The following is a 55717-nucleotide window of genomic DNA, read 5'->3' on the forward strand; positions in this document are numbered from 1 at the left end:
GAGAGGCGTTTCGTGAGCCTCCTCTCAGGTGACCTATATAAAACACTTTATAGTGTGTGGGTACTCATAATAAGGAGGCAGTTTATGAGCATTACGCTTACCGGTACGGCCAGGGAAAGACGGCACGCCAGCTCGATGAACATCGACAGATTATCGACGCTGGATATGCTTAATGTCATTTACCAGGATGACGCGCAAATCTCTTCTGCTCTGACCCCTCACTTAAGTATGCTGGCCCGCGTGGTGGATAACGCGGCAGCGACGCTTAGCCACGGCGGACGTCTGGTGCTGACCGGCGCGGGCGAGTCCGGGCGCGTGGCGGAGCAGGCGGCAGCAGGGTTTGCGCCGGGAAAACATCCCGTCATTGCAGTGACAGCAGGCGATCACGCCGGAAGCTACGCGCGCGGCGTTGCCGACCTTCAGACGATAAAATTTGGCGAGCATGACATGATGCTGGCGCTGTCCGTTAGCGGTAAAACACCCTGGGTATGGGGCGCGATGCGTCATGCGTGGTCTCTGGGGGCAACGGTCGCGATCGTTACGACGGATGCGCAAAGTGAAGCGGCGCAGCTGGCGAGCATGGTTATTGCCCCCGAGCTGGGCGCTGATGTGGTAGCCGGGTATGACAACACCAAAGCAGGCATTGCGCAAAGCATGATTATGCATATGGTCACCACCGGCCTGGCGGTGCGGACCGGACGGGTGTACAGCAACCTGCGCGTTGATCTGGAGGCAAGCAACACCAGATGGGCCGAACGACAAATTGCCATCGTCATGGAAGCGGGGGGATGTACCAGGGCGCAGGCGAAGGCCGCGCTGGAAAGCTGTAACCACCAGTGCAAAACGGCGGTACTGATGGTGCTGACGGGTCTGGATGCCTGGAAAGCACATGAACTGCTGGCGCAGAATAACGGGTTTGTTCGTCTGGCCTTGCAGGAAGCGCCGTAATATTGCCGCGTGAAATAAAAAAAGCCCGTATCGCGGGCTTTAATATTTACGGGGATTAGAACTGGTAGGTCATGCCTACGCCAACGATGTCATCGGTAGAAATACCGTTTGCTTCATAGAAGCGTTCATCGTTGTCCAGCATGTTGATTTTGTAGTCAACATAGGTGGAGAAGTTCTTGTTGAAGCTGTAGGTCATGCCCACGTCGATGTAGTTAACCAGATCCATGTCGTCTTTCTGACCCTGCGGGTTGCCAGCGTAGCCTGGATAAGTCATGTCCTTACCTTTAGAGTAAACCCATGCCAGGGATGGACGCAGACCGAAGTCGAACTGATACTGTGCCACTGCTTCGAAGTTCTGAGTCTGATCCGCAATACCATAATCGCCGTATGGGGTCATGTTGCGGGTTTCAGCGTACATCATCGCCAGATAGACGTTATTGGCATCATATTTCGCGCCAATGGTCCATGCTTCGGCTGTTTTACCGCCAGCATAGTGTGCATTGTTTCGACCTGCACCTTCTTGTGCGTTAGTACGGTCAGAAGAAGAGTACGCAGCACCCAGGCTCAGACCAGACAGATCGCCAGAGAAGTCATAGGAGGTAGACATGCCGAAGCCGTCGCCGTTCTGGAAGCGTACGTCTTTATGACCATTTTTCGTGCCTTCCTGGTCTTCTTGAGCAAACTGATCTTCATTCGCACCCTGGTATTGCAGTGCAAAGTTCAGGCCGTCGACCAGACCGAAGAAATCGTTATTACGGTAAGTTGCCAGACCGTTAGCACGACCGTTCATGAAGTTATCGGTCCAGGTGTAAGAATCTCCACCAAATACCGGCAGCATATCGGTCCAGGCTTCTACGTCATACACGACGCCGTAATTACGGCCGTAATCAAATGAGCCGTAGTCGCCAAATTTCAGGCCAGCGTATGCCAGACGGTTGAAAGATCTATCCCCTGCGCCTTCGGTGTCGTTAGCGTAGGTTTTATATTCCCACTGACCATAACCTGTCAGTTCGTTCGTGATCTGCGTTTCGCCTTTGAAACCCACCTGCACATAGGTTTCATCGCCGTCGTCGCCTGGGTTGTCGGAGAAGGTATGACGCGCATCAACCTTACCGTACAGGTCAACTTTGTTGCCATTCTTGTTATACATTTCCGCCGCATTTGCTGCGCCAGCCATTAATAACGCGGGTACAAGCATTGCCAGAACTTTTCTTTTCATTATATATTCCCTTTAAATATAAATTGTCTGAATATATGTAGTCACCCTCCGTAACTACATGGTCGATACTATTCTATGGATTATTATTTAGGTTCAAAAATAAATGTAAGTAAAGTGGTAGAAATATTACAAAATATTTCTTTTTGTCTCTTTATTTTTCACATGAATTAATTCATTGAAAAATATAGCGGGTAATTATTATTAAGTATTTCGCAATTCTATTTTTTAAACTCTTTAATTCGGGTGTATTATATTTCACACTCTTTTTAGCAACAGGATGGGATAATGGAACTGGCGCAATGGCAGCAGCGTTTTGAGCAGTGGCTTGACGAAAATCATTTAACTGATGATGCGGCGCACGATATCGCCCATTTTCGCCGCGTCTGGATGACGGCGCAGAGCATTATGGCTGAGCACACCGTCGATCCGCTGGTCGTGCTGACCGCATGCTACTTCCACGATATTGTCAGCCTGGCGAAAAATCACCCCGAACGTAGCCACTCTTCCCGGCTTGCCGCGCGAAAAACGCGCGAGATCCTGAGTCGCGATTTTCCTGACTTTCCGCCCGATCGTTATGCGGCCGTTGAGCACGCCATTGAAGCGCACAGCTTCAGCGCCGGTATCGCGCCGCAAAGCCTGGAGGCCAAAGTTGTGCAGGATGCCGATCGGCTGGAGGCGTTAGGCGCTATCGGCCTGGCGCGCGTCTTTGCCGTGTCCGGTGCGCTGGGTGCCGCGCTGTTTGATGCCGACGACCCGTTTGCCGGAACACGAAAGCTGGATGATAAAGCCTTCGCGCTCGACCACTTTCAGACCAAACTCCTGCGTCTGCCGGACACCATGCAAACCGCGCGGGGACGCGAACTTGCGCGTCACAATGCCGATTTCCTGATCCAGTTTATGGCGAAACTGAGTGCCGAATTACAGGGCGATTACCTCGGAACCGACAGCCAGATATTGACCCATTTCCGTCGCAGTGTGGGATCCTGAACTGTGGTACTCTGTTTTCTGTCTTTATTGTCCGGTTAAGAGAATGCAGGAAAATCGATCAGTGACTGTGCCCGCGCCTGAGCGGGTTGAGAAATCAACGGCAGCCGTGCAGGCACTCCTGCGTCAGCTGCTGGAAATGTATGATGCTAAAACGCTGGCAAACCAGCTGGTGGCCCATGGCGAGAGCCACTGGAGCCCGGCGATACTCAAGCGGCTGCTGATAAGCGACAGGGCAGGGCACCGCCTGAGCGACGGCGAGTACCGCTATCTGCACAACCTGCTGCCGCGTCCTCCTGCTGCGCATCCGAATTATGCCTTTCGTTTTATCGATCTCTTTGCCGGTATCGGCGGCATTCGCCACGGCTTTGAAGCGATTGGCGGGCAGTGCGTGTTCACCAGTGAATGGAACAAACATGCTGTCCGCACCTATAAAGCCAACTGGTATTGCGATCCTGACGTGCACCAGTTCAACGCGGATATTCGCGATGTCACCCTGAGCCACAAAACCGGCGTCAGTGACGAAGAGGCCGCGGAACACATTCGCAACACCATTCCGGCGCACGATGTGCTGCTGGCCGGTTTTCCCTGCCAGCCGTTCTCGCTGGCTGGCGTGTCGAAGAAGAACGCCCTGGGACGCGCGCACGGTTTTGCCTGCGATACGCAGGGCACGCTGTTCTTTGATGTTGCCCGGATTATTGATGCCCGCCGCCCGGCGATTTTTGTGCTGGAGAACGTCAAGAATTTAAAGAGTCATGACGGCGGCAAAACCTTCCGCATTATCATGCAAACGCTGGATGAACTGGGTTACGACGTGGCGGACGCTGAGGATATGGGGCCGGACGATCCGAAAATTATCGATGGCAAACACTTCCTGCCGCAGCACCGGGAACGCATCGTACTGGTGGGTTTCCGCCGCGATCTCAATCTGAAAGGCGATTTTACGCTGCGTGATTTGCCCTCGCTGTATCCGGCGCGCCGTCCGACAGTGGCCGATCTGCTGGAGCCTGCGGTCGATGCGAAATTCATTCTGACGCCGGTGCTGTGGAAATACCTCTATCGCTACGCCAAAAAGCACCAGGCGAAAGGCAACGGTTTTGGGTTTGGCATGGTCAACCCGCTTAATCCTGACAGCGTGACGCGTACGCTGTCGGCGCGCTATTACAAAGATGGCGCGGAAATTCTTATCGATCGGGGCTGGGATAAGGCGCTGGGTGAAAAAGATTTCGACGATCCCCAGAACCAACAGCACCGACCACGGCGCTTAACGCCGCGCGAGTGCGCCCGCTTAATGGGCTTTGAGACGCCGCAGGGCTACAGTTTTCGCATCCCGGTGTCGGATACCCAGGCCTACCGTCAGTTTGGCAACTCGGTGGTGGTGCCTGCCTTTGCCGCCGTAGCGAAACTGCTGGCCTCACGCATCAGCAAGGCCGTTCAGCTTCGTCAGAGTGAGGCCGTCAATGGCGGACGTTCACAATAAGGCCACGCGCAGTAAAAACATGCGTGCCATCGGTACGCGTGATACCGCGATTGAAAAACGGATCGCGGGCCTCCTTACCGCCGTCGGGTTTGAATTCAGGGTTCAGGATGCCACGCTTGCCGGGCGTCCTGATTTCGTCATCGACGCGTACCAGTGCATCATCTTCACCCACGGCTGTTTCTGGCATCATCACGATTGTTATCTGTTTAAAGTCCCGGCGACACGTACCGACTTCTGGCTGGAGAAGATTGGCAGGAACGTCGAGCGTGATAAACGCAATGTTTCGCAGCTTTACGCTCAGGGCTGGCGGGTGCTGATTGTCTGGGAATGCGCGCTGCGCGGAAGAATGAAGCTGAACGACATGGAACTGACGGAGCGGCTGGAAGAGTGGATCTGCGGCGGCGGGCAGGCCGCGCAGATCGACACTCAGGGCATTCACCCGATCACGGTTTCTCCACCTCACACGGCGTGACAATCGGTTTCGCGGGCAGCAAATATTTACCCAGCGTGACCAGCACCACGGCAAAGACAATCACACCCAGCGCCAGCCATTCTATTGTCGACAGCACTTCGCCCGCAAATCCGGTACCCAGCAGCACGGCCACCACCGGGTTAACGTAGGCGTAGCTGGTCGCGACCGCCGGTGAGACGTTGCGGATCAGGTACATATAGGCGTTGATGGCGATAATGGAGCCAAACAGCGCCAGATACCCGACGGCCAGAAAACCTGCCAGGTCTGGCATCGCCGTGAGTTTTTCACCCGTCAATGCGGAGGCAATCAGCAGCACAATGCCTGCCGCGAGCATCTCAATGGCACCTGCCATCATCCCGGAGGGCAGCTCAATGCGGGAGCCGTAGACCGAGCCAAACGCCCAGCTCATAGAGCCGACCATGATCAGAACGGCAGCCCAGGGGTTCCCGCTCAGGTTACCGCCGCTGTTGAGCATGATGATACCCACAAGCCCAATCGCGATGCCCAGCCACTCGAGCTTACGGGTGCGGATCCCGAACAGACGACTAAAGCAGAGCGTAAACAGCGGCACGGTCGCGACGACCACTGCGGCGATGCCCGACGGCACGTTCTGGTGTTCGGCGACGGTTACCGCGCCATTGCCCACCGCCAGCAGCAGCAGGCCGATCAGGGCGGCGTTAAGCAGGGGACGCAGCGGCGGTAGCCTGTGACCGCGCAGCAGTAAAAACGCCATCAGCAGCACGCCAGCCGTAAGGAAACGAATACCGGCCATCATCAGCGGGGGCCAGCTTTCCACGCCAATACGAATGACAAAATAGGTGGATCCCCAGATGATATACAGGGAAAAGAGTGCTCCAATGAGCGGTAATAAATGCCGAAAACGCATAGTCCCTCACGACGAAATAAAAAGTTCGCTCATAGTTAACGCCAAAACTATCGGGCTGGCGAGTGCTTTAATTGTGTTGTTAATGTGAAATTTGTGTTGACGCGAGGTGCCTGTTTCCGGGCGGTAAGTTTTGTTCCATACTATTCACTTAATTAGCAAAAAAAGAAGGATAGAGATTTTGGCAGGAAGTAGCTTATTAACATTACTGGACGATATCGCCACCTTGCTGGATGACATTTCGGTTATGGGAAAACTGGCGGCGAAAAAGACCGCCGGGGTGCTGGGAGATGATTTGTCGCTGAACGCGCAGCAGGTCAGCGGCGTGCGGGCGAACCGTGAGTTGCCGGTAGTGTGGGGCGTAGCGAAAGGGTCCTTTATTAACAAGGTGATCCTCGTGCCGCTGGCGCTGCTGATTAGCGCCTTCATACCCTGGGCCATCACGCCATTGCTGATGATCGGCGGGGCGTTCCTCTGTTTCGAGGGTGCCGAAAAAGTGTTGCATATGCTTGCCGCGCGCAAACAGAAAGACACCCCGGAAATGCGTCAGCAGCGTCTGGAAGCGCTGGCTGCACAGGATCCAAAAACGTTCGAGCGCGATAAGGTTAAAGGTGCGATCCGTACCGACTTCATTCTCTCGGCCGAGATTGTGGCGATTACGCTGGGGATCGTCTCAGAAGCGCCTCTGATGAACCAGGTGCTGATCCTCTCCGGCATTGCGATCCTCGTGACGATAGGGGTTTATGGCCTGGTGGGGCTGATCGTCAAGCTGGACGATATCGGCTTCTGGCTGGAAAAGAAATCCAGCGCAATCGCGCGTGGCATCGGGAAAAGCCTGCTGGTGCTGGCACCGTGGCTGATGAAAACGTTGTCGGTGGTGGGAACCCTGGCGATGTTCCTGGTCGGCGGTGGCATTATCGTGCACGGTGTTGCTTCGCTGCATCACATGATTGAGCATTTTGCGTCAGGCCAGGGGGCGCTGGTCGCCGCGGTTCTGCCCACACTGCTTAACCTCGTGCTGGGCTTTATCGTCGGTCTGATTGTGGTCGCCGTTGTTAAGCTGGTTGAAAAAGTACGCGGAAAATCGCATTAATTATTGCTGACCCCGGGTGCAAAAAGACCATTCCTCGTCTAAATTGAAAACGTTTCACCCTGATACAGGATGCAGGTATGGTCTTTTTGATCAGTGATGAAGTTAAGCCTAAGAATGGTGGTCCAGGCATGATTGTCACCGGGTATTCCAGTGGAATGGTGGAATGTCGGTGGCATGACGGATACGGCATTAAGCGGGAGGCTTTTCGTGAAGACGAGCTTCAGCCTGCGAATAAAAGGCAAAAACGCGACAAGGCTTAATCACACAACGCCCGGCCTTGCCGGGCGTTTTTACTGGCAGAAGACTTATCATATCGGATGGTGAGCGACAATCAGGGAGTGTGTGTGCAGCACGATACCTTTGGTGTAAAGCAATCTTTTTTGCAGTGGCTGCATAAGCGTAGCAATCCCCGTTTGATTGTTAACCTCTGTTTTATTGTTGTCCTGATCTTTTCCACCCTCCTGACCTGGCGCGAAGTTGTGGTACTGGAAGATGCTTATATCTCCAGCCAGCGTAACCATCTGGCCACGGTTGCCAGTGCGCTGGACAGACAACTCCAGTTCAGCGTCGATAAAATGCTGTTTTTTCGCCACAGCATGCGAGATGCACTGGAAACGCCGCTGGCCTTTGGCGTGCTGCATGATGCGGTAAAGCGTTTTGCGCGTTTGCGAACGTCCCCTGCCTGGCAAATTGCGGTTGATAAACAGCGCACATTACCCATCAACGGGGTTTCGGATGCCTTCGTTGAAAAGACCACCCTTCTGAAGCGTGATGATGAGTACCTGGATAATGAACTGTCCGCCGCGCTCGAAGTGGGTTATCTGTTGCGTCTGGCATCCAGTGCTTCGCGCAACGAAGAGCGCGTGATTTATGTCTCTCGCGCCGGATTTTTTCTGGAAACGGATATGCCGGGCAATGCCAGCGATATCGTGCCGCGCTACTACCGTCTGGTCACTCAGCCCTGGTTTACCCACCAGTCCGAGCGTGAAAACCGTGCGCGTGCCGTGCGCTGGTTTATCCCGCCTCCGTCCTCCTTTGTGGGCAAAAAGCCGCTGATCACCGCCAGCGTGCCTGTTTATTACCAACGCGTCTGGTATGGCGTGGTGGCGATGGATTTCACCCTGGCCACCCTGCGTCGCCTGCTGGTGGAAGCCGTTAACGATGCGCCGGAAGGGGAATACCAGCTGTATGACAATCGTCTTACCCTGCTCGCGACGTCTGGATCACCGGCTGCGGACGTCAATCATTTTGACCCGCGCGAATTAGCGCAGATAGCGCACGCAATAGAGTCGGATTCCGAAGGCGGCATTCGTCTGGGGAGTCGTTTTGTCAGCTGGGAGCGTCTCGACCATTTTGACGGCGTCGTCCTGCGTGTGCATACCCTTGATGAAGGGGTGCGCGGCGATTTCGGCAGCATCAGCATTGTGCTGGCGTTGCTTTGGGCGCTGTTCACCGCGATGCTGCTCATCTCATGGCTGGTGATCCGGCGCATGGTCAGTAATATGTATTCGATGCAGAACTCGCTGCAATGGCAGGCCTGGCACGACCCTCTGACCCGGCTGAATAATCGGGGATCGCTGTTCGAGCAGGCGAAAAGGCTGGCGAAGCAGTGTGAACAGCAGTCGCTGCCTTTCTCTGTCATCCAGATCGATCTTGACTGCTTCAAGAGCATCAACGATCGGTTCGGGCATCAGGCGGGGGATAAGGTGTTGACCCATGCCGCGGGGCTGATTGCCAGCACCCTCGGCGCGAAAGATATTGCCGGACGCGTCGGGGGCGAGGAGTTCTGTGTGGTGCTGCCCGGCATGACGCTTGAAGAGGCGGCGGAAGTCGCAGAGCAGATCCGCGAGCGTATCGACAGCAAAGAGATCCTGATCAAGAAAAGTACCACCCTGCGCGTGAGTGCGTCGTTTGGCGTCTCTGGCGCGCAGGAGAAGGGCAATTATCACTTCGAGAATCTGCAATCCACCGCCGATGCGCGTCTGTATGAGGCGAAACAGCGCGGGCGTAACCGGGTGATCTGGCAGGATCACGTCAAAAAGTAATCGAGCCCCTCGCACCAGCCGGTCGGCCCGGTGTGCTGAGTGCGATACACCCGTGCGGGATCGTTGTTCTCAAGGCTGACACCCTCCCGGTTGAAGCCTTTCACCACCACGGCGAAGCCTACGCTGTCCAGCAGAGGGGCATCATTGGGGCCATCGCCCAGTCCCAGCGTCGTGGGTTCGAAGCCTTCATGCAGGCGATACTGTTCCACAAGCCAGTGAACCGCCACGTCTTTGCCGCAGCCTGCGTCCAGAATGTGCCAGAAACGTGCCCCCTGGACCATCTTCAGCCCCTGCCGGGCGAGTTCGGCGGCAAAGCGTTTCATCTGTTCATCACTGTCACGCCAGATCAGCGTCACGGAAGCCTCGTGCTTGCGCGCAAGCACCGAACGGGGACGGCTCAGTCCGGTCCATTCGGCGACCACGCGATCGTCCACATCATCGAAGGTGGTGAATTTCAGATGCAGGTCCTGACGTACCTGCGCGAGAAACTGCCAGATATCGTCATGCTTCTTTGCTGAGATGAACCGTGCGGCGTTTTCCCACCGTACGTCAGGCTGGATCACCGCGCCGTTTTCCGCAATGTACGGCAGCCCACCAAGCCCCAGTTCCTGTTGCATGTCCTGCATCCCGGCGGTGGTTTTGCTGCTGCACAGTATGACCGGTATCTGTTTATCCCTTAATTTCGCCAGCCAGGGAGCCGCTGGCTGCCAGTCGAGCGTGTGAAAATCCAACAGCGTGCCGTCGAGGTCGGTAAAGACAAGCAGGGTCTCCTCAAGCGAAGGCATAACGTCTCCCGGGTGATGATTTTAACCTAAGAAAAATCTTAAAAAAATGGACATTGACGCGCCGTTGAGGTGGAAACGATCCCGACAAACCCACACGCGGCGCATGTTTATACTCATAACCAAAATTCACATGTATAAAATATAATATTCGCTAAGAGAATATATGCTTGTAAGACAATTCTGTTGGGGATAATGTCTTACCTGCATCAGATTTCCTGGTGTAACGAATTTACAAGTGCTTCTTGCATAAGCAAGTTTGATCCCGGTCATCCCCATGACCGGGATTTTTTTCGGCTTAGCGGTTCGTCTCCGAGACGCTAAAGTCATGAATATCCAGCTCGAACGCTTCTGCCAGTTCACGGTAGGTATGGTAATCCCGACCATTCACCACGACACGATCTGAATTATCCTCCGCGCGATGAACTTCGGACTCACTGATTTCATTGATGGCGGCAAGCAGGGCATCGACATCCACTTCCACCTCACGCTTAATGGTGTCGCTGTACTCTTTGTCGGTCTTCATTGCGGGCTCCTCATTTAACCGTCTCCACAGCTTAGTATAGACCGCACACAAAAACGCCATTCGCGCCAGGCGGCGATGCCAGGCAATGTAATTTGTTCTACACTGGCTCAAAACCACAGGAGGAATGTATGAAGGTCAACGATCGGGTAACCGTCAAAACGGACGGTGGGCCGCGCCGCCCGGGCGTGGTGCTGGCAATAGAAGAGTTTAATGAAGGCACAATGTATCTGGTGTCGCTGGAAGATTACCCGCTCGGCATCTGGTTCTTCAACGAACTGGGCCACCCGGATGGGATCTTTGTGGAAACGGCGGAATAGGGCGGCGTCGGGGGCGTAATCTCCCCGGCTCCGGCTGCTGAAAAGCAAAATCTCTGGCCAGGCCAGAGATCAGGGTAGGGTACAACATGGCCGTGCAACTTAGCGCATATTAACGAAAATCCCATTCGTCACATTATCTGTCAGGCGTACGACATGGTATATCACTTGCTTATTATGCGTTTTAATTTTCCTTTTAATATTTCCTTTGTGTGACGATACTGTTTTTGCCTTGATATTCATCTGGTCTGAGATCTGAATTGTCCCTTGCCCAGCCATCCACATTCTTAACATACTAGATTCAGTTCTGCTTAATGATAGGGTGGGTAAGTTAATCGCCCCTACATTCTTCACTTCTTTATTCAAATAATCGCCCAGAATGTCATCAAGTGACTCTGGTTTAATCGATTTCGAACTGATTAATAAGTTTTTACGCACCAGCAAATACTCATCGAAATGAATATTGGCGATTGCCATAAAAACAATAAACAGGGTCTTAGGATGCTGATTAATGATCTGCTTAATGTGCTGACTGTTAGCGGGGTCGTGAATGAAACAGTCCTCATTAATAAACACCACGCCAGGCTTGTGAACGTCACAAGCGGCTGCGAGTTCTTCAACGGTGTGCGCATCGTTGATGTCTCTCTTTCTTACCCCTCTGCTTGCTAAGTACCCGGTTAACCCTAGCCGGGTGTAGCTGCATAAATCCATAATGATCGTTGACATGGCATACCCTCACTCAATGCGTAACGATAATTCACCACCTGCCTGAGAGCTCATAAACAGCCATACGGGATGGAAAAAATCTAATAAAACCTGTGAGCATGACAAAGACTTTCAGGCGAACTCACTATCCCGTAAAGTTACGTATAATTTGCCAGGAATCATCTTAAAGTAAAGTAAATATTAAGTATTGTGAGGTGGTTAGAAACATTTAAACCGCGTCAGATATATCCTGGTAGATGTTTTTCGAGATTATTTTTAGGAATATCCTCAGAAAGACATTGCAAACGCTGCGGGTTATTATTTGCGTGGAAGTTCGCTGACAATATCCGCTAACAGATTGAATATCTCGCTGAATAAATGCTCGCAGAAGGGGGCGATAAGTGGCATCAATAATGACATTAATAAAAGCCCAACCGTCAATGTCACCGGAAAGCCAATCACGAATACTGACAGCTGCGGGGCCATTCGGTTGAGTAAACCTAATGCGAGGTTAACGGTAAGCAGCAGGGTAATGATCGGCAGCGCCAGCATCAGCCCGTTGAGGAAGATCAGCCCGGCAGCCCGCACCAGCGCCAGAAAGGCGTTGCTGTTGACCGGGTTGTCGCCAATCGGCAGCGTATGAAAAGTGTCCACCAGCATAGAGATCAGCCACAGGTGGCCGTTGAACGAGAGGAACAACAGCATCGCCAGCAGGTCGATAATACGCGCCAGCACGGGCATATTCAGGTGGCTACCCGGGTCAACGAACGTCGCGAAGGACAGGCCCATCTGCAAACCGATCAGTTCCCCCGCCGTTCGTACCGCCGCAAAGGCGAGCTGCATCGTAAACCCGACCGCCACGCCAATCATCACCTGTTGCAGGGCAATCCAGATCGCATTCGGAGAAAAGATCGGGATATCCACCGCCGGGAGGGAAGGGGCAACGATAATGGTGATCACAATGCCCAGCCCAATTTTGACGCGCTTAGGCACCGACTTTTCACTCAGAATGGGGGCGGTGGAGATCAGCGCCATGATGCGCAGCATCGGCCAGAAATAGATCCCGAGCCACTGAACAAACTGATCGCTGGTGAAATGCAGCATCGTCCGTCAGCCGATGATGTACGGCAGGTTGGTGAACAGGTTACGCATATAGTCCAGCAGCAAATTGAGCATCCATGGCCCGGCAACGATAATCGCCACGAAGACGGCAATGATCTTCGGGATGAACGACAGGGTCATTTCATTAATCTGCGTGGCGGCCTGGAGAATACTGATAATCAGACCGGTGACCAGCGCAACCAGCAGCAGGGGCGCGGCGACGGCAATCGCGACTTTCATCGCCTCCGTGCCCATCATCATGACCGACTCAGGCGTCATTGCGCGCTCCTCAACTGTAGAAACTCTGCGCCAGCGAGCTGACCAGCAGCTGCCAGCCGTCGACCAGCACGAACAGCATGATCTTAAAGGGCAGGGCAATGGTCGCGGGCGGGACCATCATCATCCCGAGCGCCATCAGAACGCTGGCGATCACCAGGTCAATAATCAGGAATGGAATGAAAATGGTGAAGCCAATCTGGAACGCCGTTTTCAGCTCACTGGTGACATATGCAGGCAGCAGAATGCGCATCGGCACCGCTTCCGGCCCCTGTAGCTCACCCGTGTTAGCGAGACGGGCAAACAGGGCTAAATCCGCTTCGCGCGTCTGGCGAAGCATAAATTCACGTAATGGCTGCGCCCCCTTTTCCAGGGCAACCTGCATGGAAATTTTATCTTCGCTGAATGGCTGGTATGCCTCGGTGTAAATCTTGTCGATTACTGGCGACATAATGAAAAAGGTCAGGAACAGGGCTAAACCCAACAGCACCTGATTGGGTGGCGCGGACGGCGTGCCGAGCGCATTTCGCAGCAGGCCAAACACAATGATGATGCGGGTAAAGCTGGTCATCATCAGTAAGATTGCCGGGATAAAGGTCAGCGAGGTGATGAACACCAGCGTCTGCACGGACAGGGACCAGCTTTGTCCCCCGTTCGCCAGCGGCGTGGAAACCAGCCCCGGCAGCTGCGCATACACGGAGGGCGCGAACAGGCCCAGACCTGCCAGCGTAAGGAATAACAAACGGCGCATCAGGATCTCCCGGGACGCTTGAGCAAACTCTTCATAACGGACTGAAAATCCGCAGGGGCCTGGGAGGTCGTCTCCACCGTGGCAGGCGCAGGGGGCAGCGTGTGCAGGACGTTAATGCTGGAGGCGGTTACGCCCAGCACCAGTCGCGCATCTTCCACTTCCACAATGACCACGCGCTCGCGCGGCCCGAGTGGGGTGCTGGCGCTGACCTTCAACCCACGCGTACCGGCCGTTTTCCCCGCCAGACCAAAACGCTTTGCCAGCCAGGCGGCAATCAGGATAAAGGCAATAATACCGAATAGCGCGCCGCTCACCTGAAGCAGCGGTGAGCCGGGTACGGCAGAGGGCGCGGACAGTGTTGCCTGGGTTTTCATGCTTAACGGCTCAGACGACGCATACGTTCGGAAGGGGTAATGATGTCGGTGATACGTACGCCGTATTTATCGGCCACCACCACCACCTCACCCTGCGCAATCAGGTAGCCATTGATCAGGATATCCAGCGGCTCACCCGCTAAACCGTCAAGCGCCACCACGGAACCCTGCGTCAGGCGCAGCAGCTCTTTAATGGTCATGCGGGTGCGACCCAGCTCAACGGTCAGCTTAACCGGAATGTCCATAATCAGGTCGATGTCCTGCAACGTGCCGCTGACGTCGCCGCCGCCTAACTGCTGGAATACCGCGTCTGCCGCGCTTTTTGTCGGCGTCGTTTTTTGCTCGTTTAACGCGTCAGCCCACAGATCGTCCAGTGCTCCGCTGTTTTCATCGGACGGATTGTTCATGTCACTCATTTGGGCTGTTCCTCATTCAGCGAATTCAAAATCGGGTTGATCAAGTGCTCAACGCGTAACGCATACTGACCGTTAATCGTGCCGTACTGGCTTGTCAGCACGGGTACGCCATCCACATGGGCAATAATGCGGTCGGGTTTATCTATCGGCAAAACGTCGCCGGGTTGTAATTTCAGGATCTGCGATAACCGCATGGAGATGTCGGCGAAGTTGGCCACCAGTTCCAGCTGTGAATGCTGTACCTGACGCACCAGGTTTTCACGCCAGTTCTGATCTTCATGGCGTGAGTTCTCCAGCGGCGGGTTCACCAGCAGTTCGCGCAGCGGTTCAATCATGCTGAACGGCAGGCAGATGTTGAACTCACCCGTCAGGTTGCCGATCTCGACGTGGAACGGCGTGTTGACGACGATATCGTTCGGGGAGGTGGTGATGTTGGTAAACTTCACCTGCATCTCGGAACGTACGTACTCCACTTCCAGCGGGTTAATCGCTTTCCACGCGTCGCTGTAAGATTCCAGCGCCAGCTTCAGCATGCGGTTAATCACGCGCTGTTCGGTATGGGTAAACTCACGGCCTTCCACTTTGGTCGGGAAACGGCCATCGCCACCGAACAGGTTATCCACTGCGATGAACACCAGGCTTGGCGAGAACACCACCAGACCGGTGCCACGCAGCGGTTTCAGATGGATCAGGTTAAGGTTGGTTGGCACCGGCAGGTTGCGGGCAAACTCATGATACGGCTGAATGCGGATCGCACCGACGGTGATATCCGGGCTACGACGCAGCAGGTTAAACAGCCCCATGCGGAACTGTCGGGCAAAACGTTCGTTGATGATCTCCAGCGCCTGTAAACGCTCGCGCACCACGCGACGCTGGGTATTGGGATCGTAGGGACGAATATTGTCGTCGCCGGTCAGACCCGGTTTCGGATCGTCACTCTTATCGCTGTCGCCGTTGAGCAGCGCATCGATTTCTGCCTGAGAAAGAATACTGTCGCCCATGTCGTTACCGCAGAATGAAGGCTGTATACAGAACGTCAGTGACTTCCTGCTTAGGTTGGCCATTGACCAGCGGGGTCGCCAGGGTCTGTTTTATGGCATCGACCAGCTTTTGCTTGCCCACATCGGTGGCGAGCGTGGAGGCGTCCTGACGAGAAAACAGCAGCAGCAGACGGCTACGCACTTCTGGCAGGTAGTCGTTCAGACGTGCACGGGTCGCTTCATCTTTCAGACGCAGCGTAATGCCCACGTAAAGCACACGATCCGCATCGCCCAGGTTCACGGTGAACGTATCCAGCGGGTAGAAGACCGGTGCCGGTGGAGGCGGCGCTTCAGCTTTGGCGGCCGCGCTGGAGGGCTCCTGCTGCATACGCCAGTAACTGTAGCCTGCGGTGGCGCAGGCCGCGAGGGTAATCAACACCAGCAGCGGGATCCAGATGGAACGCTTGCTTTTTTTGGTGATAGCGGAGTCTGTCATCTGATACGAGCTTCCTGTTTCGGTACAGCTTAATACGGTGATTATCCCGTGTCCGGCTTAGGTCAAAGCGTGGAAAAGACGGGGATAATCACGTTACCTCTGGCGTTTAGGCAAAGATGTCTACGGCACGGCTGCCGCGCGCGGCGGATTGCAGGGCGGCAGGGGTGGGCAATAACTCTTCGCTCTCATCGTTAAACCCGCCAGGCTGGCCGGAACGCGAAGCGTGCTGTTGCTGTCCGGATGAGGACTGCTGTTGCCCGGTAAAGCCCTCGCTGCTGACGCTGCTTTGGGAAAGCTGAATGCCGTTTTCCGCAAGCTGCGTACGCAGGATCGGCAGGGCCGCTTCCAGCGCCGCGCGGACGTGGCTGTGGGGCGAAACCATCTGCAACTGCGCCTGGTTGTCATCCAGCTTAAGCGAAATTTGCACCTGCCCCAGATCCTCCGGGTGCAGACGCAGCTCCGCGGTTTGTTGTCCCTGTCTGGTGAACAGGGTGATGTGCTGGCTCAGATTCTGCTGCCACTCGTGCGTGCCCAGCGGCTGGCTTAACACTGGCGCTGTCGCAACGGTAGCGGCAGGCTGGGAGGGCGCCAGGTGGCTGACGATCGGGGCCAGCGTTGCGGTTGGGCTGGCGACCGACGACGCCGTGCTCACTACGTCCTGCTTCTCCGCGACGGCGGCGACAGCTGGCGTAACGGCGGATGCCGTGGCGGGCAGCGACGTGTCGCCGTCCTGAACCGGCATTTTTTCCTGACCCGTTAACGCATGGCTAAGCGGCGGCTGCTGGCCGTTGTCCGTCTGGGTGAGCGCCGAAGGGAGGGCGGCTCGGGGGGCGATCTCCCCGGTGCTCGCAGGCTGAGCCGCCACCGGGGTGGTAGTCTGCTGGTGCGGTAACATCGCCATCAGCGCGCTTAACCCGGCCAGCTCCTCTTCTTCAGTCGTGGTCTCGCTGTTTGCCTTCGCGTCCGGCTGGGTGAGTGCCTTCAGCGCATCCGTATTCGCTGCGGGTTTCAGGCCGGAGACGAGGCTTTGCAGGGCGACGGCGGTATCTTCCCCGGTCAGCGTCTCCTGGCGGGAGAGCAGTTCGGCGATTTTCGCCTGGAGCGTGGTATCACCGTTTTTTTCCTTCGCCGCAGTCGACAGCTTGCTGCCCGCGGCTTTCAGATCGGCCAGCGTCAGCGGGGCATCTTTGCCTTTGCCGGTGGTCTCGGTCAGTGCGCCCGCCAGCAGAGAGAGAAAATCTTGCGCGCCTTCAGCGCCTTTTCCGGTCAGCGTGCCACCGGACGGGTCGCTGTCGGTCATCAGCAGTTGTTGCAGTGTGATCATTCTGGTTTCCTCATTGATGCGCGCTGGGCAAACTCATCCATTTTTTTCTGATCCAGACGGTTTTCCGCCAGGGTCGAAGCGGCAATCTGCCGGTCCTGTAAGGTTTGCCAGGCCTGCAATCGCTGTTTTTTCTCGCGCCAGAAATTGAGCGCGGTATCGACTTTTTGCGTCCACTGGTTGAGCTGCTGGCGATGCTGCTCAATCGCCTTTTCCAGCGTCTGGATAAACTGCTGATAGTTAATCCAGCGCTGGCTACCAATGCCCTGCGTCATGTCGGTGTTAAGGTTGGTGCGATATTCATGCTGATAGTCGATTAACATCTTCAACTGTTCTTCAGCCTGCTGGCACCCGCGTCGCATTGCGCCAAGCTGCAATGCGGCATCATCGACTTCTTTTTCAGCCAGATCTTTCAGCGTTGATAACGCGCTGTTCTGCGCCATGACCTTCGCCCTCCACCTGTGTTACACCTGCGGGAAAATCAGCTCCAGTGCCTGGAGAGAATCTTCCCAGTCGGCGCGTTCAAAAATACCCTGTTGCAGAAATGCCTCCAGCTGCGGCCAGAGAGCAATCGCTTTATCGAGCATCGGGTCGCTGCCTTTGGCATACGCCCCGACGCTCACCAGATCGCGGTTGCGCTGGAAGCTGGAGAGCAGTTGTTTGAAGTTACGCACGCGGGCGTAGTGCTGCTCGGTGATCAGGGCCGTCATCGCACGGCTGATCGACGCTTCAATATCAATCGCCGGGTAGTGCCCGGCTTCGGCCAGACGGCGCGACAGCACGATATGGCCGTCGAGGATCGCACGCGCGGAGTCGGCAATCGGATCCTGCTGGTCATCGCCTTCGGTCAGTACCGTATAGAACGCGGTGATCGAGCCTCCGCCGCTGATGCCGTTCCCCGCGCGTTCCACCAGCGCGGGCAGTTTGGCGAAGACCGACGGCGGGTAACCTTTGGTCGCGGGCGGCTCGCCGATGGCCAGCGCAATCTCACGCTGCGCCATCGCGTAGCGGGTCAGGGAGTCCATGATCAGCAGCACGTGCTGGCCCCGGTCGCGGAAATCTTCCGCAATACGCGTGGCGTAGGCGGCACCCTGCATACGCAGCAGCGGCGACACGTCCGCCGGGGCGGCGATCACCACTGACCGGGCGCGGCCCTCTGCACCGAGAATATTCTCGATAAAATCTTTGACCTCGCGACCACGCTCACCGATCAGGCCGACCACGATAACGTCCGCCTGGGTGTAACGCGCCATCATGCCGAGCAGAACGGACTTACCCACGCCGGAACCGGCAAACAGCCCCATACGCTGGCCGCGTCCCACGGTGAGCAGGGCGTTAATTGGCCGCACGCCGGTATCCAGTACATGCTCAATTGGCGTACGTTGCAGCGGGTTAAAGGGTTGGGTGATCAGCGCGCCGGTTTCGGTGGTGTCAGGGGAGGGCAGGCCATCGAGCGGTTTGCCGCTGCCGTCCAGCACCCGGCCCAGCAGCGCCGGACCGAGCGGTAGCTGTTTGCCGCTTTGCAGGCCGTCGCCGCTGATGTTTTTCGCGTAGACGCGGGCGCCGGGCAAAATCCCTTCCACTTCTTCAAGGGGCATCAGGAACAGGCGCTGACCGTTAAACCCGACCACTTCGCTTTCCACTTCACGCGTGTCGGCCCCGTCCTGACGCTCAATCACGCAGGTGGCGCCGAGCGGAAGTTGCAACCCCGTGGCTTCCAGGACCAGACCGGTGGCGCGCGTCAGGCGTCCATAACGACGAACGGATGGCAGCTGGGCCATCTTCGTTTCAAAATTATCGAGCGTATTAAGCCAGCGCGTCAGGCGAGCGGTCATCAGACGACTCCCGGTGCCGCCAGACGGCACAGTTCCTGCCAGCGGGTCGCGACGCTGGCATCCAGATCGCCCTCATCCGCCGAGACCTTACAGCCCCCGTGATGGAGCGACGGGTCACCGCGCAGCCGCCAGCCGTGCAGGCTTAGCGTCGCGCCGAGGCTCTCTTCCACGCGCTGCAAATCGTCAGGATGAACGCGCAGTTGCGGTTTGCCGCTGAACAGCGGCTCCTGCTGGAGCAGGCCCTGGATCTGCTTAATCAGCGCGGCGTTATCCACCACCGGCGTCTGGCCGATCACCTGACGGGCCGCCTCCAGCGCCATCTGCATCAGGCGCGAGGAAATCACGCTGTCGAGCGCATCCAGCGTGTGCTGAAACTCGCTCACCAGCTGTTGCATACGGGCATGCAGCGGCGCCTGCTGCTGGCGCGCCTGCTCGATGCCCTGCTCTAAGCCTTGCGCCAGCCCTTCCTGATAACCCTGCGCGTGGCCAGCCTGACGGCCTTCATTCATCCCGGCGTTGAAGCCCTGCTCGTGCGCCTGCATTTGCATCTGGGCCAGCATCTGGGCGCGCTGTTCCTCTTCACTCAGCTCGGGTACGCCCGCCCCGGTGTCGTCCTCGTCGGACGACACAATGGCAGGGGTGAACTCTGCGGTGGGAGGGGAGAGGTCGTCAGGCGTCCAGCGCTTCCACGACAGTTCATCAGACATAGGTGTCGTCTCCGCTGCCAATCACCATCTCGCCGGTTTCCGCCAGACGACGAACAATAAGCAGGATGGCTTTCTGTTCGTTCTCCACCTGAGACAAACGCACCGGGCCACGGTTGGCGAGGTCGTCGCGCAGGATATCGGCCGCACGCTGGGACATGTTGCGCAGGAACTTCTCGCGCAGCGGCTGCTCGGCACCTTTGAGGGCGATAAGCAGGGACTCCGAATCCACCTCCTGGAGCAGGCGCTGGATGCTGCGATCGTCCACTTCGACCAGGTTTTCGAACAGGAACATCTCGTCGATAATTTTTTGTGCCAGTTCGCCGTCGAACTCGCGTACCGCCGTAATAACCGCCTCTTCCTGCTGCGTTTTCATCAGGTTGATGATTTCCGCCGCCGTTCTCACGCCGCCCATTTTGCTGCGCTTGAGGTTCTGGCCGTCGAGCAGGTTGTTCAGCACTTCGGTCAGTTCCGCCAGCGCGGCTGGCTGGACGCCGCCGAAGGTGGCGATACGCAGCATCACGTCGTGGCGCAGGCGCTCGTCGAACAGCGCCAGAATATCCGCTGCCTGGCCCCGTTTGAGGTGGACCAGAATGGTGGCGATAATCTGCGGGTGCTCGTCGCGAATAAGATCCGCGGCGCTTTGCGGCTCCATAAAGTTGAGCGTTTCGATCCCGCTGGCGGTGTCGCGCGTTTCGAGAATATCTTCCAGCAGGCTGGCGGCGCGCTCTTCGCCCAGCGCCTTAACCAGCACGGAGCGCAGGTATTCGTTGGCGTTGACGTTGAGCGCCGCAAACTGTTCGGCTTCCTGCTCAAACTCCGCCAGCACTTCGGTCAGCTGCTTGTTGGAGATCTGGCGCACGTTGGCCATCGCCGCGCTGAGGATCTGCACTTCTCGCTGGGAGAGGTGTTTAAACACCTCCGCCGCGCGATCTTCGCCAATGGTCATCAGCAGGATGACGCTCTTATCGGTGCCTGTAAGCGTATTACTCATGTTCGTTACCCATCCAACCGCGGATGACCAGCGCGACGACGCGCGGATCGTTATCTGACATTTCGCGAATGCGCTGGCTCATCACCTCTGCACCCATGCGCTGGTTAGCACGACGCTGCTGCATTTGTTCATCTTTGCTGAGACGAACTTCGACCGCTTCTTCCTCGTCCGGACGCGCGTTCTTCTGTTCCAGTGCGGCTTTCTCGGCTTCAGCACGGCGCTGTAGCTGAGGACGAACACCCTTACGCCACAGCAGCCACGCGACAATCAGCACCAGCAACCAGCGGCCTGCGGACATCAGCTGATCGAAGAAGGCCTGCTGTTGCCAGAACGGCAGTTCGCCACCGCTTTCATCCACCGGGTTGAACGGTGAGTTCACAACATTGAGGGTATCGCCACGTTTTTCAGAGAAGCCCATCGCTTCGCGGGTCAAATTCTCGATCTGCTTCATCTGCTCCGCCGTGAGCGGCAGCGGTTTACCGTCCGGCAGCGTTTTGTAGTTCACCACCACGGCCACAGAGAGACGTTCAATATCGCCTGTGTTCAGTTTGGTATGGCGGATAGTGCGGTCGACTTCGTAGTTGGTCGTTTCGTTACGGCTGCTGTTGCGCGGGCCGGTACTGTTCGCGGTCGAGGTCGTCTGCTGATTCGCTTGCTGACCGTTCTGCGGATTGGCCGGTGGCGTGGAGATTGGCGCGGCGTTGGCAGGCGCAGGCTGGTTAGAGAGCGCACCCGGCACACCGCCAGGATACTGGCCGCCTACCTGTTCCGTCTCATTGATCTGACGCGAGCGTAACACAGCGCGAGCGGCATCCCCGTTCGGGGCGTACTGCTCTTCGGTCTGTTCTTTATTCGAGAAATCAATCTGCGCGGTGACCTGCGCGTGCACGTTGCTGTTGCCGACCACCGGGCCGAGAATCGCTTCGATGCGGCGCTGGAGACGGCCTTCCACGTCGGCGGCATATTTCAGCTGGGCGTCGTTGAGATCGCGCCCGGCGGTGTTGGACTGCGTGAGCAGATGCCCACTCTGATCCACCAGCGTGACGTTACCCGGCGGCAGACCGGCTACCGCACTGGAGACCAGGTGCGTGACGGCGCTGATCTGCCCTTCATCCAGCGCACGGCCAGGTTCGAGGTTAACGGTCACAGAGGCAGAAGGGGACTTTTGTTCGCGGACAAACAGGGACGGCTTAGGCATCGCCAGGTGCACACGGGCACTTTTCACCGGGCCTAAGGTTTCAATCGTACGGGCCAGCTCACCTTCCAGCGCGCGCTGGTAGTTAACCTGCTCGCTGAACTGACTGATGCCGAATTTTTCCTGATCCAGCAGTTCAAACCCCACCGCGCCGCCTTTCGGCAGCCCCTGCTGGGCGAGACGCAGGCGCAGCTCGTGCACTTTATCGGCGGGCACTTCGAGCGCACCACCGTTATCGGCAAAGCGATACGGGATGTTCATCTGGGTCAACTGGGTGACGATGGCGCCGCCATCCTGGTCGGAAAGGTTGCTGTAGAGCGTGCGGTAATCCGGGCTTTTTGCCCATAAGACCATCGCGACAACGATCGCAATGGCGGCAGCGCCTGCCACAATCAACGGGATTTTAGGATTGGCGCGAAGGCGGTTCATCCACTCGAGTGATTTATTCTGTGGCGCTGTCGATGCTGCTGTCGCACTCATTGCGCACCTCTTAAATCCTGGTGGTTTACGTTATTCGTGTAGAGAAACAAAACTGACTCCCGGGTCGGCAAACACGACAAAAGTTCCATACTGATGGCCCTGCCATTATTTGATGATTCGGGATTTTCTATGCGTCAAATAACCTGGTTTTTTAACGCTATTTACCGCCATTATCTTATTGACAAGCTGTTAGTCTTGACCTCGTAAAAAACCATTCAGGGGAGAGTCATGGCTATACAGGGCATTGAAGGGGTACTCAGTCAGTTACAGGCAACGGCGATGACCGCCCGTAATCAGAGCGTGGCTGACCAGCCGCCGGGCGTTAGCTTCGCCGGTCAACTGCATGCGGCGCTGGACCGGATCAGCGACAAGCAAAACGCGGCCCGTACCCAGGCTGAGAAATTTACCCTCGGTGAACCCGGCGTGGCGCTCAACGATGTGATGGCCGATCTGCAAAAAGCGTCGGTGTCATTGCAGATGGGATTGCAGGTGCGTAACAAGCTGGTGTCGGCGTACCAGGACGTGATGTCGATGCAGGTGTAAACCTTCCAATCTTACGCTGGCAGCCTGATGGCTTTAATGCCACAATATTTTTTTCTTCGCATGCAGGAAAGATGATGAAAAAAGTAGCAATTGTGGCTGCGATGCTGACGTTAGCGGGATGTGTTCAGGTCGATAACTACCAGGAAGTGATTAAGCACCCGGTACCTTCGCAACTGGCAGGTTACTGGCAGTCGAAAGGGCCGCAGAGCGCGATGGTCAGCCCGGAAGCGATCGCCACGCTGGTGGTGACGCCAGAGGGGGACACGCTGGACTGCCGTCAGTGGCAGCGCGTTATCGCGGTGCCGGGTAAGATCATGCTGCGTTCAGATGATTATTATAACGTGACGCGCAAGCTGGATGTCTATCCGCTGGAGCGTGACGGGGCGGCGCTGGAGTATGACGGTATGGAACTGTACAAGGTTGACCGTCCAACGGTGGAGTGCGCAGATTACCTGAGCAAGAATCCGCTGGAGAGTAAGCTTCCGTAGCGGTAAAAGCAAAACGGCAATCATATTGCCGTTTTAGGGTTTGCTCCCTCTCCCTGTGGGAGAGGGCCGGGGTGAGGGCATCAGGCCGCACTCTTCCCGCACTACAGCGCGTCCTCAATCACCCATACGCTGACGCTTCCCCCGTTACAGAAGAACGTCCCTTCGCCATCCGCCGCCGTGGTGACGGTTTCCTCGCGATTGCCTAAAAAATCCCGCCAGGTTTTATTGCCGTAATTCTCTCCGAGGCAGATGGTCTTTTCGCCATCATCCCCATTCGACAGCACCACCACACAGCCCGGATGATCCTCAGTCCCGCTGCGGCTGAACGCAATGCAGTTTGGATGATCGAAAAAGAGGGTCTGCACGCCATGGGCAAAACGCTGCCGGGCGAGGATCAGCTCGTGGAGCTGTTCAATCACCGGCATATCAATGTGATACGTCTCGCCATCCCCGCCGGTGTCGTCATAGCTCGCGCCAAAAAGATCCGGGTAGAACACGCTTGGCACGCCGTTTTCACGCAGCAGGATGAGTGCGTAGGCCAGCGGTTTGAACCAGGCTTCAACCGGGGCTTCCAGCGCCTGCAAGGGCTGGGTGTCATGGTTGGCAACCAGCGTCACGGCATGGAACGGATCGGCTTCCACCAGCGTACCGGTGAAAATCTGGCTCATATCGAAGTCGCGTCCCTGGCGTGACGCCTCGTGAAATTTCATTTGCAGCGGCGCATCAAACAGCATGGTTTTGCCGTCCACCTGATTGATGTAGTGCTGCAATTTATCCACTTCGTGCGACCAGTATTCCGCCACAATAAACAGCGGTTGCGGGGCCACCTCCTGGACATGCTCAATCCACTCTTTGTAGAACCAGGCCGGGATGTGTTTTACCGCGTCCAGGCGGAAGCCGTCGCAGTGGGTTTGCTCCATCACCCAGCGCGCCCAGTATTTGATCTCCTCCGTCACCGCATGGTTGCGAAAATCGATATTTTCACCCATCAGGTAATCGAAATTGCCCATCTCATCGTCGACCTGATCGTTCCAGCCTTCGCCGGTGTAGTCGTTCACGATTTTGAAGATACCGTCCTCATTGGAGTTCTCAATGTGGTCGATACCGCTGAAGCATTTGTAATCCCAGATGAACTGCGAATACTGCCCGGCCCGAACGGGGAAGGTGTAGCGCGTCCAGGCTTCACATTCGATGATCTCATCGCTGATTTGGGTGCGATCCTGAGCATCCACGCGCTGCACGCGAACGGGTTCCTTTTCATCGGCGCCCATTTTGTGGTTGACCACCACGTCCAGAAGCACCGCAATCTGGTTGCTTTTTAAGGCGTTGATGGCCTCAAGCAGCTGGGCTTTATCGCCGTATTTGGTGGCGACGCTGCCTTTCTGGTCAAACTCACCGAGGTCGAAAAGATCATAAGAGTCATACCCGACGGAATAGCCGCCGGATGCCCCTTTGTACGCTGGCGGTAACCAGACCATATTGATGCCGATTTCGTTCAGATTGGGGGCTAATGCCGTGACTTCTCGCCACAATTCACCGCCAGTGGGGTAGTACCAGTGAAAGCACTGTAAAAGTGTTGGGTTGCGCATGCACCATCTCCATGAGGTCGCGAAACTCAAGTATGGAGCAGGTTTGGCAGAAATGCCTGGCGAACGAAACGGTTAACGCTCGCACGCCAGTTAAATGGCTAATTGATATCGCTATTACTTTGCGGAACCAGGACATGACCGCCCTGGTTACCGTAGGTGGAGAGAACGGTTTTCTGGATGGAAGATTGCCCAACCAGCTTCGCCAGCTCATCCATTCTGGCTTGCAGCAATGTTTTTACCTGGCCTTCGTTGTCCAGGATCACCCGCAGCGTCGGGCGAAGCTGTTCCTGAATCTGCATCGAAGGTTCACTTTCCTGAGTGAGACGAGCCAGTGAGTGCACCGCATTAACATAGTCGGTTTCACAGATGATCAGATCATCCCATAGTCCCTGCCGGGCCAGTCGCAACATCAACTGGCTCTGCTCAAGGAGTTGCTGATAAAGGGCATAAAGTTGCGGTGCGTTACTCATTAGACGGCGTCCTGGACAAGAGTTGGTATACCTGCTGCCTCCTTCCAGCCATCCGCAATATTGCGCAGTAAATTCTCCACCTCTTCGATGGCACTGGCATCATTGCGAAGGTTGGCCTGAAGCAGGCGACGAACCATATAGGCATAGAGAGCGATCAGGTTTTGTGTTAACTCGTCTTTACTCTCTTCATCCAATCCGACCTTCAGGCCATTTTCGATGATATTAATCGCTTTGGAGAGCGCCAGCCCTTTTGCCTGGATATTACCGTCTGCAAGGAACAGACGTGCCCGTACCAGTGCGCTGAGGGCTCCATCAAATAGCATGATAACCAGCTGCTGCTGGCTGGCGCTCATCACCGCGCTTTCAACTTCTATCTTTGCGTAGGCTTGCGTGCCTTTTGCGCCGTACATGTTATCCCCCTCGGGTCTGATTAGCGTTTACTACTTGTTGCTGGACGTATTTTCGAACTGCTGCGTCAGGTAACTGCTGGTAGAGTTCAGCGAGTTCATCATGACGTCTAATTGCGTAAATTGTTCTTTATAACGCGCTACCATGGTGTCGATACGCTCGCTGGCCGCGTTATATTGCTTAGTTAAATTGTTCAGGGTTTTACTGACGCCATCTTTGGCAGCCTGAATGATGCCGGTGCTGGAGAGCCAACCTGTGAGGTTTGTTCCAACGGTGGTGGTGATACCGGATGTTTTCCCGTCACCGATCAGCAGGTCTTTGATACCAGCCGCGCTGTTTTTCATTGCCGCGCTAAGCTTGTCATCATCCACTTCCAGTTTACCGGTGCTTGGGTCGGTGGTGATGCCAGCTTGAGCAAGGGTCTTGATATTGGAACTGGTGTGAGGGTTATTCAGCACGCTTCTCAACTGAGTCTGAATAGTGCGTAGCGTACTGTCGCCTAATAACGCGCCGTTGCTGGTATTCTGAGCGTCTGAGCCTGCATCCACTGCTGTATATTTTGTCAGGCTGCTAAAGGTGTCTTGCAGTGAGTTATAAGCGGTAACCCAGTCGTTTATCGCTTTGGTTGCTTTGCTGGTGTCGTTGGTGATGGTTAAGGTCTGGTTGCCGCTCGTAATATCATTCAGGTTCAGCGTGATGTCTTCCAGCGCATCGCTGATGGTGTTACTGCTGTTTTCTATGTCGACGTTGTTGACTTTTAGTTTAGCGTTTTGCGCGTTAACGCTTTCTAGCATGCCGTTGCTGGCATCACCTTTCGTGCCGTTGTAACCCATAAAAGATTGCAGCGCCGAATCGCCGCTGACGCTGATGGTCATCGCATTGTCTTCGCCAGTCTCTTTAGAGGTAATGGACAGACGATACTCACCATTACCAACGTTAATAATACTGGCGCTAACGCCTGCATCCGCTTTATTGATTGCGTCGCGGATGCCTGTCAGAGACGAGTTTGCTGCGCTGATATCAATAGTGACGGGTTTTTTATCGCCGCCCTGCTGAATGGTGATCTTGCTGTCCGCGGTTGCAATCGCCGTTTTGCTGTCGCTTTGAGTTTTTGACGTAGTCAGCGTTTGGGCCTGAGCGAGCTGCGACACACTAATGGTGTATTTACCCGCGATTGCGCTGCCGGTAGTGGTTGCGCTAAACGCCGTTGAGCTGCTAATCGTGGTGGTCGCGGTAAAGAGGTCCGCTTTACTTAACGCAGTATTTGCCGTCTGGAAGGATTCCAGTGCACTTTTCAACGTGCCGTAGGCGCTGAGTTTTGCTGTGTAGGAAGACTGCTGTTTGGTGATTGGCGTTAACTGAGCCTTCTGTGCAGCGGTAAGACTATCCAGAATGTCTCCTAACTGTAGACCTGAGCCGACTCCCAACGTAGAAATACTTGCCATATTTAATCCTTAATGTAACGACACGTAGAACGAATAGTGTGGTTATCGGCCTCAACTCAGGAAAGTTTACGGTTAGGTTCAAATTTTTAATGGCGAGAATAACGCTATTGGAGAAGAGTATTTCTGTGGCTAAAAAAAATGATGCGATCCTGAAAAAAATTCTAATAGGTTGTTTTGGACCAGACGATAACACCTTTGACGGCGATGAAGCCGAAGGGTGGAAACCCAAATCTAATCCACAGATTTGATGAACAACAGGAAACGAAATCATGGCACAAGTCATTAATACCAACAGCCTCTCGCTGATCACTCAGAACAACATCAACAAGAACCAGTCTTCAATGTCTACTGCCATTGAGCGTCTGTCATCCGGTCTGCGTATCAACAGCGCAAAAGATGACGCTGCTGGCCAGGCGATTGCTAACCGCTTCACCTCTAACATCAAAGGTCTGACCCAGGCTGCACGTAACGCCAACGACGGTATCTCCGTTGCGCAGACCACTGAAGGCGCACTGTCTGAGATTAACAACAACTTACAGCGTATCCGTGAGCTGACCGTTCAGTCCTCTACTGGTACTAACTCCCAGTCTGACCTGGACTCTATCCAGGACGAAATCAAATCCCGTCTGGATGAAATTGACCGCGTATCCGGTCAGACCCAGTTCAACGGCGTGAACGTGCTGGCAAAAGACGGCTCCATGAAAATTCAGGTTGGCGCGAACGATGGCCAGACCATCACCATCGACCTGAAAAAAATCGACTCTGATACTCTGGGTCTGAACGGCTTCAACGTAAATGGTAAAGGTACTATCACCAATAAAGCTGCAACTGTAAGTGATTTGACATCCGCTGGGGCAAAGCTGAATGCTACTACCGGAAATTATGATCTGACCACCACTAACAAAGATCTGACTACAGATGTCGCTTTCAGTAAGTTAAAAACAGGCGATACCGTTACGACTAACGGCGCTACTTATACTTATGATGCAAAAGCAGGTAACTTCACCACTACTAAATCAACTAATGGTGCTGACGAAGCGGCTAAAACTGCAAACCGTGATGCATTAGCTGCTACCTTAAAAGCAGATCCAGGTCAGACTGCAAGTGGTACATATACTACTAAAGACGGTACCGTAAGCTTTGACACGGACTCTTCTGGTAATATCACCATCGGCGGTAAAGCAGCATTTGTAGATGATGCCGGTAACCTGACGACAAACAATGCAGGCGGCGCGGCGGCTGCAACCATGACCTCTGTGTTAAAAGCTGCCAGTGAAAACGCAGACGGTGCTACGCTGAACTTCAAAGGTACAGAATATACCGTTGCTACAGGTGGTACCGCAGCAGCATCAGGAGTGGTCACCTACAAAGCGGCTGTAAGCACAGACATCGTTCTGGCGGAAACCAAAGCCAACACTACTACTGTTAACATGAATTCTGGTGTGCTGAGTAAGGCTCTGACCTTCGATGCTACCGGTGCTTCAAATGATGCGACCTATGTTGACGATGCTGGCAATATCACTGATGTAGCTGATTACACTGTGTCTTATGCGGTTAACAAAGACAATGGAAATGTTACTGTTGCAGCTTATTCATCAGCAACCGATACTAATAAATCTTATTCTCCGACAATTGGAGCAGCAGTAAACGTTACTTCTGCAGGTAAAATTACTACTGACGCAACCAGCGCCGGTACTGCAACGACCGATCCTCTGGCGGCCCTGGACGACGCTATCAGCTCTATCGACAAATTCCGTTCTTCACTGGGTGCAGTACAGAACCGTCTGAGCTCTGCGGTAACCAACCTGAACAACACCACCACCAACCTGTCTGAAGCGCAGTCCCGTATCCAGGACGCCGACTATGCGACCGAAGTGTCCAACATGTCTAAAGCGCAGATCATCCAGCAGGCCGGTAACTCCGTGCTGTCCAAAGCTAACCAGGTTCCTCAGCAGGTTCTGTCTCTGCTGCAAGGCTAATCACCTGATTAAGCTCAAACCCCGCTTCGGCGGGGTTTTTTCTGTCCACGTACATACGTAACCCCCCAAATAACCCCTCATTTCACCCACTATTCACCCGATTAAAACCCCTCCAGAATCGGATAATCATGCCGATAACTCAACTAACGCAGGGCTGTTTATCGTGAATTCACTCTATACCGCTGAAGGTGTAATGGATAAACACTCGCTGTGGCAGCGTTATGTTCCGCTGGTGCGTCACGAAGCATTGCGCCTCCAGGTGCGTTTGCCGGCGAGCGTGGAACTGGACGATCTGCTACAGGCGGGCGGTATCGGGTTATTGAATGCAGTTGACCGGTACGACGCTCTGCAAGGAACGGCATTTACGACTTACGCAGTGCAGCGTATTCGTGGTGCGATGCTGGACGAGCTGCGCAGCCGCGACTGGGTGCCGCGCAGCGTTCGCCGCAACGCGCGCGAAGTGGCGCATGCGATGGGGCAGCTGGAACAGGAACTGGGGCGCAACGCGACGGAAACCGAAGTGGCGGAGCGTCTGGGTATTCCTGTTGAAGAGTATCGTCAGATGTTGCTCGATACCAATAACAGCCAACTCTTCTCTTATGATGAGTGGCGCGAAGAGCATGGCGATAGCATCGAGCTGGTGACGGATGAACACCAGCAAGAAAACCCGTTACACCACTTACTGGAAGGGAATTTACGCCAGCGCGTGATGGAAGCGATTGAAGCTTTACCGGAACGTGAGCAACTGGTGTTAACCCTCTATTACCAGGAAGAGCTCAATCTCAAAGAGATTGGTGCCGTGCTGGAGGTGGGTGAGTCACGGGTGAGCCAGCTGCACAGCCAGGCCATTAAACGCCTGCGCACAAAACTGGGTAAGTTATAGGTGATTGATTCGCCTTGGAAATGCCGCACAACGTATTGACAACCAGGAGTTATCATGACGGTGCAGCAATCTAAAAGACGGCCTTTAAGCCGCTACCTGAAAGACTTTAAACACAGCCAGACGCATTGCGCCCACTGTAAAAAATTACTCGACCGCATCACGCTGGTTCGTCGCGGTGAAATCGTGAATAAGATTGCGATTTCCCGCCTCGACACGCTGATGGATGAAGCCGCCTGGCTTGAAGAGCAAAAAGAGTGGGTAGCGCTTTGCCGTTTCTGTGGCGATCTCCATTGCAAAGAGCAAAGCGACTTCTTCGATATTATCGGCTTCAAGCAATTCCTGTTTGAACAAACGGAGATGAGTCACGGCACCGTGCGTGAATACGTGGTTCGCCTGCGCCGCCTGGGTCAGCATTTGACCGTGCAAAATATCTCCCGCGATCTGCTGACAACCGGTTACCTGGATGAAAATCTGGAGCCCTGGCTGCCCGCCACCAGTACCAACAATTACCGCATCGCGCTGCGTAAGTACGCGCAATATAAAGTCCAGATGCCGGGTGTCATAAAGCAGAAAGTCCACGCCGGAACAACTTCTGATATATATTAAAAAAGAATAAGATGTAGCGCAGCCGCCTTTGACGTTGCAGGCGATTTCTCTACACTACTCAAAAATTCCACTGTATCGGAGTACTTATGAAATTAGCACTTCTGGGTCGTCAGGCGCTGATGGGGATGATGGCCGTTGCGCTGGTCGCGGGGATGAGCGTGAAAACGTTCGCGGCAGAAAATCTGCTCAACAAAGTCAAAGAGCGCGGCACGCTGCTGGTTGGGCTGGAAGGCACCTATCCTCCGTTCAGCTTCCAGGGCGACGACGGTAAACTGACCGGTTTTGAAGTGGAGTTTGCGCAAGAGCTGGCTAAGCATCTCGGTGTAAAAGCCTCTCTGAAACCGACCAAATGGGACGGGATGCTGGCGTCACTGGATTCCAAACGTATTGACGTGGTGATTAACCAGGTGACCATTTCTGACGAGCGTAAGAAGAAGTATGACTTCTCCACGCCGTACACTGTGTCCGGTATCCAGGCGCTGGTGAAGAAAGGTAACGAAGGCAGCATTAAATCCGCCGCAGACCTGAAAGGGAAGAAAGTCGGCGTGGGTCTCGGGACTAACTACGAAGAGTGGCTGCGTCAGAACGTGCAGGGCGTGGACATCCGTACTTACGATGATGACCCGACCAAATATCAGGACCTGCGCGTAGGCCGTATCGACGCTATTCTGGTTGACCGCCTGGCAGCGCTGGATCTGGTGAAGAAAACCAACAATACCCTGGCCGTTGCGGGTGATGCGTTCTCCCGTCAGGCGTCCGGCGTGGCGGTGCGCAAAGGCAACGAGGATCTGCTGAAAGCCATCGACGGCGCCATTGCTGAGATGCAGAAAGACGGCAGCCTGAAGGCGCTCTCTGAGAAGTGGTTCGGCGCAGACGTGACGAAATAAGTCTCTGACTGACAAAAAAAGGCGCTTTTAAAAGCGCCTTTTTTATTTCTCGCGCGTCTGCGTGCATAATGAAATAACAATTGTTTGCGTGACCGGAGGAACCATGTCACTACAGAATTTAACGCGCTTTCCTCGTCTGGAATTTATCGGCGCACCCACGCCGCTGGAGTATCTGCCGCGATTTTCTGACTATCTGGGGCGCGATATTTTCATTAAGCGTGACGATGTGACACCCATGGCGATGGGCGGAAATAAGCTGCGCAAGCTGGAATTTCTCGCCGCCGATGCCCTGCGTGAGGGGGCGGACACGCTGATCACCGCCGGGGCAATTCAGTCTAACCACGTTCGCCAGACGGCGGCCGTGGCGGCGAAGCTGGGACTCCACTGCGTAGCCCTGCTGGAGAACCCGATCGGGACGCAGGCAGAGAATTACCTGACTAACGGTAACCGTCTGCTGCTGGATTTGTTCAACGTGCAGGTTGAAATGGTCGACGCGTTGACCGACCCTGCTGCACAGCTCGACGAGCTGGCGACGCGTCTGGAAGCGCAGGGCTTTCGTCCGTACGTGATCCCGGTTGGCGGCTCGAATGCGCTGGGTGCCCTTGGCTATGTTGAGAGCGCGCTGGAAATCGCTCAGCAGTGCGAAGGTGCGGTGAGTTTATCCTCAGTGGTGGTGGCGTCCGGCAGTGCGGGTACCCATGCCGGTTTAGCGGTCGGGCTTGAGCAGTTAATGCCGGACGCAGAGCTGATTGGCGTAACGGTTTCCAGAAGCGTTGCGGACCAGAAGCCGAAAGTCGTTACGCTGCAACAGGCGGTGGCTGAACAGCTTGCGCTTCAGGCGAAAGCGGAAATACTGCTGTGGGATGACTATTTCGCGCCGGGCTATGGCACTCCCAATGATGAAGGGATGGAGGCCGTTAAGCTGCTGGCCCGTCTTGAAGGTATTCTGCTCGACCCGGTCTACACCGGCAAGGCAATGGCGGGCCTGATCGACGGCATTGCCCGCAAGCGCTTTAAGGATGAAGGACCCATTTTGTTTGTTCATACTGGCGGGGCGCCTGCGCTGTTTGCCTATCATCCTCATGTCTAAAAATCAGGTAGAAAAATAATAATGCAAGAAAGTATTCAACTGGTTATTGATTCGCTGCCGTTCTTGCTAAAGGGCGCGGTGTTTACTTTACAGCTCAGTATCGGCGGGATGTTCTTCGGGCTGGTGCTCGGGTTTGTGCTGGCACTGATGCGCATGTCGAACATCTGGCCGGTGCGGTGGCTGGCGCGGTTTTACATCTCCGTGTTCCGCGGAACGCCGCTTATCGCCCAGCTGTTTATGATTTACTACGGGCTGCCCCAGTTCGGTATCGAACTGGATCCGATCCCGGCGGCGATGATAGGTCTGTCGCTGAATACGGCGGCGTACACCTCGGAAACGCTGCGTGCGGCAATCTCGTCCATTGATAAAGGGCAGTGGGAAGCGGCGGCCAGTATCGGGATGACCCCGTGGCAGACGCTGCGCCGGGCGATCCTGCCCCAGGCGGCGCGCGTGGCGCTGCCACCGCTGAGCAACAGCTTTATCAGCCTGGTCAAAGACACCTCGCTTGCGGCCACCATCCAGGTGCCGGAGCTGTTCCGTCAGGCGCAGCTGATCACGTCGCGCACGCTGGAAGTGTTTACCATGTATCTGGCGGCCTCGCTGATTTACTGGGTGATGGCGACGGTACTGTCCGCTCTGCAAAACTATTTTGAAAACCAGCTTAACCGCCAGGAGCGTGATCCCAAATGAGTGCAATTGACGTCAAAAACCTGGTGAAAAAATTCCACGGGCAAACGGTGCTGCATGGCATTGACCTTGAGGTTGAGCAGGGTGAAGTGGTGGCCATTATCGGCCCGAGCGGGTCAGGCAAAACCACGCTGTTGCGCAGCATTAATTTACTGGAGCAGCCCGAAGGCGGGACGATCCGCGTGGGCGATATCACCATTGATACCGGGAAATCCATTAACCAGCAAAAAGGGCTGATTCGCCGCCTGCGTCAGCATGTCGGCTTCGTGTTCCAGAGCTTTAATCTTTTTCCGCACCGCACGGTGCTGGAAAACATTATTGAAGGCCCGGTCATCGTCAAGGGTGAACCTAAGGAAGACGCGACGGCCCGCGCCCGCGAGCTGCTGGCGAAGGTTGGCCTGGCCGGGAAGGAGACGAGCTATCCGCGTCGCTTATCGGGCGGGCAACAGCAGCGTGTCGCCATTGCGCGCGCGCTGGCGATGCGCCCGGATGTGATCCTGTTTGACGAACCCACATCCGCGCTCGATCCTGAGCTGGTCGGGGAAGTGCTGAACACTATCCGCCAGCTGGCGCAGGAGAAACGCACGATGGTGATTGTGACGCATGAGATGAGCTTCGCGCGCGATGTTGCCGATCGGGCTATTTTCATGGATCAGGGGCGGATAGTCGAGCAGGGGCCAGCTAAAGCGCTGTTTGCCAATCCGCAGCAGCCCCGAACCCGTCAGTTCCTTGAAAAATTCTTAATGCAGTAGCATTTTTGCGCTCAATTTGCTCCAGATGCCGCGTCTGGAGCAAATTATCCTCCCTTAAACGCCAGTCTGTTGCTTTTTTATTCCGCCCGGTTTGGATAAGCCATCGCCAAATTAAAGATAATCTGTCTGTGGCCGATATTTTATATAAATTATCATGCTTTATGTGTTAGGTTATATTCACCATAATAATGATTATCTTTATCAGAGGCTTCATTCAGTAAGTATGAGGGATATAGACTTTTTCACCTGGCGACGGGAATGCTTCCTCCGGTTTCAGGAAATGACCTGTGCCGAAGAGGTATATCAGGAACTTCAGCGACAAACGCAGGCGCTTGAATTCGATTATTATGCGCTTTGTGTTCGACACCCTGTGCCATTTACCCGCCCGCGAACGTCCGTCCATTCCAGTTATCCACAACAATGGATGGCGCAATATCAGTCCGAGAATTATTTCGCCATCGACCCGGTACTCAAGCCGGAGAATTTCATTCAGGGACATTTGCCCTGGACGGATGAATTATTCGCGGATGCCCAGCAATTATGGGACGGCGCGCGGGACCACGGTTTACGCAAAGGAATAACGCAGTGTCTGATGTTGCCAAATCATGCGCTCGGTTTCCTCTCGGTATCACGTAACAGCTTGCAGGCAAACGCCATATCCAGTGAAGAAGTTGAGCTGCGTTTGCAAATGCTGGTCCAGATGGCGCTCACCACACTGTTGCGCTTTGAACATGAGACGGTGATGCCGCCTGAAATGAAATTCAGCAAGCGTGAGCGGGAAATTCTGAAATGGACCGCAGAAGGGAAGACGTCGGCAGAAATCGCCATCATTCTCTCGATCTCGGAAAATACCGTGAACTTCCACCAGAAGAATATGCAGAAGAAATTCAACGCACCGAATAAGATCCAGATAGCGTGTTATGCCGCAGCGACGGGACTTATCTGACTGATATCACGTTCTGCGTGTCAGACGAGAAAACGGCTGAATGCTCTGCATCCAGCCGTTTTTTGTTACTGGCGGTAGGCTTGTTTAATTTGCTTAACTGTATTGGCAAAAACAGCGGACTCCGCCTGGTCTTCCATCTGCGCGATCTGTTTTTCCATTTTAATGATCACACGACCAGCATCAGCCTGGCCCATCGCTTGTAGCATAAGCGTCAGCAGCGACTTCAGGCAGTTTACTTCCTGTGCCAGTTCCTGGTTATTCTCGGCAGTGGCAAATTCAGGTGTGCTCATTTATTTTCCTCATTATAAAACAGCGCATGAGCGCGACGATGAAAGTTAAGGCGGCGGAGTATACCACAAGCTATGGCAAAAAATGCAGTGGTTGTTTTTTATACTTTTCCGCGTATTGATTATTGGCGGGGGCGGATTATGAAGGTAATCTGTCCAATATGTTAGCGGCAATTAAATGTTTATCGCCGGTTCGCTATTCGTTAATTGTTGTTACAAAAAATCGCTCGCTCTTTTTCGATTGAGTTAACAACTGTTTTGGTAAATTTTTGAATGTCGATGCTAAAAAATAGCGGTAAAATCGCAGCGTACAAGGGTTTTCTTTCCACTTGCTGTACAGCCTAATTTCCAAAAACGAGACCAGAATCGAATAGCGGGTTTTTTAGCGTTTTAATCTTGCCTGGAAAACCGTTAATATAAACCCAATTAGCAGTCAGTAGCGTTATCCCTATTCTGGAGACATTTCCTTTGATCAACGTCCTTCTTGTTGATGACCACGAACTGGTGCGCGCAGGGATACGACGCATTCTTGAAGATATAAAGGGTATTAAAGTTGCCGGCGAGGCGTGCTGTGGCGAAGATGCCGTCAAATGGTGTCGCGCTAACTCCGCAGACGTGGTGCTGATGGATATGAACATGCCCGGTATTGGCGGGCTTGAAGCCACGCGCAAAATTGCGCGCATGTTCGTTGATACCAAAGTCATCATGCTGACCGTCCATACCGAAAATCCGCTGCCAGCCAGAGTTATGCAGGCGGGTGCTGCCGGGTATCTCAGTAAAGGCGCCGCGCCGCAGGAAGTCGTCAATGCGATCCGCACCGTTTTCGCCGGGCAGCGTTACATCGCTTCTGATATTGCTCAACAGATGGCCCTGAGTCAGATTGAACCGGAAAAAACGGAATCTCCGTTTGCCAGTTTGTCTGAGCGCGAATTGCAGATTATGCTGATGATCACTAAAGGTCAGAAGGTGAATGAGATTTCAGAGCAGCTGAATCTTAGCCCGAAAACGGTCAACAGCTATCGCTATCGGATGTTCAGTAAACTGAACATCCACGGTGATGTCGAGCTGACTCACCTGGCCATTCGCCATGGTTTGTGCAATGCGGAGTCGTTAATAAGTCAGTGAGTGAAGCGTTCGATTCAAAAGCATTTCTGAAAACCGTCACCAGCCAGCCAGGCGTCTATCGTATGTACGATGCTGGCGGTACGGTTATCTATGTCGGTAAGGCAAAAGATCTGAAAAAACGCCTTTCCAGCTATTTCCGCAGCAACCTTGCCTCCCGTAAAACCGAAGCGCTGGTCGCACTCATACATAACATTGATGTCACCGTAACGCACACGGAAACGGAAGCGCTGCTGCTTGAGCACAACTACATAAAGTTGTATCAGCCGCGCTACAACGTTCTGCTGCGCGATGATAAGTCCTATCCGTTTATCTTTCTGAGTGGCGACACGCACCCGCGTCTGGCGATGCATCGTGGCGCTAAGCATGCGAAAGGTGAATATTTCGGACCCTTCCCGAACGGTTATGCCGTGCGGGAAACGCTGGCGCTTTTGCAAAAAATCTTCCCTGTTCGCCAGTGCGAAAACAGCGTTTATCGCAACCGCTCCCGGCCGTGCCTGCAATACCAGATTGGCCGCTGCCTGGGGCCGTGCGTTGAAGGGCTGGTGAGCGAAGAGGAGTACGCGCAGCAGGTGGAATATGTCCGCCTGTTTTTAGCCGGGAAAGACGATCAGGTGCTGACGCAACTGATCGCCCGTATGGAAAAAGCCAGCGCGGCGCTGGAATTTGAGGAGGCCGCACGCATCCGCGACCAAATTCAGGCCGTGCGCAGGGTGACCGAGAAGCAGTTTGTTTCCAATACGGGCGACGACCTTGATGTAATCGGCGTAGCCTTTGACGCCGGTCTGGCCTGTGTTCACGTGCTGTTTATTCGTCAGGGCAAAGTGCTCGGCAGCCGCAGCTACTTCCCGAAAGTGCCGGGCGGCACCGAACTGGGCGAAGTGGTGGAGACGTTTGTCGGCCAGTTTTATTTGCAGGGTAGCCAGATGCGTACGCTGCCATCCGAGATCCTGCTCGACTTCACGCTCGACGATAAAACCCTGCTGGCGGAGTCGCTTTCGGAGCTGGCAGGCCGCCGGGTGAATGTCCAGACGAAACCGCGTGGCGATCGCGCGCGTTATCTGAAGCTGGCGCGAACCAATGCCGCCACGGCGCTGACCACCAAACTGTCCCAGCAGTCGACCGTCAGCCAGCGTTTAACCGCGCTTGCGACGCTGCTCAAGCTGCCGGAAGTGAAACGCATGGAATGCTTCGACATCAGCCATACGATGGGTGAGCAGACCGTGGCGTCGTGTGTGGTCTTTGATGCCAATGGCCCGCTGCGGGCAGAGTATCGTCGTTACAACATCACCAGCATTACGCCGGGTGACGATTATGCCGCCATGAACCAGGTACTGCGTCGTCGCTATGGTAAGGCGATTGAAGAGAGCAAAATTCCGGACGTTATTCTCATCGACGGCGGGAAAGGGCAGTTGGGGCAGGCGAAGGCGGTATTTGAATCGCTTGATGTGGAGTGGGATAAACACCATCCGCTGCTGTTAGGGGTGGCGAAAGGGGCGGATCGTAAGGCTGGCCTGGAAACGCTGTTCTTTGAGCCGGAAGGCGAGGGCTTTAGCCTGCCGCCGGACTCCCCGGCGCTGCATGTGATCCAGCATATCCGCGATGAGTCGCACGATCACGCCATCAGCGGACACCGCAAAAAACGGGCGAAAGTGAAAAATACCAGTACCCTTGAGACGATTGAAGGCGTCGGTCCAAAACGTCGCCAGATGCTGTTGAAGTATATGGGCGGATTGCAAGGATTACTCAATGCCAGCATGGAGGAAATTGCAAAAGTGCCGGGTATTTCGCAAGGGCTGGCAGAAAAGATCTACTACTCGTTGAAACATTGAGGGCTCTGTAGCAACATAGAGCTAAATTTTACTGACAACAGACAGTTACCGTCATCATGCGATTTAATATCCCTACGTTGCTCACTCTCTTTCGCGTTGTGCTCATTCCGTTCTTCGTCCTGGCATTTTACCTGCCGGTCGTCTGGGCACCTTTTGCCTGTGCGCTCATTTTCCTGATCGCTGCCGTTACGGACTGGTTTGACGGTTATCTGGCGCGTCGCTGGAACCAGAGTACCCGCTTTGGCGCGTTCCTCGATCCGGTTGCGGATAAGGTGATGGTGGCAATCGCGATGGTGCTGGTGGCGGAACATTATCATACCTGGTGGGTGACGCTGCCAGCCGCGACCATGATTGGCCGTGAAATTATTATCTCTGCCCTGCGCGAGTGGATGGCGGAGCTGGGTAAACGCAGCAGCGTGGCGGTGTCCTGGATCGGTAAAGTCAAAACCACGGCACAGATGGCGGCGCTGGTGTGGATGCTGTGGCGTCCAAATGCCTGGGTAGAGTGGGCTGGCATTGGTCTGCTGTGGGTTGCGGCGGTGCTGACGCTGTGGTCAATGCTGCAATATTTGAACGCTGCACGCGGTGATTTGCTTGAACAGTGATCGTTTCGGCTTAATTTTCAGCAAACGATCCTGAGATGCAAAAAATAACGTTGACTCAAAACGTCATATCAGTAGAATGCAACGCATCGAACGGCGGCACAGTTAGCCGGACGATAATGAAATCAAGTGGTTAGAAGTAGTTAAATAGTTACTTGATAACATGCGGGAATAGCTCAGTTGGTAGAGCACGACCTTGCCAAGGTCGGGGTCGCGAGTTCGAGTCTCGTTTCCCGCTCCAGATTAAAGCATCGGCAGTTTGCGGGTGTAAGTCGAAAGACAACAGATTTAAGGCGCGTTAGCAAAGCGGTTATGTAGCGGATTGCAAATCCGTCTAGTCCGGTTCGACTCCGGAACGCGCCTCCACTTTCTTCCCTGGCCGGATGGTGGAATCGGTAGACACAAGGGATTTAAAATCCCTCGGCGTTCGCGCTGTGTGGGTTCAAGTCCCACTCCGGCTACCATGGGAAAAAGCAGAATAATCAAAGCAATAAGCAGTGTCGTGAAACCACCGAAAGGTGGTTTTTTTGTGTCTGGCATTCTGCTAATGACCAACCTTCATTCCTGACCTTCCCGTAATAAAACAGCGATCCTTTGCAACGGAATTAAACAGATACGCATTATGCTATCGTGTAGCGGGCGCGAAATGCGGTTTGAACATGTGCACGTTTGCGACCCCGATTCTCCATGCCATCACCTCATTTAAGGGACGCTATGTCTTTACCGCCATTGTATGCACTGCGTGCGTTTGAAGTTGCTGCGCGGTTGAACTCCTTCAGTAGAGCCGCTGAAACGCTCAATATTACGCCGGGCGCGGTCAGCAGACATGTTCGTACCCTTGAACTGTGGTTCGACTGCGAGCTTTTCAAAAGACAAGGTCCTCGGGTAGAGGTGACTGAAGCCGGGCGAGTGCTTGCCGGGCAGCTTAACGAAAGCTTCACGAGCATTGAATGGGCCTGCCGGGCATTTCGCAGTGAAAACCACCTGCTGCGGCTTAAAGCTCCCAGTACCCTGACCATGCGATGGCTTCTCGACGTGCTGCGGTCCTTTCGTCATCAGCATGCGAAGCCACAGGTTGAGATTGCCAGCGTCTGGATGGATATTGATACCGTTGATTTCAATCTTGAGCCATACGACTGCGCCATTCTTCTCGGCAATGGGCGTTTTGGTGACACAACGGAAAGCCAGCTGCTTTTTCAAGAGTGGCTTATCCCGGTTTGTACCCCATCACTTATCGAACCGGCGCGGCAACGGCTTCCGCAATGCGAGTTGATCCATCCTTCACCGGACAGACGTGACTGGCGGCGCTGGCTGCGAAGAACAGGGTTGTTCCCGGGCCTCGATATGAGCAGCGGCATGGTGTTTGATACCCTTGAACAGGGAAGTATCGCCGCGATGAACGGGCACGGCATCGCTATCGCTGACCTGCATCTCACGCTTGATGCCCTGAAAAGCGGCCTGCTGGGCCTGCCTTTCAGGGAAGCTATCGCGACGGGGGATGGCTATTACCTCGTCTGGCCAAAAAATTCGCTCAAAAGAGAGAGCATTCAGCATCTTCTGGCCTGGCTGCAAAACCATACCCCGGTCGTTCCGGCGCTGGATATCGATTATCTGGAATATGATGACAGTCGGGTTTATTAATACCGTTATGAGTAAGATATGTTAGCCATCTTTTTATAACGTTCGGGCAACGCGCTGTTCAGGTTGAGCACCTTATCCAGGATATAAAATGCTGGCGTGTTTTTCTGTTGTTCAGCGTCAATGATTGCCGCGCGTAATAGCGTGGCGGCAGACGAAATCTTGTGAAAATACTCTTCTGACTCGGGGGTCTGTAATTCACCGGAGGTAGCGTAACGCACGTCCGGCCAGCCAGAGAAGTTGAGCAGCGGGAGGGGGCTGCCTGCTTCGGGCTGACAGGATGAAAGCAACGCAGCTGCTTTTTTGGGATCGCTATGGGCAACGGAAAGCATATACACGCGCTGCGAAAAGGGTAACAGGGCGTCAGAATGATTTTTGGTGGCGATAAGCATGGTCATAAAATTCGCTATATCGCCATCGGATGGCGATATAATTTTCATTAACTGAAATAAAGCATCAAGTGTCATGGTTGCCCCGGTTCCTCTCATTATGACTATTCAGTTTGCGCCTGAATGTTTTTTCCGCCCCCCCGTCAGGGTAGGTCGAGAGGATAATATTGGAAGGGGTGAGTTTTTGAAAAACGATTAATAATGGCAATCACTGTGAGTTTTTCTCACTATAGCCTCATGGTTTACACTCCACCCAGATACGCCTTCCTCACCTCCGGATCTTTCAGCAACGCCTCGCCGCTGCCGCTTAACCGAATCTGCCCGTTAACCATCACATAGCCACGGTCGGACAACTTCAGCGCGTGGTGCGCGTTCTGCTCGACCAGAAAAATCGTCATCCCGTTACGGGCCAGTTCCCGCAGCGTCTGGAAGATCTGTTTAACCACGAGGGGCGCGAGGCCGAGGCTGGGTTCATCCAGCAGCAGAAGTTTGGGACGGCTCATCAGCGCGCGGGCGATAGCCAGCATCTGCTGTTCACCGCCGGAGAGCGTCATCGCCCGCTGGTTACGTCGCTCTTTGAGGCGGGGGAAGAGGTCGAACATGCTTTGTATATCTTCCGCTGCATGCTGATTACCGACGGGGATTGTCCCCATCAGCAGGTTCTCTTCTACAGACATATCCGGGAAAATGCGGCGTCCCTCAGGTGCCTGCGCGATGCCGCCGGTGGCGACATAGTGGGTGGATTTATGGCTGATATCCTCGCCGCAGAAGAGGATTTTCCCGTTGCGAATGCGTGGCTGACCAAAAACAGACATCAGTAATGTTGATTTCCCCGCACCGTTAGCGCCAATTAAGGCTACGGTTTCCCCTTTGTTTACCTCCAGCGAAACCTGCTTCAACGCCTGGATCACCCCGTAGAAAACATCCACATCCTGAAACTGAAGCATCGGTTCGCTCACAGATTTACCTCGCTTTCGTCGGTGCCCAGATACGCGGCAATCACCTTTTCATTGTGCTGGATCTCAGCCGGTTTACCTCTGGCTATCACATCGCCGTGATCGAGCACAATGATGTCATCTGAAATGCCCATCACCATCCCCATATCATGCTCGATCAGCAAAACCGTGATGTCGTGATGGTCGCGCAGGAAGCGGATGATTTCGCTCAGCTTATGGGTCTCCACAGGGTTCAGGCCGGCAGCGGGTTCATCGAGACAAATCATCTCCGGGCCGGTACACATGGCGCGGGCGATTTCGAGACGTCGTTGCTGGCCGTAGGACATTTCCCCGGCCAGCCGGTTCGCGCAATCTACCAAATCCACCACTTCCAGCCAGTAAAACGCCCGGTCCAGCGCATCGCTCTCTGCCCGACGATAAGCCGGGGTGTTAAGCACCCCCGCCAGCAGGTTGCGGTTGACGCGCATGTGCTGTGCCACCAGCAGGTTTTCCACAACGGACATCTCGCGGAACAGGCGGATGTTCTGAAACGTACGCGCAAGACCCGCGCGGTTCACCAGATGCGTGCCGCCAAACATCTTATAGAACAGGCGTTGACCAAGCTGCGCCGGGTGCAGCCAGTCGTCCGGCTGGAATTTCTGGCCGAGCACCTGAATGACATTGGTGGTTTTATGGCGTGCATTGAACAGTATGTTGCCGCCGGAGGCCCGGTAGAAACCGGTCAGGCAGTTAAAGACGGTCGTTTTTCCTGCGCCGTTAGGCCCAATGAGCGCGGTAATGGAACCGCGCTGCACTTCAAGATTAACGTCGTTTAAGGCCTTGATCCCGCCGAAATGCATCATCAGATGTTCTACACGCAAAATCGTCGCGTTCATGGCGCCACTCCTTTCCGCACGGCAAACCCGCTGCGGTTGATGCGGATCAGACCGCGAGGCCGCCAGATCATCATCACCACCATCAGCATGCCAAACAGCAACACGCGATATTCCGCAAAGCTGCGCAGCAGCTCCGGCGTAACGGTCAGCACAAAGGCGGCCAGTACGACGCCGACGGTGGAGCCTATCCCGCCCAGAACCACAATGGCGAGGATCAGAGCCGATTCAAAAAAGGTGAAAGAGGTCGGGTTAACAAACCCCTGATAGGTGGCAAAAAACACCCCGGCGATACCTGCCGTTGACGCGCCCAGGGTGAACGCCGAGAGTTTGACCAGAACGTGATTCAGCCCCATGGAACGACAGGCAATTTCATCCTCACGGAGCGCTTCCCACGCTCGTCCAATGGGCATGCGGGTCAGCCGGTGTTTAACGTACAGCACCAGCATGACCACCAGGAAAAGCACCGCATAGATAAAGATAAACTTCATGTTGGGGTTATAGGTCAGGCCGAAGAACTCGTGGAAAGGGACGCCGCCTTCTTTGGCGCGTCGGCCAAACTCCAGGCCAAACAAGGTCGGGGCAGGGGCTGAAACGCCGTTAGGCCCGCCGGTGAAGCTGAGCCAGTTGTTCAGCACCAGGCGGATGATCTCGCCAAACCCGAGCGTGACGATGGCGAGATAATCCCCGTGCATGCGCAGCACCGGAAAGCCGAGCAGGGCGCCCGCGCCCGCGGCCATTAGCGCCGCCAGCGGCAGCATGCTCCAGAACCCAAGCCCCAGATACTGATACCCGAGCGCCAGCCCGTAAGCGCCGATGGCATAGAAGGCGACATAACCCAGATCCAGCAGCCCTGCCAGGCCAACAACAATGTTCAGCCCAAGACCGAGCAGGACGTAAATCAGCCCGAGAATGGCAACCGTCAGAACGTATTTAGTGGCCACAAACGGGAAGCAGATCGCCAGCGTGATAATCAGCGGAATGATCCAGCGCATGCGGCTTTTATACTCTGGCGGCCGGACGTACACCCCCGCATTGTCAGATTCAAACCGCGCATGCAAACGTCTTCCGGCCGCCGTGGCTGAAAAGGCGCTCAGAAAAAAGCGCCCCAGCATCACGGTGCCAACAATCCACGCCAGCCGCTGGCCATCAAAGTTAAAGCTGTAACCATCCAGTATGACACCCGCAATCGGGCCGAAAATAATCAGGGCAATCATTCCGGAAAAAATCGAGTCCAGAACGCAGCGCTTCAGAGAAAAACCGTCAGAGGTCATCGCGTTGTTCCTTACACTTTAGCCACGACAGGGCGGCCCAGCAGCCCCTGAGGACGGAAGATCAGAATTAAGACCAGCAATCCAAACGAAAAGACATCCTTATAATCCGAGTTTACCATCCCGGAGAATTGCGCTTCTGCGACGCCCAGAATCAGCCCGCCAAGCATCGCGCCGGGCAGAGAGCCGATGCCCCCCAGCACCGCCGCCGTAAAAGCCTTAATGCCGATAACGAACCCGACGTAAAAATCAAAGGTGCCGTAATTCATGGTGATCAGCACACCCGCCAGCCCGGCCATGGCCGCGCCGATAACAAACACCAGCGAAATAATTCTGTCGGTGTTGATGCCCAGGATGGAGGCCATCTTACGATCCTGCTGCACCGCACGGCACATGCGCCCCAGCCGGGTACGGTTGATAATCCAGGTCAGCACCAGCATGCCCGCGAACGAGGCGATGAGAATAAAGACTTTGGTATAGGTTATCTGGACAAACCCTTCGCCGAGGTGAAAACGTAGCACGCCATCCAGCATGGTGGGCACGCCCTGCTGCCGAGGGCCCTGGCTGAGCTGGACGTAGTTTTGCAGTATCAGCGACATCCCGATAGCCGAAATCAGCGGCGCCAGACGCGTCGAGTTGCGTAGCGGCTTATAGGCGATGCGCTCAATCGTCCAGCCATACACACCGGTGACCACGACGGTGAAAACCAGCGTCCCCAGGATCAGCAGCGGAAAGGAGTGGAGTCCAAAAAACGCCAGCAGCGCCAGGCCAATGGCCGAGAGATAGGCGGAGATCATATACACTTCGCCATGGGCGAAATTGATCATACCGATGATGCCGTACACCATGGTGTAGCCAATGGCGATAAGACCGTAGACCGAACCCAGCGTTAAGCCATTAATTAATTGTTGCAGGAAGAATGTACTCATGGTTGCGCACCTGAATAAAGGGTTACGCCGACAGGCAGACCTGCCGGCGCTGAGCAGATTCCGTCCCGTTATGGCACTTCTTTATATTTGCCTTTGTCGTCCCACTGGTAGACCACGTAGTCCGACACCTTGAGGTCACCTTTGCTGTCCCAGGCTTTTTTACCCATCACCGTGTCGACAGGGTTGGCCTTCAGCCACTCGCTGGCTTTTGCGGAATCTGTCCCTTTCGTGGCCTTGAATGCCGCCGCGATAGCCTGTACAGACGCGTAGGCGTAGAGGGTGTATCCCTCTGGTTCAAATTTACCGGCGCGGAATTTCTCGATGACGGCTTTTCCGTCCGGGATCAGGCGCGGATCTTTACCGAACGTCATGTAAATACCGTTGGTGTACTGCGCCCCACCGGCGGCGGTGACCATCTCTTCGTTGACGATACAGTCACCCGAAAAGAACTTCGCCTGCACGCCCTGTTCACGCATCTGGCGAACCAGTGGGCCCGCTTCCGGATGACAGCCCCCGAAGAACACCACGTCCGGTTTTTGTGCGCCAATTTTGGTCACCAGCGCGTTAAAGTCTTTTTCCCCGCGCGATAGCCCTTCGTACATCACATCCTTAACGCCGCGTTTCGCCAGCGCCGCTTTGGTGGCGTCCGCGAGCCCCTGACCGTAAGTGTCTTTATCGTGGATGATGACCACCCGTTTGGCATTCAGCTTATCGATAATAAAATCGCTGGCGACCTGGCCCTGCTGGTCGTCACGACCGCACATGCGGAACATATCGCTCATGCCACGCTCGGTAATCAGCGGGTTCGTAGAGCCGGGGGTAATGGAGAGGATCCCGGCATCGCTATAGACCTCGGAGGCGGGCATGGTCGACGAGGAGCAGAAGTGGCCGACGACCGCTTTCACTTTATCCTGATCGACTAAGCGGTTGGCAACGGCGACGGCCTGTTTGGGTTCGCAGGCATCATCGCCCTGTACCAGTTTGATTTTCTCACCGTTGATCCCGCCTGCGGCGTTAATGTCTTCCGCCGCCTGCGTAGCGCCATGCCAGTATTGATCGCCATAGGTCGCATTCGGGCCTGTGAACGGCCCGGCCACGCCGATCACAATATCGGCCTGCGCGGAAAAGGCCGTCACCAGACAACCAGCCAGCACAAGGGAGAGGGGAGTTTTGGTAAATTTCAGCGACATTATTATGTTCCTTAGCAAAGAGGTTTTTGCACCAGGTATAAACCCGAACGCCTGATGGCATCGTTAATCCAAAAACAAGAGCGAGAACAAAATGCACTTTAGAAGCAATCTCCTGCTTAATACGGCGAGGATCCTACGCACCGCGAAGCGCGCAGAACATTAAGCAAAAAGGTTGCCAGAATGGTTAATCCCTTGACCGGGTCACAACATGTTGAGTATAGAGTGCCGTTTTACGCGCCTTTGCGGGATGAGATGAATTTACAGCGGAGATCACATCTCCTTAACAACAAAGCCCATAAGTTGTGCAACGGTCACGATTTGCACGTTTTTGCAGCAATAAAGACCTAAACTTCAGATAGGCACGCGCGGCGATATATGTCAGGATCGTTTTTTTTATCAGGAGTATCAGCAATGGCTGAAGGCCCATTAAATGAAAGCGAGATGGCGTGGCTGGAAGAGACATTAATCTCTTACGGTCACGACGATGCATCCGTGATTGACGTGTCCGAACTGGACGGCATGCTTACCGCAGTACTTTCCGGTCCCGTTGTGGTGGAGCCCGACACCTGGCTGGTGGCGGTCTGGGGTGGTGAGAAGTATATTCCGCGCTGGAAAAACGATCGTGAGATGAACCGTTTTATCGATCTCTGCTTTAAGCACATGAACGATATTGCCGAGCGTCTGAGCGAATACCCGGATCAGTTTGAACCGCTGTTTGGTTATAACGACGTTGACGGTCAGAGTTACACCGTGGTGGAAGAGTGGTGTTATGGCTACATGCGCGGCGTGGCGCTGACGGACTGGTCATCCCTGCCGGAATCGCTGGAAGCGGACCTGGCCGTGATTGCCCTGCACGGCACGGAAGAAAACAGCGAGAAGCTGGATGCGCTGACCGAAGAAGAGTACATGGACAGCATTGCGAGCATTCAGCCTGCGGCGCTGCGTTTGTATAACTACTGGGTGGCGAACCCGCAGCAGCCGGAAGCGAAAAAGCCTGTCGTGAACGGGTCGAAGGTGGGGCGGAACGATCCGTGCCCGTGCGGGAGTGGGAAGAAGTTTAAGAGTTGCTGCCTGCATTAATCAGAATTTGTTGCACAGGTGGAATTGTTTCGTTCACCTCGAATCCAACAGAAAATAATACGTTCTTTACCTGTGAACGAGATAAGGGGGCCGCCGCGGCCCCCTTATCAATCCCCGCGGCCCCTTGAGACCACTAAGATGATTGAGGCTAAATAAGTTACCCCACTTCCGGCAGCATCCCCGCTGCAATCAGCACCTGCACCAGAATAATCGCCACCCCACACCCAAACACCACGCACAGCAGCGGCTTACCACCCGCCACGCGGTATCCTTGCTGCGGATGTTGCTGGCGGCTCTTCCACGCCAGCAGGGAAGGTAACAGCAGGGCCAGTACCGATAACGCTACGCCAGCATACCCCAGCGCCATCACAAACCCGCGAGGGTAAAAGAGCGCGAAGGCCAGCGGCGGCAGGAAGGTCATTGCCCCCGTCTGTAAGCGTCCGGCAACGGTGTTGCGACGCTGGAACAGGTCCGCCATATAGTCAAACAGGCCAAGCGCCACGCCGAGGAAGGAGGTTGCCAGCGCCAGGTCGGCAAACAGATGTACCGCCAGCTCCACGTGTGAAGAGGCCACTACGTTACGCAGGGCAACCAGGAAACCATTCAGCCCAGAATGTTGTGCCATCAGGCCAATAAAGGTGGTGGAATCAATACTGCCCAGCGTCACCAGCTGCCAGAACAGGTAGGCAATCAGCGGAATGGCGCTGCCGATAACAAAGACGCGGCGCAGCTTGCGGATATCACCGTTCATATAGCTCACGATGCTCGGCACGCTGCCGTGAAAACCGAAGGAGGTAAAAATCACCGGGATGGCCGAAAGCGCCAGACCCTTCTCCAGCGGCAGGGAGAGCAGGTTAACCTTGTGAACATGCGGTGCCAGCAGCACCAGCATCACAACAAGAAAGAGGATTTTGGCGCTGAATAAAAAGCGGTTAAACAGATCCACCAGCGACGTGCCCGCGCAAACCACGCCGCCACCGATCAGCGTAAAGACGATGGCGCCCGTTTCCGGTGAAAGCGAGGCACCGAAGCCGTCATTGATGCTTGACGCAATCAGCTCCCCGGCGCCGCTGATGTAAGCGGCAGTCAGGGCGTACATCAGGAACATCATGCTGAAACCGGTGATCCACTGCCCGTAGCGTCCAAGGTAGCGTGCCGCCAGAGAGCCTAAGCCGGTATCGGCAGGGACATGCTGATAAACCTCCAGCAATAATAGCGCGGTGTAACACATCAGGGCCCACAGGCTGCCCAGCAGCAGTACGGTAACGCTAAATCCGACGCCTGCGGCAGCCAACGGCATGGCCAGCATTCCTGCGCCAATTGTCGTTCCGGCGACGATAAAAATACTTCCCAGAGTTCTGTTCTTCACGCTTTCCTCTACAACGCTTCCATATCGCGACTCATTCTGCGGCGCAGAGTAAGGGAAAAGGCGTATCTCGTCAAATCACCGTTACAGTGTCTGTAATGAATGCTTTACAAAATGAGGGCGGGATGCGGCGCCAGCGAAAAGCGCGTGGAGAGAGAAGTGGAGAGGCTGCGTTTTTTAGTTGAGAGGTAAATATGTCACTGCATGGAGACGACGTGCTCAATGGCGTCCACGCATAAAAGTAAAATCTGTTGTCATGAAATAACGCGGTGCTGAATATTCAGCACCGCGTCAGGATTAATTCTGCGTATCAAGAGTGGATAGCTCTTTATCAATAAAGTACAACCCTTCCCCGGATTTACCCGCCAGAGATAATTTATCCAGCACGGATTTAAACAGCTTCTCTTCCTCGTGCTGTTCAGCCACATACCACTGAAGGAAATTAAAGGTTGGATAATCCTGGCTGGTCATGGCGGCATGAGCCAGTTCATTAATTTTCTGGGTGATCAGCTGTTCGTGCTCATACGTGGCGCGGAACAGTTCATCAAGAGAGCCGTACTCGGCGAAAGGCGACGCCACGTTATCGATGCGCGGCAGGCTGCCGGTGTCCGTCAGGTAGTCAAACAGACGCTGCATGTGCGTCATCTCTTCCTGGGCATGACGACGCAGGAAGGCGGCTGCCCCTTCAAAGCTGTGATAGCTGCACCAGGCGCTCATCTGCTGATAAAGCAGGGAAGAAAACAGCTCAAGGTTCATTTGTGCATTGAGCTTGTCGATCATTTCAGTTTTTAACATGGTGCAGCTCCGGTTTATTTATTCTGGTTCACGATGAGCGACACTATAATTTGTTATTTAATTATTTGCAAAAAGTAAAATAAATATTTCTTTATTAAAAATACGAATGGGAATAAAACGCATTGCCGCCATTTATATTTATTAATGAGAATTGTTTATGTTCTTATTAAATAAACTGCCAGCGTGACTGGCAGTCGCGGTTAATACCACGGATTCTGGCTGGAAGAGGTAACAGCATATCCCTGACATTTATACTGAATGGTCACACTTTCGTTCAGACACAGCGAGCCGCTGATCAGGGTGCAGGTTTTAATGGGCTGCCCGTAGGCTGATGCGGTGGCATAGCCCATGTTTTGACAGGCTTTGGTTGCCGTACCGTTATTGAGATAGTCATCAGACCAGGCGTTTTGCAGCATGGCCTGGCCATAGTCGAGGCGCACAATTCCGTTTGGGGCGTCCGTACTGCTGACTTCTGCCTGACGGTTGATGCTGCACCCGGCGAGCAACAGGATCGTTCCGGCTATGATTACACGTTTCATGGTTCACTCTGCGTGACGGGAAATAGGCCATTGTAACCAGCCTGATGGCGAGCAATGGCCGGAATAGCCGGAAGATCTGCCCTTTCACTGTGCAACGAGCATGGCCTGGGTGCGAAATTGTGAGCGCATCTTTGTTTTTTTAAAACAAGTTTTCACTTAATTTGAAAGTGTGTTTGTTTGATAGTAAGGTTAAGTTGAAAAGGTATCCACAGCGGGATCGCCCGCCATGCATTCAGGAGAGACAAGATGAAAATTGCACTGATGATGGAAAACAGCCAGGCCGCTAAAAATCCCATCATCCTTAATGAGCTGAAAGCCGTTGCTGATGAAAAAGGTTTTCCGGTCTATAACGTCGGTATGAGTGATGAGAACGATTATCATCTCACCTATATTCACCTGGGCATCATGGCGAGCATCCTGCTGAACGCTAAAGCCGTCGATTTTGTTGTTACCGGCTGCGGTACCGGGCAGGGCGCGTTGATGTCCCTCAACATTCATCCGGGCGTGATTTGCGGCTACTGCATCGATCCAGCGGACGCTTTCCTGTTCGCGCAAATCAACAACGGTAACGCACTCTCTCTGCCATTTGCGAAGGGCTTTGGCTGGGGTGCCGAACTGAACGTACGCCTTATCTTTGAGAAAGCGTTTACCGGACGCAATGGCGAAGGCTACCCACCAGAGCGTAAAGAGCCGCAGGTACGTAACGCCGGTATTCTGAACCAGGTGAAAGCGGCGGTAGTGAAAGAAAACTATCTGGATACCCTGCGCGCAATCGATCCTGAGCTGGTGAAAACCGCCGTCTCAGGTCAGCGCTTCCAGCAGTGCTTCTTCGAGAACTGTCAGGACAAAGAGATCGAAGCTTTTGTCCGCGGTATTGTTGGCTGATTCCCTTTGCCGGGCGGTGCGTTGCCTGCCCGGCACAGAGCGTTACTTTTTCGATGAGACCGCGCTGCCTGCATCGTTGGTCAGACGCAGCGTGTCAAACATCCCCACCAGGCAGATCAGCGCGATCGCCACAAATGCCAGCCGGAAGCTCATCCCCGGCATATCCGCAAGCCCCATCGCATCACCGACTTTTTCTCCGATACGAATACCAATCGCCCCGAGCGTGATCCCAAGCCCCACGGCAAGCTGCGTTGCGGTTGAAAACAGGGTATTGGCATAGCTCATCTGCGCCGAGGGCACATCCGCAAAGGCCAGCGTACTGATGGCCGTAAACTGAATCGAACGGAAAACGCCGCCCAGAAAGAGGATCAGCATGATGAGCCACACGGGCGTCTGCGGCGTGAGAAACGCGCAGGCCAGCAACGCCAGCACATTCAGCGCACCGTTAATCAGCAACAGCCGCTTAAACCCCAGGCTGCGGATCAGGGGCGTTGTCGCCGGTTTAATGGTGAGATTGCCTACGAAAACCGCCAGCACCAGCAGGCCCGAATGGAACGCGTCCATGCCAAAGCCGACCTGGAACATCAGCGGCAGCAGGAACGGAACCGCGCTGATGGAGGCGCGAAACAGCGAGCCGCCGTAAAGGGTGACGCGAAACGTTGGCACCTGCATCGCATCGAGCCTGATCATCGGCCAGGTTGCCCGCTTAAAGTGACGCAGCGCCAGACTTAACGCGACGACACCGACGATGAACAGCGTGGCGGTTAATCCTGTTCGCAGAGGCTCTCCGCTCATCAACTCCATCGCATAAACCAGGCTCACCATGGCAAGGGTGGTGACAACAAAACCCGGCAAATCAAACGGTCGGCGCGTATCTTCATGCAGGTCTGGAATGAGGCGCAGTGCCAGTAAAATGGCGATTATCCCCAGCGGCACGTTAATAAAGAAGATCCAGCGCCAGTCGGCATAGCTTGTGATGAACCCGCCGAGTGGCGGGCCGATGATCGGCGCGACAAGCGCAGGCCACGTCAGGGTAGCGATAGCCGTGATGAGCTGGTGTTTTGGCGTTGTGCGTAACACGGCCAGGCGACCCACGGGCACCATCAGCGCGCCCCCCATGCCCTGGAGCACGCGCATCGCAACGAACTGATCGAGCGTGGTGGACAGGCCGCAAAATACCGAGGCCAGCGTGAAAATCGCCAGCGCGAGGGCAAAGACTTTTCGCGCGCCGAAGCGGTCGGCGATCCAGCCGCTGGCGGGGATCAGCACGGCCAGGGTGATCAGATAGGCGCTGATCCCGATATTCAGATCCACAGCCTGTACGCCGAAGCTTTTTGCCATATCCGGCAGCGCGGTGGCAATCACCGTCCCGTCCAGAAACTCCATAAAGAAAGCACCGGCAACCAGCAGCCCCGCAGGCGATAATCCACGGCTCTCTTTGCCGGATAGGTTTTCACTCATTCTCTTCCTGCCCGCTCAAAAAATTTTATAAACATTTACTGGAATTTATAAGCCTGTAACGTGCGGATTTTTCATGGCTTTTTTTAACAAACCAGCAGCATTGGGGGTTTTATAACCGTGACGCAGGTCACAAAACGGTTGATTTTTGTGATGGTGGTCATATTATAAGCGTATTGACAATAACACCTGCATAACACGTTACTGGAGCAACATAATGAAACTGCGCAAAATCCTGAAAAGCATGTGGGCTAACTACTGCACAACGTTTAAAGACGTCCCACCGGGTGCGATGTTCTGATAAAAAAACCTGCTTCGGCAGGTTTTTTTATGTCTGCGGACGACGAGAGGGAGATGGAAGGGCGTCTGTTTTGCTACTATGGCGGCCTTTGAATAAGGAGAAACCCATGTCACAAAACCTGAGCGCCGATCAGGAACTGGTATCTGACGTCGTCGCCTGCCAGCTGGTAATCAAACAAATCCTTGATGTGATTGACGTTATCGCGCCGGTTGAGGTACGCGAAAAGATGTCGACCCAACTGAAAAACATCGATTTCACCAACCATCCTGCTGCGGCGGACCCGGTTACGCTCCGTGCGATCCAGAAAGCGATCGCGCTGATTGAACTCCGCTTCACACCGCAGGGTGAGTCACACTAAAATAAACCGATGTTTTAAAATTAGAAACTCTTTTCTGATTTTACGTCGAAGGGCGACAGGGCCTGTCGCCCGCAGAAGGGTCAGAAGAACGTCTGTACCAGCAGATAGCTCACCACGCAGGCACAGCTGACGCCAATCAGCCCCGGCAGAATAAAGCTGTGGTTGATGATGAATTTACCGATGCGGGTAGTGCCGGAGCGATCGAATCCGATACAGGCCAGATCGCTGGGATAGGTCGGCAGCACAAAGTAGCCGTACGACGCCGGGAAGAAGGCCACCAGCATTTTCGGATCGATGCCCAGCATCAACCCCATCGGAGCGACGGCGGTTAACGCGGCGGCCTGGCTGTTGACCAGTTTTGAGACCAGGAACAGTACGATGGCATACGTCCACGGATGACTCTTCACCACCCCCTCCAGCGCCATTTTCAGCTCATCAAGATGCGCCTGAAAAAAGGTATCGCTCATCCACGCCACGCCAAACACCGAGAAAATCGCGACCATTCCCGCTTTAAATACCGCTCCGTTTGAGATGGCCGACGCATTCACCTTGCAGGTCAACAGCATCACCGCGCCCGCGATCAGCATCATCATTTGAATGACAAGGTTCATCGACAGGGCCGTCATTTTGCCTTTGATCTCAAACGCCGGACGCAGCTCGGGCAGCGCACCCAGAAGGACCACAACGGCAATCCCGGCGAAAAAAATCCATGTAGACCAGTAGGCCTGTTTCGGGAAACGCTGATTCATCAACGTTTCAGTTCCTCCATAGATAAACTCCCGCTGTTTCGGATCTTTCAGCTTTTCCTGAAACTCCGGATCGTCTGCCAGATTTTTCCCGCGGCGCAAGCTCCACAGTGCCGCGATGGCGACGCCAGACAGTGAGGCCGGTACGGAGACCGCAAGAATTTCGAGGATCCCCCACGCGTGGCCGATGCCGTGCTGCGCACCCAGAATCGAGACCAGCGAAACGACGGCCACGGAAACGGGGGATGCAGTGATGGCCATCTGAGATGCCACCGAGGCCACCGCCATCGGCCTTTCCGGACGAATGCCTTTTTTCAGGGCGATATCCGCGATAATCGGAAACATGGTGTAAACGACGTGCCCGGTCCCGCAGAGAAAGGTCAACATCCAGGTGGTAAACGGCGCGAGAAGGGTGATGTGCTGGGGATGTTGACGCAGCAGGCGCTCCGCGAATTGCATCATGACATTCAGGCCACCGGCGGTCTGTAGCGTGGCCGCGCAGCCAATGACGGCGAGGATTGTGAGCATTACGTCAACCGGGGGTTTACCGGGTTGCAGACCAAAGACAAAACTCAAAACAAACAGGCCGATGCCGCTTATCAGCCCCAGTCCCATACCGCCGAAGCGGGTGCCTATCAGCAGGCAGAGGATAATGACAATAAACTCAATGGTGATCATGATGCTCCCTCGTCAATGAATGTAATTAAACAAATCATTACACGATGTGTGGTTATTCATTGGGAGCGAGATCTGATTTGTTAAATGTCAGCAAAAGCAGGGAGTTGGTACCCACTCCCTGACGGGAGCGGGTGAAGGGAGTTAGTGGTGCTGCACGGTAGCAATGTCGAGAAGATGGCGGTCCGTCTGCTCCAGACAAATCCCCGCGCGTTTCGCGTTGCGGATTTCATCTGCAAGCGTCTTCAACAGCATGCCATCCTGCTGCTGCTCTCTGTCCATATCGCGTAAAAACTTGAGGGTAATGATGTCCTGTTGCGCTTTCGCTTCATCAGCCAGTATGCTCAGCTTCGCACAGCGTTGCTCATACTCTTCGAGGGTTTTCTGGAACAGCTCCTCAAGAGAAGAATAATTATCTTCAATCGTTTCAAGCTCTTTGACGGTGGGGTTAGCCCCGATGGCTTTCAAAAAGTTAAAGACTCGCATCATGTGCGTGACGTTACTTTGTGCCTGCGTACGGAAGAAGGTGGCAGTGCCGTTAAGGCTTTTTCTGGAACACCACGCGCTCAAGTGCAGATGCAGATTTGAAGCATAAAACTCCAGGTTCATCTGGGCATTCAGTTTTTGCATCATCGTTTGGGTAGTCATTTTCATATCCTTATTGACTGCGGGACTTGATGTCCGCTACGTAACCTGACCCGGCAGGTATTGACGATTGAATGGCAGAAATAGATTTCTGCAAGGTAAAAAACTCGAATATTCACTTCCTGTGTTCGATTTAAATAAGCATACGCTTCTCTTTGACTTAAGAAAACTCTTAATTGGGCTGTGTTTACTCTAGATTACAAATTTAAATATAGCGCAGAATTAAAAAGAGGTGATGGCACAAGATGTTTTGTAACGCCATGATTCTATTGCATATAAAATCAAGCATGCTCATTTTTAACGTTTCGTGAAACGTTCTTTGGCGGGAAATTCTGTAAAAGTGTGAAATCAGAAATAATATCTGTAAATATATCCTGCGGGTGGAAATTTGAGCTAAATCAATTTTTACCCAATATACGGTTCTGTGATCCCGTCGCAAGATTGTTATCTGACAAAACGAGAAAATGAAACACTGTTTTACATCGTTTTATTCGTTGAGGTTTATGATGGCTAAAGTGGCGGTGCTGCTGGCACCCGGTTTTGAAGAAGCAGAAGCAATTATCACAATTGATATTCTGCGTCGTTTGCAGATTGAGGTGGAGACGCTGGCCTGTGCGGGATCCCGTGCGGTAGT

Annotated in this window: 62 protein-coding genes, 3 tRNA genes and 1 pseudogene (1 of these 66 only partly in view); 30 read left to right on the top strand and 36 right to left on the bottom strand. The window is 54.4% G+C overall.

Annotated elements, in window-relative coordinates; all coding sequences use genetic code 11:
- Positions 1-84 precede the first annotated feature (84 nt).
- Positions 85-948 carry an N-acetylmuramic acid 6-phosphate etherase gene (locus BH712_RS18340; RefSeq protein WP_032673933.1) on the top strand — a complete coding sequence of 288 codons (864 nt, stop codon included), beginning with the start codon at positions 85-87 and terminating at the stop codon, positions 946-948.
- A 55-nt stretch (positions 949-1003) separates the two neighbouring features.
- Here the strand turns inward: BH712_RS18340 and ompC are convergent, their stop codons facing one another.
- On the bottom strand, positions 1004-2167 hold the full coding sequence (gene ompC / locus BH712_RS18345) for a porin OmpC (protein WP_006811170.1): 1164 nt from the start codon (positions 2165-2167) through the stop codon (positions 1004-1006).
- Between the two features lie 285 nt (positions 2168-2452).
- Between ompC and BH712_RS18350 the strand changes: the two genes are divergently transcribed.
- From BH712_RS18350 to BH712_RS18360, 3 genes are read left to right on the top strand one after another with little or no spacing between them, the layout of a single operon-like run.
- Positions 2453-3154 carry a phosphohydrolase gene (locus BH712_RS18350; RefSeq protein ID WP_006811169.1) on the top strand — a complete coding sequence of 234 codons (702 nt, stop codon included), beginning with the start codon at positions 2453-2455 and terminating at the stop codon, positions 3152-3154.
- Between the two features lie 43 nt (positions 3155-3197).
- On the top strand, positions 3198-4631 hold the full coding sequence (locus BH712_RS18355; protein ID WP_006811168.1) for a DNA cytosine methyltransferase: 1434 nt from the start codon (positions 3198-3200) through the stop codon (positions 4629-4631).
- Positions 4612-5103, top strand: coding sequence for a very short patch repair endonuclease (locus BH712_RS18360; protein ID WP_006811167.1), 492 nt, complete (start codon positions 4612-4614; stop codon positions 5101-5103). Before BH712_RS18355 ends, BH712_RS18360 begins: the two co-directional genes overlap by 20 nt.
- On the opposite strand, the gene yedA is transcribed toward BH712_RS18360, so the two are convergent.
- Positions 5075-5989, bottom strand: coding sequence for a drug/metabolite exporter YedA (gene yedA / locus BH712_RS18365; protein ID WP_006811166.1), 915 nt, complete (start codon positions 5987-5989; stop codon positions 5075-5077). The genes BH712_RS18360 and yedA overlap by 29 nt on opposite strands.
- A gap of 178 nt (positions 5990-6167) precedes the next feature.
- Between yedA and BH712_RS18370 the strand changes: the two genes are divergently transcribed.
- The 3 genes from BH712_RS18370 (at position 6168) to dgcQ (ending at position 9124) form a co-directional block, all read left to right on the top strand.
- Positions 6168-7079, top strand: a complete 912-nt coding sequence (locus BH712_RS18370) for a DUF808 domain-containing protein (RefSeq protein WP_032673930.1) — start codon at positions 6168-6170, stop codon at positions 7077-7079.
- Between the two features lie 77 nt (positions 7080-7156).
- Positions 7157-7339, top strand: coding sequence for a YodC family protein (locus BH712_RS18375; protein WP_003859574.1), 183 nt, complete (start codon positions 7157-7159; stop codon positions 7337-7339).
- An 84-nt stretch (positions 7340-7423) separates the two neighbouring features.
- The gene (dgcQ, locus tag BH712_RS18380; RefSeq protein WP_032673929.1) at positions 7424-9124 is read left to right on the top strand and encodes a cellulose biosynthesis regulator diguanylate cyclase DgcQ; all 1701 of its coding nucleotides are present in this window, start codon (positions 7424-7426) and stop codon (positions 9122-9124) included.
- Here dgcQ and BH712_RS18385 read toward each other — a convergent pair.
- Together BH712_RS18385 and yodD are read right to left on the bottom strand one after the other, a co-directional pair.
- Positions 9109-9909, bottom strand: coding sequence for a mannosyl-3-phosphoglycerate phosphatase-related protein (locus tag BH712_RS18385; RefSeq protein WP_006811163.1), 801 nt, complete (start codon positions 9907-9909; stop codon positions 9109-9111). The two genes, dgcQ and BH712_RS18385, sit on opposite strands and share 16 nt — an antisense overlap.
- Positions 9910-10204: 295 nt before the next feature.
- Positions 10205-10432, bottom strand: a complete 228-nt coding sequence (yodD, locus tag BH712_RS18390; RefSeq protein ID WP_017383339.1) for a YodD family peroxide/acid resistance protein — start codon at positions 10430-10432, stop codon at positions 10205-10207.
- Between the two features lie 128 nt (positions 10433-10560).
- On the opposite strand from yodD, the gene dsrB reads away from it, so the two are divergent.
- A complete protein-coding gene (dsrB, locus tag BH712_RS18395) occupies positions 10561-10749 on the top strand; it encodes a protein DsrB (protein WP_003859583.1) in 189 nt (62 codons plus the stop codon).
- Between the two features lie 99 nt (positions 10750-10848).
- Here the strand turns inward: dsrB and rcsA are convergent, their stop codons facing one another.
- From rcsA to fliF, 14 genes and pseudogenes are all read right to left on the bottom strand, one after another.
- Complete coding sequence (gene rcsA / locus BH712_RS18400) at positions 10849-11472, bottom strand: transcriptional regulator RcsA (RefSeq protein WP_006811161.1); 624 nt, start codon at positions 11470-11472, stop codon at positions 10849-10851.
- Between the two features lie 290 nt (positions 11473-11762).
- Positions 11763-12555 (bottom strand): annotated as a pseudogene (gene fliR / locus BH712_RS18405) (flagellar biosynthetic protein FliR); the annotation flags it as partial.
- 6 nt (positions 12556-12561) lie between these two features.
- The gene (fliQ, locus tag BH712_RS18410) at positions 12562-12831 is read right to left on the bottom strand and encodes a flagellar biosynthesis protein FliQ (protein ID WP_003859587.1); all 270 of its coding nucleotides are present in this window, start codon (positions 12829-12831) and stop codon (positions 12562-12564) included.
- 10 nt (positions 12832-12841) lie between these two features.
- A complete protein-coding gene (gene fliP / locus BH712_RS18415; RefSeq protein ID WP_003859589.1) occupies positions 12842-13579 on the bottom strand; it encodes a flagellar type III secretion system pore protein FliP in 738 nt (245 codons plus the stop codon).
- A complete protein-coding gene (gene fliO, locus BH712_RS18420; RefSeq protein ID WP_006811159.1) occupies positions 13579-13953 on the bottom strand; it encodes a flagellar biosynthetic protein FliO in 375 nt (124 codons plus the stop codon). Before fliO ends, fliP begins: the two co-directional genes overlap by 1 nt.
- A gap of 2 nt (positions 13954-13955) precedes the next feature.
- A complete protein-coding gene (fliN, locus tag BH712_RS18425) occupies positions 13956-14369 on the bottom strand; it encodes a flagellar motor switch protein FliN (RefSeq protein WP_003859592.1) in 414 nt (137 codons plus the stop codon).
- On the bottom strand, positions 14366-15370 hold the full coding sequence (gene fliM, locus BH712_RS18430) for a flagellar motor switch protein FliM (protein ID WP_006811158.1): 1005 nt from the start codon (positions 15368-15370) through the stop codon (positions 14366-14368). Before fliM ends, fliN begins: the two co-directional genes overlap by 4 nt.
- 4 nt (positions 15371-15374) lie before the next feature.
- Positions 15375-15845: a flagellar basal body-associated protein FliL gene (gene fliL / locus BH712_RS18435; RefSeq protein WP_006811157.1), complete on the bottom strand. Its 471-nt coding sequence runs from the start codon at positions 15843-15845 to the stop codon at positions 15375-15377.
- Between the two features lie 106 nt (positions 15846-15951).
- Positions 15952-17169, bottom strand: coding sequence for a flagellar hook length control protein FliK (fliK, locus tag BH712_RS18440; protein WP_006811156.1), 1218 nt, complete (start codon positions 17167-17169; stop codon positions 15952-15954).
- On the bottom strand, positions 17166-17609 hold the full coding sequence (fliJ, locus tag BH712_RS18445; RefSeq protein WP_006811155.1) for a flagellar export protein FliJ: 444 nt from the start codon (positions 17607-17609) through the stop codon (positions 17166-17168). The genes fliK and fliJ overlap by 4 nt, the downstream gene beginning before the upstream one ends.
- A 21-nt stretch (positions 17610-17630) precedes the next feature.
- The gene (gene fliI / locus BH712_RS18450) at positions 17631-19001 is read right to left on the bottom strand and encodes a flagellar protein export ATPase FliI (protein WP_006811154.1); all 1371 of its coding nucleotides are present in this window, start codon (positions 18999-19001) and stop codon (positions 17631-17633) included.
- Complete coding sequence (fliH, locus tag BH712_RS18455) at positions 19001-19708, bottom strand: flagellar assembly protein FliH (RefSeq protein WP_006811153.1); 708 nt, start codon at positions 19706-19708, stop codon at positions 19001-19003. The genes fliI and fliH overlap by 1 nt, the downstream gene beginning before the upstream one ends.
- Positions 19701-20699, bottom strand: a complete 999-nt coding sequence (gene fliG / locus BH712_RS18460; RefSeq protein ID WP_003859608.1) for a flagellar motor switch protein FliG — start codon at positions 20697-20699, stop codon at positions 19701-19703. Before fliG ends, fliH begins: the two co-directional genes overlap by 8 nt.
- Positions 20692-22374 carry a flagellar basal-body MS-ring/collar protein FliF gene (gene fliF, locus BH712_RS18465; protein ID WP_006811152.1) on the bottom strand — a complete coding sequence of 561 codons (1683 nt, stop codon included), beginning with the start codon at positions 22372-22374 and terminating at the stop codon, positions 20692-20694. Before fliF ends, fliG begins: the two co-directional genes overlap by 8 nt.
- 228 nt (positions 22375-22602) lie before the next feature.
- On the opposite strand from fliF, the gene fliE reads away from it, so the two are divergent.
- Together fliE and yedD are read left to right on the top strand one after the other, a co-directional pair.
- Entirely contained in the window at positions 22603-22917 is a 315-nt protein-coding gene (gene fliE, locus BH712_RS18470; protein ID WP_006811151.1) for a flagellar hook-basal body complex protein FliE, read from the top strand.
- A gap of 74 nt (positions 22918-22991) precedes the next feature.
- Positions 22992-23405 (top strand): lipoprotein YedD, encoded by a 414-nt coding sequence (gene yedD, locus BH712_RS18475; protein ID WP_003859613.1) that lies wholly within the window; start codon positions 22992-22994, stop codon positions 23403-23405.
- 101 nt (positions 23406-23506) lie between these two features.
- Here the strand turns inward: yedD and amyA are convergent, their stop codons facing one another.
- From amyA to fliD, 4 genes are all read right to left on the bottom strand, one after another.
- Positions 23507-24994 (bottom strand): alpha-amylase, encoded by a 1488-nt coding sequence (gene amyA, locus BH712_RS18480; protein ID WP_006811149.1) that lies wholly within the window; start codon positions 24992-24994, stop codon positions 23507-23509.
- A 98-nt stretch (positions 24995-25092) separates the two neighbouring features.
- Positions 25093-25464 carry a flagella biosynthesis regulatory protein FliT gene (gene fliT / locus BH712_RS18485; RefSeq protein ID WP_006811148.1) on the bottom strand — a complete coding sequence of 124 codons (372 nt, stop codon included), beginning with the start codon at positions 25462-25464 and terminating at the stop codon, positions 25093-25095.
- Positions 25464-25874 (bottom strand): flagellar export chaperone FliS, encoded by a 411-nt coding sequence (gene fliS, locus BH712_RS18490; protein ID WP_006811147.1) that lies wholly within the window; start codon positions 25872-25874, stop codon positions 25464-25466. The genes fliT and fliS overlap by 1 nt, the downstream gene beginning before the upstream one ends.
- A gap of 30 nt (positions 25875-25904) precedes the next feature.
- The gene (gene fliD, locus BH712_RS18495) at positions 25905-27317 is read right to left on the bottom strand and encodes a flagellar filament capping protein FliD (RefSeq protein WP_006811146.1); all 1413 of its coding nucleotides are present in this window, start codon (positions 27315-27317) and stop codon (positions 25905-25907) included.
- Positions 27318-27586: 269 nt separating this feature from the next.
- On the opposite strand from fliD, the gene BH712_RS18505 reads away from it, so the two are divergent.
- The 8 genes from BH712_RS18505 (at position 27587) to sdiA (ending at position 35147) form a co-directional block, all read left to right on the top strand.
- Complete coding sequence (locus BH712_RS18505) at positions 27587-29296, top strand: FliC/FljB family flagellin (RefSeq protein ID WP_006811144.1); 1710 nt, start codon at positions 27587-27589, stop codon at positions 29294-29296.
- Between the two features lie 163 nt (positions 29297-29459).
- Positions 29460-30179, top strand: coding sequence for an RNA polymerase sigma factor FliA (locus BH712_RS18510; RefSeq protein WP_003859623.1), 720 nt, complete (start codon positions 29460-29462; stop codon positions 30177-30179).
- A 54-nt stretch (positions 30180-30233) separates the two neighbouring features.
- Complete coding sequence (fliZ, locus tag BH712_RS18515; RefSeq protein ID WP_006811142.1) at positions 30234-30785, top strand: flagella biosynthesis regulatory protein FliZ; 552 nt, start codon at positions 30234-30236, stop codon at positions 30783-30785.
- Between the two features lie 86 nt (positions 30786-30871).
- A complete protein-coding gene (tcyJ, locus tag BH712_RS18520) occupies positions 30872-31672 on the top strand; it encodes a cystine ABC transporter substrate-binding protein (protein ID WP_006811141.1) in 801 nt (266 codons plus the stop codon).
- Positions 31673-31775: 103 nt separating this feature from the next.
- A complete protein-coding gene (gene dcyD / locus BH712_RS18525) occupies positions 31776-32762 on the top strand; it encodes a D-cysteine desulfhydrase (RefSeq protein WP_006811140.1) in 987 nt (328 codons plus the stop codon).
- Between the two features lie 21 nt (positions 32763-32783).
- Complete coding sequence (gene tcyL, locus BH712_RS18530; RefSeq protein WP_003859632.1) at positions 32784-33452, top strand: cystine ABC transporter permease; 669 nt, start codon at positions 32784-32786, stop codon at positions 33450-33452.
- On the top strand, positions 33449-34201 hold the full coding sequence (tcyN, locus tag BH712_RS18535) for an L-cystine ABC transporter ATP-binding protein TcyN (protein WP_006811139.1): 753 nt from the start codon (positions 33449-33451) through the stop codon (positions 34199-34201). The genes tcyL and tcyN overlap by 4 nt, the downstream gene beginning before the upstream one ends.
- A 223-nt stretch (positions 34202-34424) precedes the next feature.
- Complete coding sequence (sdiA, locus tag BH712_RS18540; protein WP_006811138.1) at positions 34425-35147, top strand: quorum-sensing transcriptional regulator SdiA; 723 nt, start codon at positions 34425-34427, stop codon at positions 35145-35147.
- Positions 35148-35212: 65 nt separating this feature from the next.
- Here the strand turns inward: sdiA and BH712_RS18545 are convergent, their stop codons facing one another.
- Together BH712_RS18545 and BH712_RS25300 are read right to left on the bottom strand one after the other, a co-directional pair.
- Positions 35213-35437, bottom strand: coding sequence for a DUF2594 family protein (locus BH712_RS18545; RefSeq protein WP_003859644.1), 225 nt, complete (start codon positions 35435-35437; stop codon positions 35213-35215).
- Entirely contained in the window at positions 35424-35504 is an 81-nt protein-coding gene (locus BH712_RS25300; protein WP_418235935.1) for a hypothetical protein, read from the bottom strand. Before BH712_RS25300 ends, BH712_RS18545 begins: the two co-directional genes overlap by 14 nt.
- A 398-nt stretch (positions 35505-35902) precedes the next feature.
- Here BH712_RS25300 and uvrY point away from each other — a divergent pair, with 398 nt between their 5' ends.
- The 7 genes from uvrY (at position 35903) to BH712_RS18580 (ending at position 40631) form a co-directional block, all read left to right on the top strand.
- Positions 35903-36559: a UvrY/SirA/GacA family response regulator transcription factor gene (uvrY, locus tag BH712_RS18550; RefSeq protein ID WP_006811135.1), complete on the top strand. Its 657-nt coding sequence runs from the start codon at positions 35903-35905 to the stop codon at positions 36557-36559.
- Positions 36556-38388, top strand: a complete 1833-nt coding sequence (gene uvrC / locus BH712_RS18555; RefSeq protein ID WP_006811134.1) for an excinuclease ABC subunit UvrC — start codon at positions 36556-36558, stop codon at positions 38386-38388. Before uvrY ends, uvrC begins: the two co-directional genes overlap by 4 nt.
- Before the next feature lie 56 nt (positions 38389-38444).
- Complete coding sequence (gene pgsA, locus BH712_RS18560; protein WP_003859652.1) at positions 38445-38993, top strand: CDP-diacylglycerol--glycerol-3-phosphate 3-phosphatidyltransferase; 549 nt, start codon at positions 38445-38447, stop codon at positions 38991-38993.
- 162 nt (positions 38994-39155) lie between these two features.
- Positions 39156-39231, top strand: a tRNA-Gly gene (locus BH712_RS18565).
- Between the two features lie 51 nt (positions 39232-39282).
- Positions 39283-39356, top strand: a tRNA-Cys gene (locus BH712_RS18570).
- A gap of 11 nt (positions 39357-39367) precedes the next feature.
- A tRNA-Leu gene (locus BH712_RS18575) sits at positions 39368-39454 on the top strand.
- A 250-nt stretch (positions 39455-39704) separates the two neighbouring features.
- Positions 39705-40631, top strand: coding sequence for a LysR substrate-binding domain-containing protein (locus tag BH712_RS18580; protein ID WP_006811133.1), 927 nt, complete (start codon positions 39705-39707; stop codon positions 40629-40631).
- A 5-nt stretch (positions 40632-40636) separates the two neighbouring features.
- Here the strand turns inward: BH712_RS18580 and BH712_RS18585 are convergent, their stop codons facing one another.
- The 6 genes from BH712_RS18585 to BH712_RS18610 all read right to left on the bottom strand — a co-directional run bounded on the left by BH712_RS18585 (position 40637) and on the right by BH712_RS18610 (position 46235).
- Positions 40637-41095, bottom strand: a complete 459-nt coding sequence (locus BH712_RS18585) for a hypothetical protein (RefSeq protein WP_032673926.1) — start codon at positions 41093-41095, stop codon at positions 40637-40639.
- A 164-nt stretch (positions 41096-41259) separates the two neighbouring features.
- Positions 41260-41976: an ABC transporter ATP-binding protein gene (locus BH712_RS18590; RefSeq protein ID WP_006811131.1), complete on the bottom strand. Its 717-nt coding sequence runs from the start codon at positions 41974-41976 to the stop codon at positions 41260-41262.
- On the bottom strand, positions 41973-42848 hold the full coding sequence (locus BH712_RS18595; protein ID WP_006811130.1) for an ATP-binding cassette domain-containing protein: 876 nt from the start codon (positions 42846-42848) through the stop codon (positions 41973-41975). The genes BH712_RS18590 and BH712_RS18595 overlap by 4 nt, the downstream gene beginning before the upstream one ends.
- Positions 42845-44119 (bottom strand): high-affinity branched-chain amino acid ABC transporter permease LivM, encoded by a 1275-nt coding sequence (gene livM, locus BH712_RS18600; RefSeq protein WP_006811129.1) that lies wholly within the window; start codon positions 44117-44119, stop codon positions 42845-42847. The genes BH712_RS18595 and livM overlap by 4 nt, the downstream gene beginning before the upstream one ends.
- 11 nt (positions 44120-44130) lie before the next feature.
- The gene (locus tag BH712_RS18605; protein WP_006811128.1) at positions 44131-45045 is read right to left on the bottom strand and encodes an ABC transporter permease subunit; all 915 of its coding nucleotides are present in this window, start codon (positions 45043-45045) and stop codon (positions 44131-44133) included.
- Between the two features lie 68 nt (positions 45046-45113).
- Positions 45114-46235 carry a branched-chain amino acid ABC transporter substrate-binding protein gene (locus BH712_RS18610; RefSeq protein ID WP_006811127.1) on the bottom strand — a complete coding sequence of 374 codons (1122 nt, stop codon included), beginning with the start codon at positions 46233-46235 and terminating at the stop codon, positions 45114-45116.
- 411 nt (positions 46236-46646) lie between these two features.
- Here BH712_RS18610 and BH712_RS18615 point away from each other — a divergent pair, with 411 nt between their 5' ends.
- Positions 46647-47315 carry a YecA/YgfB family protein gene (locus tag BH712_RS18615; protein WP_006811126.1) on the top strand — a complete coding sequence of 223 codons (669 nt, stop codon included), beginning with the start codon at positions 46647-46649 and terminating at the stop codon, positions 47313-47315.
- Positions 47316-47472: 157 nt separating this feature from the next.
- On the opposite strand, the gene tyrP is transcribed toward BH712_RS18615, so the two are convergent.
- The 3 genes from tyrP to yecR all read right to left on the bottom strand — a co-directional run bounded on the left by tyrP (position 47473) and on the right by yecR (position 50015).
- Positions 47473-48684 (bottom strand): tyrosine transporter TyrP, encoded by a 1212-nt coding sequence (gene tyrP / locus BH712_RS18620; RefSeq protein ID WP_032673925.1) that lies wholly within the window; start codon positions 48682-48684, stop codon positions 47473-47475.
- 294 nt (positions 48685-48978) lie between these two features.
- Positions 48979-49476 carry a non-heme ferritin gene (ftnA, locus tag BH712_RS18625; RefSeq protein ID WP_003859676.1) on the bottom strand — a complete coding sequence of 166 codons (498 nt, stop codon included), beginning with the start codon at positions 49474-49476 and terminating at the stop codon, positions 48979-48981.
- A 200-nt stretch (positions 49477-49676) separates the two neighbouring features.
- On the bottom strand, positions 49677-50015 hold the full coding sequence (gene yecR, locus BH712_RS18630; RefSeq protein WP_006811123.1) for a YecR family lipoprotein: 339 nt from the start codon (positions 50013-50015) through the stop codon (positions 49677-49679).
- Positions 50016-50261: 246 nt separating this feature from the next.
- Here yecR and BH712_RS18635 point away from each other — a divergent pair, with 246 nt between their 5' ends.
- Positions 50262-50900, top strand: coding sequence for an RpiB/LacA/LacB family sugar-phosphate isomerase (locus tag BH712_RS18635; protein WP_006811122.1), 639 nt, complete (start codon positions 50262-50264; stop codon positions 50898-50900).
- 42 nt (positions 50901-50942) lie between these two features.
- Here the strand turns inward: BH712_RS18635 and BH712_RS18640 are convergent, their stop codons facing one another.
- Positions 50943-52361: an MFS transporter gene (locus BH712_RS18640; protein ID WP_006811121.1), complete on the bottom strand. Its 1419-nt coding sequence runs from the start codon at positions 52359-52361 to the stop codon at positions 50943-50945.
- Positions 52362-52575: 214 nt separating this feature from the next.
- Here BH712_RS18640 and azuC point away from each other — a divergent pair, with 214 nt between their 5' ends.
- Together azuC and BH712_RS18645 are read left to right on the top strand one after the other, a co-directional pair.
- The gene (gene azuC, locus BH712_RS24725; RefSeq protein WP_003859682.1) at positions 52576-52659 is read left to right on the top strand and encodes a stress response protein AzuC; all 84 of its coding nucleotides are present in this window, start codon (positions 52576-52578) and stop codon (positions 52657-52659) included.
- Positions 52660-52765: 106 nt separating this feature from the next.
- On the top strand, positions 52766-53017 hold the full coding sequence (locus BH712_RS18645) for a DUF2766 family protein (protein ID WP_003859683.1): 252 nt from the start codon (positions 52766-52768) through the stop codon (positions 53015-53017).
- A gap of 80 nt (positions 53018-53097) precedes the next feature.
- On the opposite strand, the gene BH712_RS18650 is transcribed toward BH712_RS18645, so the two are convergent.
- Both BH712_RS18650 and BH712_RS18655 read right to left on the bottom strand, forming a co-directional pair.
- Positions 53098-54441: an anaerobic C4-dicarboxylate transporter gene (locus tag BH712_RS18650; RefSeq protein WP_006811119.1), complete on the bottom strand. Its 1344-nt coding sequence runs from the start codon at positions 54439-54441 to the stop codon at positions 53098-53100.
- Positions 54442-54582: 141 nt separating this feature from the next.
- Positions 54583-55086, bottom strand: a complete 504-nt coding sequence (locus BH712_RS18655) for a non-heme ferritin-like protein (RefSeq protein WP_032673923.1) — start codon at positions 55084-55086, stop codon at positions 54583-54585.
- Positions 55087-55589: 503 nt separating this feature from the next.
- On the opposite strand from BH712_RS18655, the gene BH712_RS18660 reads away from it, so the two are divergent.
- Positions 55590-55717: the 5' end (the start) of a DJ-1 family glyoxalase III gene (locus BH712_RS18660; protein ID WP_032673922.1), read on the top strand. 430 nt of this gene lie beyond the right edge of the window; the window shows 128 of its 558 coding nt (coding positions 1-128); its start codon is at positions 55590-55592; the stop codon falls past the right edge of the window.

The sequence above is a fragment of the Enterobacter hormaechei ATCC 49162 genome (assembly GCF_001875655.1).
GTDB lineage: Bacteria > Pseudomonadota > Gammaproteobacteria > Enterobacterales > Enterobacteriaceae > Enterobacter > Enterobacter hormaechei.

Bases quoted from the DNA above. Each gene is read 5' to 3' on its own strand.
- BH712_RS18340 (WP_032673933.1), top strand. From the start codon at position 85: ATGAGCATTACGCTTACCGGTACGGCCAGGGAAAGACGGCACGCCAGC.
- ompC (WP_006811170.1), bottom strand. From the start codon at position 2,167: ATGAAAAGAAAAGTTCTGGCAATGCTTGTACCCGCGTTATTAATGGCT.
- BH712_RS18350 (WP_006811169.1), top strand. From the start codon at position 2,453: ATGGAACTGGCGCAATGGCAGCAGCGTTTTGAGCAGTGGCTTGACGAA.
- BH712_RS18355 (WP_006811168.1), top strand. From the start codon at position 3,198: ATGCAGGAAAATCGATCAGTGACTGTGCCCGCGCCTGAGCGGGTTGAG.
- BH712_RS18360 (WP_006811167.1), top strand. From the start codon at position 4,612: ATGGCGGACGTTCACAATAAGGCCACGCGCAGTAAAAACATGCGTGCC.
- yedA (WP_006811166.1), bottom strand. From the start codon at position 5,989: ATGCGTTTTCGGCATTTATTACCGCTCATTGGAGCACTCTTTTCCCTG.
- BH712_RS18375 (WP_003859574.1), top strand. From the start codon at position 7,157: ATGGTCTTTTTGATCAGTGATGAAGTTAAGCCTAAGAATGGTGGTCCA.
- BH712_RS18385 (WP_006811163.1), bottom strand. From the start codon at position 9,909: ATGCCTTCGCTTGAGGAGACCCTGCTTGTCTTTACCGACCTCGACGGC.
- yodD (WP_017383339.1), bottom strand. From the start codon at position 10,432: ATGAAGACCGACAAAGAGTACAGCGACACCATTAAGCGTGAGGTGGAA.
- dsrB (WP_003859583.1), top strand. From the start codon at position 10,561: ATGAAGGTCAACGATCGGGTAACCGTCAAAACGGACGGTGGGCCGCGC.
- rcsA (WP_006811161.1), bottom strand. From the start codon at position 11,472: ATGTCAACGATCATTATGGATTTATGCAGCTACACCCGGCTAGGGTTA.
- fliQ (WP_003859587.1), bottom strand. From the start codon at position 12,831: ATGACGCCTGAGTCGGTCATGATGATGGGCACGGAGGCGATGAAAGTC.
- fliP (WP_003859589.1), bottom strand. From the start codon at position 13,579: ATGCGCCGTTTGTTATTCCTTACGCTGGCAGGTCTGGGCCTGTTCGCG.
- fliO (WP_006811159.1), bottom strand. From the start codon at position 13,953: ATGAAAACCCAGGCAACACTGTCCGCGCCCTCTGCCGTACCCGGCTCA.
- fliN (WP_003859592.1), bottom strand. From the start codon at position 14,369: ATGAGTGACATGAACAATCCGTCCGATGAAAACAGCGGAGCACTGGAC.
- fliM (WP_006811158.1), bottom strand. From the start codon at position 15,370: ATGGGCGACAGTATTCTTTCTCAGGCAGAAATCGATGCGCTGCTCAAC.
- fliL (WP_006811157.1), bottom strand. From the start codon at position 15,845: ATGACAGACTCCGCTATCACCAAAAAAAGCAAGCGTTCCATCTGGATC.
- fliK (WP_006811156.1), bottom strand. From the start codon at position 17,169: ATGATCACACTGCAACAACTGCTGATGACCGACAGCGACCCGTCCGGT.
- fliJ (WP_006811155.1), bottom strand. From the start codon at position 17,609: ATGGCGCAGAACAGCGCGTTATCAACGCTGAAAGATCTGGCTGAAAAA.
- fliI (WP_006811154.1), bottom strand. From the start codon at position 19,001: ATGACCGCTCGCCTGACGCGCTGGCTTAATACGCTCGATAATTTTGAA.
- fliH (WP_006811153.1), bottom strand. From the start codon at position 19,708: ATGTCTGATGAACTGTCGTGGAAGCGCTGGACGCCTGACGACCTCTCC.
- fliG (WP_003859608.1), bottom strand. From the start codon at position 20,699: ATGAGTAATACGCTTACAGGCACCGATAAGAGCGTCATCCTGCTGATG.
- fliF (WP_006811152.1), bottom strand. From the start codon at position 22,374: ATGAGTGCGACAGCAGCATCGACAGCGCCACAGAATAAATCACTCGAG.
- fliE (WP_006811151.1), top strand. From the start codon at position 22,603: ATGGCTATACAGGGCATTGAAGGGGTACTCAGTCAGTTACAGGCAACG.
- yedD (WP_003859613.1), top strand. From the start codon at position 22,992: ATGAAAAAAGTAGCAATTGTGGCTGCGATGCTGACGTTAGCGGGATGT.
- amyA (WP_006811149.1), bottom strand. From the start codon at position 24,994: ATGCGCAACCCAACACTTTTACAGTGCTTTCACTGGTACTACCCCACT.
- fliT (WP_006811148.1), bottom strand. From the start codon at position 25,464: ATGAGTAACGCACCGCAACTTTATGCCCTTTATCAGCAACTCCTTGAG.
- fliS (WP_006811147.1), bottom strand. From the start codon at position 25,874: ATGTACGGCGCAAAAGGCACGCAAGCCTACGCAAAGATAGAAGTTGAA.
- fliD (WP_006811146.1), bottom strand. From the start codon at position 27,317: ATGGCAAGTATTTCTACGTTGGGAGTCGGCTCAGGTCTACAGTTAGGA.
- BH712_RS18505 (WP_006811144.1), top strand. From the start codon at position 27,587: ATGGCACAAGTCATTAATACCAACAGCCTCTCGCTGATCACTCAGAAC.
- fliZ (WP_006811142.1), top strand. From the start codon at position 30,234: ATGACGGTGCAGCAATCTAAAAGACGGCCTTTAAGCCGCTACCTGAAA.
- tcyJ (WP_006811141.1), top strand. From the start codon at position 30,872: ATGAAATTAGCACTTCTGGGTCGTCAGGCGCTGATGGGGATGATGGCC.
- dcyD (WP_006811140.1), top strand. From the start codon at position 31,776: ATGTCACTACAGAATTTAACGCGCTTTCCTCGTCTGGAATTTATCGGC.
- tcyL (WP_003859632.1), top strand. From the start codon at position 32,784: ATGCAAGAAAGTATTCAACTGGTTATTGATTCGCTGCCGTTCTTGCTA.
- tcyN (WP_006811139.1), top strand. From the start codon at position 33,449: ATGAGTGCAATTGACGTCAAAAACCTGGTGAAAAAATTCCACGGGCAA.
- sdiA (WP_006811138.1), top strand. From the start codon at position 34,425: ATGAGGGATATAGACTTTTTCACCTGGCGACGGGAATGCTTCCTCCGG.
- BH712_RS18545 (WP_003859644.1), bottom strand. From the start codon at position 35,437: ATGAGCACACCTGAATTTGCCACTGCCGAGAATAACCAGGAACTGGCA.
- pgsA (WP_003859652.1), top strand. From the start codon at position 38,445: ATGCGATTTAATATCCCTACGTTGCTCACTCTCTTTCGCGTTGTGCTC.
- BH712_RS18580 (WP_006811133.1), top strand. From the start codon at position 39,705: ATGTCTTTACCGCCATTGTATGCACTGCGTGCGTTTGAAGTTGCTGCG.
- BH712_RS18585 (WP_032673926.1), bottom strand. From the start codon at position 41,095: ATGACACTTGATGCTTTATTTCAGTTAATGAAAATTATATCGCCATCC.
- BH712_RS18595 (WP_006811130.1), bottom strand. From the start codon at position 42,848: ATGAACGCGACGATTTTGCGTGTAGAACATCTGATGATGCATTTCGGC.
- livM (WP_006811129.1), bottom strand. From the start codon at position 44,119: ATGACCTCTGACGGTTTTTCTCTGAAGCGCTGCGTTCTGGACTCGATT.
- BH712_RS18605 (WP_006811128.1), bottom strand. From the start codon at position 45,045: ATGAGTACATTCTTCCTGCAACAATTAATTAATGGCTTAACGCTGGGT.
- BH712_RS18610 (WP_006811127.1), bottom strand. From the start codon at position 46,235: ATGTCGCTGAAATTTACCAAAACTCCCCTCTCCCTTGTGCTGGCTGGT.
- BH712_RS18615 (WP_006811126.1), top strand. From the start codon at position 46,647: ATGGCTGAAGGCCCATTAAATGAAAGCGAGATGGCGTGGCTGGAAGAG.
- ftnA (WP_003859676.1), bottom strand. From the start codon at position 49,476: ATGTTAAAAACTGAAATGATCGACAAGCTCAATGCACAAATGAACCTT.
- yecR (WP_006811123.1), bottom strand. From the start codon at position 50,015: ATGAAACGTGTAATCATAGCCGGAACGATCCTGTTGCTCGCCGGGTGC.
- BH712_RS18635 (WP_006811122.1), top strand. From the start codon at position 50,262: ATGAAAATTGCACTGATGATGGAAAACAGCCAGGCCGCTAAAAATCCC.
- BH712_RS18640 (WP_006811121.1), bottom strand. From the start codon at position 52,361: ATGAGTGAAAACCTATCCGGCAAAGAGAGCCGTGGATTATCGCCTGCG.
- azuC (WP_003859682.1), top strand. From the start codon at position 52,576: ATGAAACTGCGCAAAATCCTGAAAAGCATGTGGGCTAACTACTGCACA.
- BH712_RS18645 (WP_003859683.1), top strand. From the start codon at position 52,766: ATGTCACAAAACCTGAGCGCCGATCAGGAACTGGTATCTGACGTCGTC.
- BH712_RS18650 (WP_006811119.1), bottom strand. From the start codon at position 54,441: ATGATCACCATTGAGTTTATTGTCATTATCCTCTGCCTGCTGATAGGC.
- BH712_RS18655 (WP_032673923.1), bottom strand. From the start codon at position 55,086: ATGACTACCCAAACGATGATGCAAAAACTGAATGCCCAGATGAACCTG.